The sequence below is a fragment of the Rossellomorea oryzaecorticis genome (assembly GCF_038405515.1).
GTDB classification, from domain to species: domain Bacteria; phylum Bacillota; class Bacilli; order Bacillales; family Bacillaceae_B; genus Rossellomorea; species Rossellomorea oryzaecorticis_A.
On record NZ_JBBYAF010000010.1, the window covers coordinates 57672 to 103346 of the forward strand.

General features: G+C 40.2%; 35 protein-coding genes (1 of these 35 cut by a window edge). 30 read left to right on the forward strand and 5 right to left on the reverse strand.

The window, feature by feature from the left end:
• From AAEO50_RS07115 to AAEO50_RS07140, 6 genes are all read left to right on the forward strand, one after another.
• Positions 1-1157, forward strand: the 3' portion of a protein-coding gene (locus AAEO50_RS07115; RefSeq protein WP_341982011.1) for a recombinase family protein. 274 nt of this gene lie to the left of the window's left edge; 1157 of the gene's 1431 nt are visible here — the last part of the coding sequence; the start codon falls outside the window, past its left edge; it ends in the stop codon at positions 1155-1157.
• A 1-nt stretch (position 1158) separates the two neighbouring features.
• Positions 1159-2691 (forward strand): recombinase family protein, encoded by a 1533-nt coding sequence (locus AAEO50_RS07120; protein WP_341981941.1) that lies wholly within the window; start codon positions 1159-1161, stop codon positions 2689-2691.
• Between the two features lie 244 nt (positions 2692-2935).
• On the forward strand, positions 2936-3085 hold the full coding sequence (locus tag AAEO50_RS07125; protein ID WP_341981943.1) for a hypothetical protein: 150 nt from the start codon (positions 2936-2938) through the stop codon (positions 3083-3085).
• Positions 3078-4562: a recombinase family protein gene (locus AAEO50_RS07130; protein WP_341981945.1), complete on the forward strand. Its 1485-nt coding sequence runs from the start codon at positions 3078-3080 to the stop codon at positions 4560-4562. The genes AAEO50_RS07125 and AAEO50_RS07130 overlap by 8 nt, the downstream gene beginning before the upstream one ends.
• 179 nt (positions 4563-4741) lie before the next feature.
• Positions 4742-5941 (forward strand): hypothetical protein, encoded by a 1200-nt coding sequence (locus AAEO50_RS07135; protein WP_341981947.1) that lies wholly within the window; start codon positions 4742-4744, stop codon positions 5939-5941.
• Between the two features lie 20 nt (positions 5942-5961).
• Entirely contained in the window at positions 5962-7107 is a 1146-nt protein-coding gene (locus AAEO50_RS07140; RefSeq protein WP_341981949.1) for a hypothetical protein, read from the forward strand.
• 241 nt (positions 7108-7348) lie between these two features.
• Here AAEO50_RS07140 and AAEO50_RS07145 read toward each other — a convergent pair whose 3' ends face one another.
• Entirely contained in the window at positions 7349-8179 is an 831-nt protein-coding gene (locus AAEO50_RS07145) for a restriction endonuclease (protein WP_341981951.1), read from the reverse strand.
• 311 nt (positions 8180-8490) lie between these two features.
• On the opposite strand from AAEO50_RS07145, the gene hsdR reads away from it, so the two are divergent.
• From hsdR to AAEO50_RS07210, 13 genes are all read left to right on the forward strand, one after another.
• Positions 8491-11697, forward strand: a complete 3207-nt coding sequence (gene hsdR, locus AAEO50_RS07150; protein ID WP_341981953.1) for a type I restriction-modification system endonuclease — start codon at positions 8491-8493, stop codon at positions 11695-11697.
• Between the two features lie 52 nt (positions 11698-11749).
• The gene (locus AAEO50_RS07155) at positions 11750-12829 is read left to right on the forward strand and encodes a hypothetical protein (protein ID WP_341981955.1); all 1080 of its coding nucleotides are present in this window, start codon (positions 11750-11752) and stop codon (positions 12827-12829) included.
• Positions 12830-12943: 114 nt separating this feature from the next.
• Positions 12944-14377, forward strand: coding sequence for an N-6 DNA methylase (locus tag AAEO50_RS07160; RefSeq protein ID WP_341981957.1), 1434 nt, complete (start codon positions 12944-12946; stop codon positions 14375-14377).
• Entirely contained in the window at positions 14374-15705 is a 1332-nt protein-coding gene (locus AAEO50_RS07165) for a restriction endonuclease subunit S (RefSeq protein ID WP_341981959.1), read from the forward strand. Before AAEO50_RS07160 ends, AAEO50_RS07165 begins: the two co-directional genes overlap by 4 nt.
• 375 nt (positions 15706-16080) lie before the next feature.
• Positions 16081-17871 (forward strand): sigma-54-dependent Fis family transcriptional regulator, encoded by a 1791-nt coding sequence (locus AAEO50_RS07170; protein ID WP_341981961.1) that lies wholly within the window; start codon positions 16081-16083, stop codon positions 17869-17871.
• A 141-nt stretch (positions 17872-18012) separates the two neighbouring features.
• Positions 18013-18390, forward strand: coding sequence for a RidA family protein (locus AAEO50_RS07175; protein ID WP_341982013.1), 378 nt, complete (start codon positions 18013-18015; stop codon positions 18388-18390).
• 11 nt (positions 18391-18401) lie between these two features.
• Complete coding sequence (gene dpaL / locus AAEO50_RS07180; protein ID WP_341981963.1) at positions 18402-19631, forward strand: diaminopropionate ammonia-lyase; 1230 nt, start codon at positions 18402-18404, stop codon at positions 19629-19631.
• 19 nt (positions 19632-19650) lie between these two features.
• Positions 19651-20862 (forward strand): YgeY family selenium metabolism-linked hydrolase, encoded by a 1212-nt coding sequence (locus AAEO50_RS07185; RefSeq protein WP_341981965.1) that lies wholly within the window; start codon positions 19651-19653, stop codon positions 20860-20862.
• Complete coding sequence (locus tag AAEO50_RS07190; protein ID WP_341981967.1) at positions 20855-22474, forward strand: D-aminoacylase; 1620 nt, start codon at positions 20855-20857, stop codon at positions 22472-22474. The genes AAEO50_RS07185 and AAEO50_RS07190 overlap by 8 nt, the downstream gene beginning before the upstream one ends.
• 36 nt (positions 22475-22510) lie before the next feature.
• Positions 22511-23968, forward strand: a complete 1458-nt coding sequence (locus AAEO50_RS07195) for a sodium:solute symporter family protein (protein WP_341981969.1) — start codon at positions 22511-22513, stop codon at positions 23966-23968.
• Positions 23969-24263: 295 nt separating this feature from the next.
• Positions 24264-24737 carry a DUF421 domain-containing protein gene (locus AAEO50_RS07200; RefSeq protein ID WP_341981971.1) on the forward strand — a complete coding sequence of 158 codons (474 nt, stop codon included), beginning with the start codon at positions 24264-24266 and terminating at the stop codon, positions 24735-24737.
• Between the two features lie 413 nt (positions 24738-25150).
• Positions 25151-25495: a four-helix bundle copper-binding protein gene (locus AAEO50_RS07205; RefSeq protein ID WP_341981973.1), complete on the forward strand. Its 345-nt coding sequence runs from the start codon at positions 25151-25153 to the stop codon at positions 25493-25495.
• A 133-nt stretch (positions 25496-25628) separates the two neighbouring features.
• Complete coding sequence (locus tag AAEO50_RS07210) at positions 25629-27698, forward strand: copper-translocating P-type ATPase (RefSeq protein WP_425383165.1); 2070 nt, start codon at positions 25629-25631, stop codon at positions 27696-27698.
• Between the two features lie 236 nt (positions 27699-27934).
• Here the strand turns inward: AAEO50_RS07210 and AAEO50_RS07215 are convergent, their stop codons facing one another.
• The gene (locus AAEO50_RS07215; protein ID WP_341981975.1) at positions 27935-28669 is read right to left on the reverse strand and encodes a sulfite exporter TauE/SafE family protein; all 735 of its coding nucleotides are present in this window, start codon (positions 28667-28669) and stop codon (positions 27935-27937) included.
• A 250-nt stretch (positions 28670-28919) separates the two neighbouring features.
• Here AAEO50_RS07215 and AAEO50_RS07220 point away from each other — a divergent pair, with 250 nt between their 5' ends.
• Entirely contained in the window at positions 28920-29159 is a 240-nt protein-coding gene (locus tag AAEO50_RS07220) for an SHOCT domain-containing protein (protein ID WP_341981977.1), read from the forward strand.
• 135 nt (positions 29160-29294) lie between these two features.
• On the forward strand, positions 29295-30824 hold the full coding sequence (locus AAEO50_RS07225) for a multicopper oxidase family protein (protein ID WP_341981979.1): 1530 nt from the start codon (positions 29295-29297) through the stop codon (positions 30822-30824).
• Positions 30825-31006: 182 nt separating this feature from the next.
• Here the strand turns inward: AAEO50_RS07225 and AAEO50_RS21405 are convergent, their stop codons facing one another.
• Positions 31007-31147, reverse strand: a complete 141-nt coding sequence (locus AAEO50_RS21405) for a hypothetical protein (RefSeq protein ID WP_425383166.1) — start codon at positions 31145-31147, stop codon at positions 31007-31009.
• A gap of 317 nt (positions 31148-31464) precedes the next feature.
• On the opposite strand from AAEO50_RS21405, the gene AAEO50_RS07230 reads away from it, so the two are divergent.
• The 3 genes from AAEO50_RS07230 to AAEO50_RS07240 all read left to right on the forward strand — a co-directional run bounded on the left by AAEO50_RS07230 (position 31465) and on the right by AAEO50_RS07240 (position 34580).
• Positions 31465-32550, forward strand: coding sequence for a flavin monoamine oxidase family protein (locus tag AAEO50_RS07230; protein WP_341981981.1), 1086 nt, complete (start codon positions 31465-31467; stop codon positions 32548-32550).
• Between the two features lie 609 nt (positions 32551-33159).
• Positions 33160-33396: a glutaredoxin family protein gene (locus tag AAEO50_RS07235; protein ID WP_341981983.1), complete on the forward strand. Its 237-nt coding sequence runs from the start codon at positions 33160-33162 to the stop codon at positions 33394-33396.
• Positions 33397-33446: 50 nt separating this feature from the next.
• The gene (locus tag AAEO50_RS07240; protein ID WP_341981985.1) at positions 33447-34580 is read left to right on the forward strand and encodes an MBL fold metallo-hydrolase; all 1134 of its coding nucleotides are present in this window, start codon (positions 33447-33449) and stop codon (positions 34578-34580) included.
• 208 nt (positions 34581-34788) lie between these two features.
• Here the strand turns inward: AAEO50_RS07240 and AAEO50_RS07245 are convergent, their stop codons facing one another.
• Complete coding sequence (locus AAEO50_RS07245) at positions 34789-35343, reverse strand: TetR/AcrR family transcriptional regulator (protein ID WP_341981987.1); 555 nt, start codon at positions 35341-35343, stop codon at positions 34789-34791.
• A 180-nt stretch (positions 35344-35523) separates the two neighbouring features.
• On the opposite strand from AAEO50_RS07245, the gene AAEO50_RS07250 reads away from it, so the two are divergent.
• From AAEO50_RS07250 to AAEO50_RS07265, 4 genes are all read left to right on the forward strand, one after another.
• Positions 35524-37581, forward strand: coding sequence for an efflux RND transporter permease subunit (locus AAEO50_RS07250; RefSeq protein WP_341981989.1), 2058 nt, complete (start codon positions 35524-35526; stop codon positions 37579-37581).
• A 1-nt stretch (position 37582) separates the two neighbouring features.
• On the forward strand, positions 37583-39373 hold the full coding sequence (locus AAEO50_RS07255) for a YhgE/Pip domain-containing protein (protein ID WP_341981991.1): 1791 nt from the start codon (positions 37583-37585) through the stop codon (positions 39371-39373).
• 665 nt (positions 39374-40038) lie between these two features.
• Positions 40039-40362 carry a metalloregulator ArsR/SmtB family transcription factor gene (locus AAEO50_RS07260; RefSeq protein WP_341981993.1) on the forward strand — a complete coding sequence of 108 codons (324 nt, stop codon included), beginning with the start codon at positions 40039-40041 and terminating at the stop codon, positions 40360-40362.
• Positions 40363-40375: 13 nt separating this feature from the next.
• On the forward strand, positions 40376-42940 hold the full coding sequence (locus AAEO50_RS07265) for a heavy metal translocating P-type ATPase (protein ID WP_341981995.1): 2565 nt from the start codon (positions 40376-40378) through the stop codon (positions 42938-42940).
• A gap of 45 nt (positions 42941-42985) precedes the next feature.
• Here AAEO50_RS07265 and AAEO50_RS07270 read toward each other — a convergent pair whose 3' ends face one another.
• Entirely contained in the window at positions 42986-43543 is a 558-nt protein-coding gene (locus AAEO50_RS07270) for a CBO0543 family protein (protein ID WP_341981997.1), read from the reverse strand.
• 328 nt (positions 43544-43871) lie between these two features.
• Here AAEO50_RS07270 and AAEO50_RS07275 point away from each other — a divergent pair, with 328 nt between their 5' ends.
• Positions 43872-44177, forward strand: coding sequence for a PadR family transcriptional regulator (locus tag AAEO50_RS07275; RefSeq protein WP_341981999.1), 306 nt, complete (start codon positions 43872-43874; stop codon positions 44175-44177).
• 17 nt (positions 44178-44194) lie between these two features.
• Positions 44195-45397 (forward strand): chromate efflux transporter, encoded by a 1203-nt coding sequence (gene chrA / locus AAEO50_RS07280; RefSeq protein WP_341982001.1) that lies wholly within the window; start codon positions 44195-44197, stop codon positions 45395-45397.
• The last annotated feature ends 278 nt before the right edge of the window (positions 45398-45675 follow it).

Below are 45675 nucleotides of genomic sequence, written 5' to 3' on the forward strand. Positions count from 1 at the left end.
GAAGCCGTTTATCAAGAAACTTCTACGAATATATGGAGTTGATTGATTTGTTCATTGCCTGTGACGTTAAGGTTGTTTTCACTACATCAAATCCAGGTTATTCCCCCTTTAGTGCAAATTATTTGGTGGAAGGCATTAACGGAATTCTAGTGGAGGAAGAAGGCATCGGGATTGCTACACGGATTTCAGATGTCAATCGAACTTTTCCAGCAAAAAAGTTCGGTTTTGAAGTGCTTAAGAAAAACACAGATAAGTTCTATACTCCTAAAGAAGAGGTAGCGGTTGAATTACATAATCTGTTTAACACAGCTATGGAGATAAAGGATATGGAATCGTTTGTGATGATGTTAAACGTATATTCCAAACTGCTTAGTAAACAACCAACTGAGATTGTCAAAATGATTCTTGACCCTTTTTATGCTGGAGCAAAGAGAAATGGTGAAGCTTATATAACCTTGAGTCATGTAAAACCATTTTTGTCTTTAAGTGAACATAAAAGTCTACAAGATACTGTAAAACCTTTCGTAGATAAATTACAACATAATTTACATCAGCATCAAGGTGAAAATGTATTGATGCCGATTTGTGGAAAATGCAAAGCCTTTATGAAATACAAGAAAAGTAAAGTTGGGAACACGGGTACCTATACTTGTTCAAATAAACATAAGAAAGTAAGTATCGAAACAGGTATTTACAATGAAGTATTAGTAGAAAATGGCTTTGTGGTGCTTAAGTGTCTAAATCATGAGAAATTAAAGCAGAAGGTAACTAAAGTTGTCAATGATTTGCTGAACGAGACATACCTAAAACTGGACAATGTGCTCAGTAAAATAGAGCATGTAGAGGTAGAAATTGCTACTATTTCTACTGAACAATTGAGCTTTAAAAATCGCGTTGAAACACTGCTGTATAGACTGAAAGAAAACAAAATGGAACGAAGAGAGCTTAAGGAAAGACTTTTACTTTTGGAGAGTCATAAATCCAAGGTTTCTTACCTGGCAAAGAAGCTTAATGTAGCGCAACAATTATCAACTGAAAAAATACTCCAACTGGCACCACTACTTGTTAAGGAATGTACAGTCTATGAGGATACGATTAGTTTTGAGTTTTTCTACAATGAGTTTTTTGATAAAGAGCAATTAGAAAGGATGAAGTAATATGGGGAATTCAGTAAATAATCCGCTGCCTATAAAACAGCCACTAGCTGTTGCATCACTAAGGCGCTCATCTCACAATCAGGAAGGAAATCAGTCATTCGAGATTCAAAAGCTAGCAATTACGGAATTTGCAAAGAGAAAAGGTTATTATCTCCCTGAAGAGTTCATTTTTTATGATGATGCTGTTAGTGCCTACAGGACCCCAGCAAGTAAGCGACAGGGACTGAATCATATGAAAAAAGTAGTATTAGAACAAGATGTTCAAGCGATTATCTTTTATGACTTTTCTCGAATTGATAGAAAGATTTATTCTTTTGTTTCAGAGTTTTATTTTGATGTGATTGCAAAAAAACCAGATGTTCGGTTCTTTGCAACTACAAAAGAAGAAGCATGGACTCCAAAGGATTTAGATGTAAAGCTCCAATTGATATTTGCAAATGCAGAATCCAATAGAAAGTCGATGCAAGCAGTTGATGCACAATTTTCAGCACTTAAAAGTGAAGAACGACGACCGGGTGCCACAGTTCCTTTCGGATATTCACAAGAAAAAACGGAAGTTAAGAACCAAGGAAGTAGAAAGATTTATCCGAACGAAGATTCTGGGGTTGTATTATTTATCTTTCACTTAGCATCATGGGGTTACTCTCTTCAAAAAATTTCAGATACTTTAAACAGTGCCAATATACCTTCACCTACTAAAAAGAAGTGGAGAACGAGTACCATAGAGAATATCTTGAAAAACCCAGTGTACTCTGGAACGTTAAGCTGGAACTTCAAGCGTGAACCCCAGCATCGTGAAAAAACGCACATAATTGAAGGCTTTCATCCTGCAATTGTTCCAAAAACTATGTATCAGATGATTGAGAACAATAGAATGCTAAAACAAACTTTCAATAAGTTAGAAACACCATTTCTATTTGGCGGAATCTTGACATGTAACCATTGCAAAAATACACTGTATCACCGAAACGCGTCCACTAAAAAAGGTGGAAGAAAATATTCTTACCTTAAATATGGCTGCCGAACTTGCGGATACGAATTAGATTATGAAGAAACTCATGGAACCTTATTCAAAAGAATAAAAGAGCAGTTAGGTCTTTCGATTAAGATAAATGAAGAGACCATTAAGGCTCAGATTAATGGATTCGTTCAACGTATTGAAGAAAATTTAAAAGAACTTCACAAAAAGTTCGAGCATGTTAGTCAAAACGAAAGTAAGCTTTTACAAGAGCATGAAGAACACAAGCTACAGAATGTTTTCCTGAACGTGAAAGAAAGAATTTCAAAAGAAATTACTGAAATGAATGAGGAAGTCAACATGTTAAGGGGAGTCCAATCTCCAGATGAGCTAAAAGTCTTCCTTAATAATTTTCAATCTTTTGAATTGTCAAATCTCTCCTTAACGGAACAAAGGTTGGTATTGTTGTATCTTATCAAAGAAGTGACCGTGCACCACCAAGAACCCGACCTATGTACGTTTCAAATCCAATTTAAAACGAATCCAGTAGCTTTTCTTACTAATCAGACTGGATAGAAAATCGGAAAATCTTCTACGGAAGTGGATGTATTATCGAACTACTCAGCGGGAGAAACAATCCAACATAACTGTGCTTAACGCTAAACCCTATATATAAAAGGCTTTTTACTTAGTCCAGTTCGGTAATATATCCAGAATACCATGGTAATACGGATAATAAATCGAACTACATATCATCATTTTGGACAGAATATCGAAATTACATACACATAAATATAAACTTTTTAGGGAGAGACACATCATGAATATTACAAGGAAATTCAACAATAGTGGGGCAAGCTTTGAACAAATGTTTAATGATTTAATGAATGCAAAAGTAGATGAGTTCATCACCACAAAATACCTTAAGAAAAAAGATAGCAGAGAAAAAGGGGAGTTACATCATGTATAAAGTAGGGGCGTACGCGAGGGTATCGACACAGAGAGAAGAACAAAGAACATCAATTGAAAACCAAAAGTTAATGTTTGAGAGTTACGTCGATAATAATGGTTGGTCTTTGAGTGAATTATACATAGATAAAGCGACCGGGACCAAAGGAAAGAGAAAAGAACTTTTAAGATTAATTGAAGATATTAAAGAGAAAAAAATTGACGTTGTTCTGGTGAAGGACCTCTCGAGACTTGCAAGAAATGGTCAACTTTCATATTCAATAGCAAACCTAATGCAAGAGAAAGGCGTCCACATAATTTCTTTAGATGGAATGGTTAATTCATTAGAAGGTAATGTTCAAAATTTTGGACTTTTGGCATGGATGTATCAGCAAGAATCTGAAAATTTGAGTAGGAAGATAAAAAGTACAAAAGAAATAGGGGCTATTAATGGAAAGTATCAAGGTTCTACTCCGCCATTTGGATATGAAATTGTTAAAGGGAAACTTTCCATTAGGAACGATGAGACTCCAGCAATTGTCAAAAGAATTTTCTCTGAGTACATCAACGGTATTGGTGTTGATACTATAGCGAAGAATCTGACCCTTGAAGAGGTGCCAACTCCAGCTCAAGTAATAGGTAAGAAAAATGCTGGGGTTGAATGGAGAGGGAACACAATAAAGACAATCCTTTTGAATCCTCATTATACTGGGCATCTCGTACAATCTCGTACTTCTTCTATTAGTGTAGTAAGTACAAAACGGAAGATAATTAGTAAGGAAGACCAGGTTGTGGTTGAGAATACACATAAGGCAATAATTTCAAAAGATGTCTTTGAAACTGCTGAACAACAAATGAAGTTAAGAAGGAAGAATAAGACAGCTCCGAAACTACACCTTTTCACAAATGTAGCCTTTTGTAAAGATTGTGGCAAGGGGATGTGGTATCGCTCATCTGGAGTGAGATATATTTGTGGTAGTTACGGTAGGTACGGTAAGAGTAAGTGCTCATCACATGCAATAAAAGAGGTAAATTTAAAGCAAGCTATTACTTGCGACATTGATAATTTTCTATCTAATCTAGATATGAACCTACTATCAAAGCAATTCGAAAAAAAGATTAAAAATGCACTTTCACACAGCACAAAAGAAAAGAAGAATATTGAAGATAAAATTACTGTTATCAAAAATAGAAAAGTAAAATTTGCTAAAATGCTTGCTGATGACCAATTAGATTTTGATACTTATAAAAGTGGGACAAATGAAGCTAACAATGAACTAGAAAAATTGAATAAGCAGAAGCAAATGTTAGATTATAGTTCAAATCAGAATAAGGTAGATTTAAAGAAACTACATACTGATTTTAAAAAGTTCCTTTATTCAGAAGAGGTTCTACCTGAACTAGTTCACCGTTTCATTTTACGAATTGAAATTGATTCTGATGGAGCTCCGAATATTTTTTATAATTTTTCAAAACCAAAGAAGGCTTTAGTATTTTAAAAGAGATACGCTTAGTGTAATTACTAAGCGTATCTCTTTTTAAACATTATTGTTTGACTAAAATCCAATACAATCTCTTCTATAATAATGTAATATTAAGGAAGGGAAATCCTTTTACAAAAATAGATAAAAAAAGTTTATTAAGGCTTTAGTAGTTAGTTTAAAATAGGGGGTCCAAAATGACTATAGTGTCAGTATATCGTAAAGATAAAACGGCAGTGTTTGCATCAGATTTTCGAAGTACCACTAAAGGAAACCAAACTGATGTTTCACTAAAATTCACAGACATTGGTAATGATATTGGTTTATTCTTTTCAGGTGATGCATCGTTCTGGAACGAAAATATACAATCAATAAAAGAAATAACAAAAGAGGTTTCTTTTTTAAACGTTTGGGATAGGGAAGGTCCCCTTTATGAAGTTATAAACAATGCGTACTGGAGTCAGAAGCCTAGAATTAGAACAAGGGCTATTGGATTTATGATTAATAACCAAACCCAAGATAACAAAATGTCTACTATTGATATACATCCAGGTTTAGGAGTTAGATTTGTCCCTTTAGAAAATAACCGTTCTTTGGTCATTGGTTCTGGAGCGTTCCTAACTAATATAGAAGAACGAATCAATAAACGTATTTTGCGAGATAGAGAGGAATTTGGCGATGATTTATACTCATTGTCAGATTCAATGCGTAAGGAAATTCTAGAATCTTTATTAAATCATGGTTCTAGTTCTTTTAGGAAATTAGGAATTTCACCATACATGGCACTACATACTTTAGCAGGTTCTCATTTTATGATAAGAGGAGAACATATCCAAGGAGAGGTATATAGTGATAAGCAGAACTTTAAATATGATTACTCGTTTTTAAGGGATGAAAACTCCAATCAAATAAAACTTATTGACCATATTAATGATAAACAATTACTAGTTGATGATGTTACAAATATAGATAATTCTCTTTCTGGTGATTTATTTGACCCTCAACAAATTACATCAATCTTTGACCCAGAAGTAGAATTTCAAAATAATGACTTTGTCTACTTATTTCATCAATGGGTAACAATTCATGACGAAGCTAGATTTTCCAACGTCGAGAGAGAAACAATAAGTGTATTTAGAAGTCTGAAAAGAATAAGTTTTAAGCAAGTACTTAACTATGACTTTAGATTATCTCATAGTAGTGAACCTATTTCTGATATTAAAGATTTCCCATTAAAATATCTTCAAAACTATCCAGATTGTAGAGACCAATATTTTGTATTAACAGAGATAAAAGATAAGCAATTTTTAAAAGAGCTCAATCAAGACCAATTATTTGACCACAATTGGCTATCTTCTTACATAGAAGATTACTATAGAATTTTTTTTGTGAAATAAATCTTGAAGGAGGTATAAGCATGATTAAAGTGTATGTTGATAACATAACTAATGAATTTTTATCGTCTGTAAACAAAAATATCAAAGAATTTCTTGAATTCTATATTACAACCCAAGAAGACAACGAGGATGAATTTCGTTATGAAGGGATATTTCCTGAATTTTTATTTAGGACAAATAAATCAAAGTGTAAACACGTAGTAAAAGAGCTTTATGAATTTTCAAAGGATAGGTACATACATACTTTATCTCCTCTGCATGAGTACGCTCTATTTCATATAATTAAGTATTGTGAAGATATCTATAGTGATTATGAACAAGATAAAGGGGAAGGGGATGACTCTTTATTTAAAATAATAGAAGAAACTTACGAAGACGAAGAAGAATATCCGAATGAAAATGGAGGATATACACTTTTTAATTTTCATACATTCGATTTTTATTACCAAAACCTTTTTCAAGATTTTGATTTTCTCGATGTAGATTTTTATTATAACAAATTCAAATTATCTCCTATCTTTTTTAATAATAATATTAATTTAAACTTAGATGATTACATTGAACTCATGCCATTTGACATTAGAGATGAATACCTAAGGCTAAAAGCAGTAAGTGAAACCATAGATGTTAGTGAACAAAATAAACAAAAAACTGAAGAATATACAGAATCCCTAGTAAAAAGATTGAAAGGTATTATTCCTGGTAAAAATGATGCAAAAAAATATGAAATATTAATGGAAGAGATACTACGATATGTTTTTTCAGCTTACCTTACAGAACCACGTGTCCAAGTGAAAACTTTCGATAATAGAGAAATAATTGATATGACTTTCTATAATTCTGCAACCAAAGGTTTTTGGCATGATGTAAAAATTAAACATCATAGTAATGTAATAGTCATTGAAGTAAAGAATAAAGAACTTCTAGGGAACGAAGATATTTTTCAAATATCAGCTCGACTAAATGATGATATTGGTAGATTTGGTATTATGGTAGCAAGAAATATAACAGAACTAGATAAAGAAAGAATTTATAGAAGGCTATACAAAAGTAATAATGTAATATTATTACTTTCTGACGAGGACATTATACAAATGTTAAGAACAGATGAAGATGCAACGCAATATATAAAAAATATGTATAGAGTGTTTTTGGAAGAAGCATAGCTGGATTTTTATTGGTCTTTTTTATTTGCGAAAAATGCACTCAACATTGAAAAGTATGGAAATTTTTTTTGATAGCACCACGATGATGTTCAAAATAATAAAGGAGGATAGATGAGTGCAGTTTTCAAATGAAATAGCAGAGGGTTTGATTGTTCTCTTTGGTGTTTAAGAAGTAGGATTATTATTGCGATGTATATTTTGAAGCATGAAATGACTTACTCGCAAAGGAAAGGATTAAATTTTATATTTGAATCGTCCCCTTATTCTTGCTGAACTTAGTCTGCTTTTCATTAAATTGATTGATAAACCTAATCAAATCCTCTCTATCAAGTAAGAGAACATTATTTCTTTTGGCAGTGATTTTTGCTGGTTCTGAATAATAGCGATTAGTTACCACGAATTTTTTTGTGGCATTGTAATAACCTGCTGCCCCAACAACCTGATTAACTGCATCAACACCGACTTTTTGGTTTGCACCGTATCTTTTAGCTTGAACGACAGTTTTTTCTTTGTCCTTCTTTAAAATTAAATCACAACCGAAATCACCTGAAGGTTTTGTAATCTCAACATAGTACCCTAGATTTCTAAACAGAGGAACTAGATAATGCTCAAATTCTATCCCGCTCATATTGTCTACCTCTTCGATAGGTTCTATGTAGGTTGTGGGCTTAATGTTAAATAGTAAATCTTTACACACAAAATAGAACTTCCGCAGAATAAGAAATATGGCACCGAAGAATGCAATTAATACTACAAGGTTTAAAGAGGTACTTAATACTGGATTGCTAGTCATAGCAGCCAATGTAGTAAGGAATAAAAAAGATACTATACCTAATATTATTTTACTTCTTAGTCTCCAATATCTAATTGTAGAGAGTATGAAGAGGTGGTCTTTAAACCTTAAGAAGTGTCTGTTATACTTTTTAAATGTTTTTAGGTACTTAAATGTAATTAACAGAAGACCTCCTAAGACAATAAAAATTCCGATTTGTGGGTATTCCATCATATAGAGTGCAATCAAGAAAAATATGGAGAAGATAGTTTCTGCTTTTTTAACCCTTTTTTTACTCACCAGCTTGTCCCTCACCCTTCCTTTTTATTAATTATTTACATAAGGGAAAGAGGTTATGCTTAATTCTAACTAATTGTTTTAAACGAGTTTGTTATTATGCCATTGGATAAGAGGTTTGAATATTTGGTGTTGTAAAGTTGACGTAAATAATCTTTACGTCTTTTTTGCCTGTTTAATTTGTTAATACAAATAAGCACAATTATGCAATAATACTTCCATATTAAAAGTGTGATAGCACAAAGTTAATCCATATTCTGTATATCTGGTGTATAATATAGTTACAAATCCTTATATGGAAAATGGTGATAAATATGTCAAGTAACTTCTCTTTTCTCAGAGATGGGTGGGATGTTCTAGCAAATCTAGGGGAAACAGCTGAAAAAAACGTATATCAAGACCCTCAGGTAACGTTAATGAAGTTAAGGTTATTTGGAGAAACGATGACCAAGTTTGTTTTAGCTGCGGAAGATATTAAAGAAGCACCCGGAACAACACAGGTTGATAGAATAAATACTCTTCGTAGGGAAGGTCTATTGGAGGTAGAGTTATTTGATATATTTGATAGATTACGCCTTAAAGGTAATAGGGCTTCTCATAGAGCAAACTATGGAGAAACGGATGAAGCAAAGGCACTCACTCATCTAGCATACCGATTATCCATTTGGTTCATGGAAGTATATGTTGATTGGAATTTTAAAGCTCCAGATTACATAGAGCCTCAGAAACTTGAACTTGTAAATACTAGTAAGCTACAGGAAGAATTTGAAGAGAAGATTAGAGAATTAGAAGAACAATTAATATCTGTTCGTAAGAAAGCTCAAGAAGAAACTCCAGACCAAAAGAAAGAACGTAAAAAAATCTCCAAAAGCTTTGTTAGAAGACAGCAATTAACGGAAGCTGAAACAAGAACGATTATTGATGAGAAGCTTCGCATAGCTGGATGGGAAGCGGATACTACCACGATTAATTACTACAGTAAAGGTACACTCCCCCAAAAGAATAGAAACATGGCTATTTCAGAATGGAAAGTTAAAGGTGGAAGAGTCGATTATGCTCTTTTCATTGGCAAGAAGCTTGTAGGTATTATTGAAGCAAAAGCACAGAAAAAGAATATTCCAGGTATTCTTGAAAGCCAAACAAAAGCTTACGCCAAAAACATTGTGCAATTAGAAGACGAAAACCACATTTCTAATGCTAGTGATTATAAGGTCCCTTTCTTGTACGCCACGAATGGAAGACCTTTTTTGAGACAGCTTCAGGAGGAGTCTGGAATTTGGTTTTGGGATTCTCGTAAGCCTACCCAACATGCTAGACCACTTGAAGGATGGCATTCACCTGAAGACCTACAGCTTCTCTTAGAACAGGACGATGCAAATGCAGATAATCGATTGGAACATGAAGACATTACTAAATTCGGTCTTCGTCATTATCAACAAAATGCTGTTCTTTCGGTTGAAAGTGCTTTGAAAGAAGGGCAAAGAAGAATGCTTGTAGCAATGGCTACAGGTACTGGAAAAACAAGAACTGCGATTGCTTTAATGTATCGTTTAATTACAGCAAAAAAGTGCAGGCGTATCCTTTTCCTAGTAGACCGCAATTCATTGGGGAAACAGACTGAGGATGCTCTAAAGGATACAAAAGTAGAGGGCTTATCATTTGCGAGTATTTACGATGTGAAATCCCTTGATGATATGACACCAGAGGTAGAAACAAAAGTTCATATAGCAACGGTTCAAGGGATGGTGCATAGGCTCTTCTACAGCGAAAATAATAAGTTACCGAGTGTTGGTCAGTATGACTTTATCATAGTAGATGAAGCTCACAGAGGTTACACAAGTGACCGTGAAATGACAGAAGAAGAACTCTTATTCAGGGACCAAAACGAGTATATCAGTCAGTATCGGAGAGTAATTGATTTTTTTGATGCTGCCTGTCTTGGACTAACCGCGACCCCTGCTCTTCATACTACAGAGATATTTGGTATACCGATTTTTAAATACTCATATAGTGAAGCAGTTCTTGATGGTTTTTTAGTAGACCATGAACCACCATATTTATTTAAGACTGAGCTCGCAGCTGCTGGAATAACTTTTGAAAAAGATGAAGAAGTTGAGTTTTTTGATGTAGATAACGGTGAAGTCCAACTAGAAAAATTAGAAGATACTGTTCGTTTCGAAGTGGAGCAGTTTAATCGCCGAGTTATTACTGAGCCATATAATAAGGCAATATTAGATAAATTAACCGATTATATTGACCCCTCAAGTAAAGAGAAGACACTTATCTTCGCAGCAACGGACCAACATGCGGATATGGTTGTAAGGCTACTTAAGAAAGCTTTTGAAGAACGTGGGGATGAAGTAGAAGATGATGCCATTGTAAAAATCACTGGCTCTATTTATAAACCACTAGAATCCATAAAAAGGTTTAAAAATGAGCGGCTCCCCAATGTTGTAGTAACTGTAGATTTGTTAACAACAGGTATAGATGTACCTGCCATAACAAACCTAGTTTTCCTAAGAAGAATACAATCTCGTATTCTTTATGACCAAATGCTAGGTCGAGCTACAAGGCTTTGTCCTGACATAAGTAAAACACACTTCAACATTTATGACGCAGTGGGTATTTATGATAAGCTCCAAAGTTATACAGAAATGAAACCCGTAGTAAAGCAGCAGAACTTTGGTATTGGAGAACTATATGAATCGTTGATAAACGCGTCAACTGAAGAAGAAGTCGGATTCTTCCGTGACCAATTAGTTGCAAAAATACAGCGTCGTAAACAAAGGCTTGATGAAGAAGGAAAGCAAAAATTTGAAGAGCTTTCAAACGGTAAGAGTATAGATGAGTGGGCAAAGGAAATGCAATCCTACACTCCTCAAGAAGCAAAACAAAGCAACGTACTCTTTGAATATATGGAGACATATCGTGTGCGAGGGGAAAAACGATATATTTCTAATAAAGCCGACAAGATTACTGAGGTATCCAGAGGATATGGTGAGGGTAATAGTAGACCAGAAGATTATTTGGATGGGTTTGTAAAATTCATACAAGAAAACATAAACGAGATACCGGCACTACAACTTGTTTGTACAAGACCGAAAGATTTAACAAGGAAAGATTTGAGAGAACTCATTACCATTCTTGAAACAAAAGGCTTTAAGCAGTCTCATTTACAAATAGCCTGGAAGCAAGCAAGGAATGAAGAAATTGCGGCAGATATTATAAGTTTTATAAGACAGGCAGCTTTAGGAGTTGCACTCGTTGACCACGACACTAGAATTAAACATGCTATGCAAAAAGTTTACTCGTTACATGACTGGACACCAAGGCAGAAAAAGTGGTTGGAAAGAATCGAAAAACAACTGCTACAAGTCCCTGTTCTCGCCCCCACTCCAGAAGATGCTTTTTCTGAAGAGCCATTTAAGAGCACTGGTGGATACAACATTCTTAAGCGAGAGTTTGGGGATTACATCGATGAAATAGTCCACACAATTAACGAAAACCTGTATGTAAGTTAATTTAAAATAGAACATTCTTTTGGTACCTGTATTTAATGAATAGAGGGATAAAATGTATAAATTAAATCCAATTAGCAATCAATTAGAGGAAATACAAGAAACTACTTTTTATGAAAATGACTTAAAAGAACGAGAACACATAGAAGAATGGATTCGTAAAAGTCCTGAAGTCCTGGAGGAAGACCTCCTAATCGTTGGACATGAATACGATAAATTTGAAATCAACGAACGTCTGGATTTATTAGCTTTAGATAAAGATGGAAATATAGTCGTTATAGAAGTGAAGCGAGATGTCACAGGTGGATATGTTGATTTTCAAGCATTAAAATACGCCTCATACTGTGCTCGATTAAGTCCACAAGACATTTTTGAAATATACTCTGATTATCTTCAAGAATGTGGTCAACAATTGGATGCTAAAGAAAGTTTGATTGACTTTCTTAATGTAGAAAACGAAGAAGAACTTAATAAGATACTAAACACTACCCAACGAATAATTATAGTTGGAAAAGAGATTGATAAAAGAATCTTATCCGTATGTACTTGGTTATATGAGAATAACATTGATATTAAGTGTGTCACTCTAAAACCCTATAGGTTGGAAAACGAAATTATTATTGATACCAATCAAATAATTCCTCCCTATAAGCTAGAGAATTACTACATTAGTAAAAAAGCTGTTGCAAAAGACCGAAAAATTAAAGTTGATGAGGAAGTAACAGAATTCCTACAAGAAGTTTCAAATTATATTAATACGAAGACAAACTACAGAGCTCGATATAGTGGAAACAGAGATTACTTTATAGGGCGTAAATTTATAAACCTACCATGGAAGTTCGTTTTCGCATATAAAAAAAAGGAAAACTGGGCATCTATGTTTATTGAGTCGGATAAATCTCACCCGGTAGAAATAATAAAATATATTCATGAATACAAACTTGAAGAGATGAATGAGAAACTAGGTGTACAAGTAGAGTTGCTTCGTGGAGTTAAGAACACAAACCTATACAAACTAAATGTGAAATTAATTTTTAAAGCTACACAACCATTAGCGGAACGTGTTGTCGAATATAATAATGTCTTTGTGAAATATAAAAAGTTTTTAGAGGAAGTAGTAAGAGAATATAGATGATACCTTAGGGAGTTCACATTGGGCTCCCTTTTGTATGCAAAGTTGGATTTTGTAAGAATTGAAAATAAGTTATAATGATAGGATATGAATTGGTCAGATTATAGGAGGATAATAATGAGCAACCAAGAAATCGTTCAAAAACTATGGAATTTATGCAATGTACTTCGTGATGATGGAATTACATACCAAGAATATGTAACCGAATTAACATACTTATTATTTCTAAAAATGATGAAAGAACAAGATGCTGAGGCGGAAGTAATTCCAGAAGGATATAGATGGGATAACTTATTAGAAAAAGAAGGTCTAGACCTTAAAGCATTTTACCAAAGGATGTTGTTGGAATTTGGGAGTAGTGATAACGAACGCTTACGCCAAATTTATACAGATGCATCTACCAGTATTGCTGAACCAAAGAACCTAGAAAAGATTATTAAGTCCATTGATGCGCTTGACTGGTATAACGCTAAGGAGGAAGGTTTAGGAAACCTTTATGAGGGTCTATTGGAGAAAAATGCAAGTGAAACAAAATCAGGTGCAGGGCAATATTTTACACCTCGTGTATTAATTGATGTCATGGTAGAACTTATGGACCCTAAACCAGGGGAAAGATGTAATGACCCTGCTGCTGGAACTTTTGGATTCATGATTGCAGCAGACCAATATTTGAAGAACAAGACTGATAATTATTTTGAGTTGAATCCTAAAGATGCGGAGTTTCAAAAAAGAGAAGCATTTACTGGGATGGAATTAGTTAAAGGTACCCATCGTCTTGCTCTCATGAATGCTTTACTACATGATATGGAAGGGCGAATAGACCAAGGTGATTCTTTATCAAGTAACGGTAAATGGATGAAAGACTTTGATGTTATATTAACGAATCCACCTTTTGGAACAAAAAAAGGCGGAGAACGTGTAACAAGGGATGATTTAACATTCGAAACATCAAACAAACAATTAAACTTCTTACAATTAATTTATAACGCTTTAAAAGAAGATGGTAACGCTCGCGCGGCTGTGGTTTTACCGGACAATGTCCTTTTCGAAAGTGGCATAGGCGCTCAAATCCGCCGAGATTTAATGGATAAGTGTAATCTACACACAATTTTGCGTTTACCTACAGGTATATTCTATGCCCAAGGTGTTAAAACGAATGTCTTATTCTTTACTAGAGAAAAGACTGATAAAAACAGTACAAATGAAACATGGGTATATGACCTTCGTACAAATATGTCTACTTTTGGTAAGCGTAATACATTAACAAAAGCACACTTTAAAAACTTTATTGCTGCTTATCAATCAGAAGAACGTTCAAAGGTAGAAGACGAGCGTTGGAATAAATTCACACGAGAAGAAATACTGAAAAAGGGAGACAGTTTAGATATTGGACTTATTGCAGATGAATCCTTATCAGCCTATGAAAACTTACCAGACCCTATCAATTCCGCCGAAGAAGCAATAGCTAAACTTCAACAAGCAATGGATTTGTTAAATGAAGTTGTAGAAGAGATAAAAGCTGTTGAAAATGAGGAGCTGGTCAAGAAATGAGTAAAGTTGATAAGACCATTGAAGGACGGTTAGAAGAAGTGTTAGTTTCTAAAGAGGAACAGCCTTATCAAGTTCCAGTCAATTGGGTATGGGTAAAGATGGGGGAACTAATAAAGATAAATCCACCTAAATCAAAATTGGATTTACCTAGTGAACAACTTTGTAGCTTCTTACCTATGAGTAATGTGAATCCAGTGACAGGAAGAATTTATAGTTTCGAGGACCGTTTATTTGATAAGGTTAGAAAGGGTTATACTTACTTCGAAGAGAATGATGTTCTTTTTGCAAAAATTACGCCTTGTATGGAGAATGGCAATACTGTTATTGCAAAAGGATTACGAAATCACTTTGGTTATGGCTCAACCGAATTCTATGTATTTAGAACTCTGGACCAAGTTAACAATAAATACTTGTACTATTTATTAAGGTCTAAAATGTTCAGAAATCAAGCGAAAAGGGCAATGACTGGGGCTGTAGGACAACAACGTGTTCCCAAAAAGTACCTTGAAAATTATCAATTAGCATTACCTCCTCTTCCTGAACAAATACGAATTACTGAGAAGATAGAACGTCTTTTTGGTAAAATTGAAGAAGCAAAGCAGTTGATAGAGGAAGCGAAGGAGACATTTGAGTTACGAAAATCTTCAATAATTAAAAAGATATTAAATGAAGGGGTAAATGAAGTAAATCCTCCTAGAGGATGGAATAAAGTTAAAGTTAAAGATTTATTTTCTATTTTCGGAGGAGGTACCCCAAGTAAGTCTAAACCTCAATATTGGAACGGGGAAATACCTTGGATTTCCGCAAAAGATATGAAAACTCCCCATATTTCTAATACTATGGACTATATAACAGAAGAGGGTTTAAATAATTCATCGGCTAAACTTGCTAAAAAAGGTTCTGTTGTTATGGTAGTTAGGAGTGGGATATTACAAAGGACACTACCAGTTGCCTATTTATTAACAGATTGTACAGTAAATCAAGATTTAAAAGTATTTGATTCAGGTAATGATTTAATTAATAAATATTTTATATGGTATATAAGAGGAAATGAGAAAACAATATTATTTAACTATTCTAAATCCGGCACTACGGTAAATAGTATAGAATTTGAAAAGTTTAAACATCATGAAATTATTATCCCACCCATTGATGTTCTAGAAAAGAAAATAAAAAAAATCGAATATACTATAGAACGAGAAGAAAGTGTTAATCAAGTACTAAACCTAAATAATTTAATAGAGAACTTAACATCCGCTATACTTTTAAAAGCTTATAGAGGTGAACTAGGTACTAATGACCCGTCAGAATTAACTACAATAGAATAATCTAAATAAGTTATTCAGTGGAGATAAACAAAGAACCAGCTACCTGAATTTGGATAACTGGTTCTTTAATTTTGGTCACACTACTACATCATAAATTTATCTGCGACCTACTATCAATACATGTGGAGTGTGTGGCAAAACTAACCTTGAAAATTTAACCTAATAATATTGCGATATAATAAAATCAATCTAACCCAAGTGCCTGAACCCCGATGCATATATCCACCTATGCATTGGGGAACAGGCACTTTTTTATTTTCTTAGTTCATCCATCACTCTTATCCGGATTTGTAGGTAATTGAATTTATTATTTATAGAAGTCAGAAAATTAAAACTTCAATATGATATACTGTTAGACAATGGGGAGTGATCAAGATGGATTTAATGGATATCCAGCCTAGTGTTCAAAATATAGCAGATGCAATTGCAGCAGTTCTTAAAATAGAAGTTGAAATAGCAAATCATCAATTTGTAAGAGTGGCAGGAACTGGTGAAAATAAAGGCGGTGTCCTTCATCAAATGGAGGGGAATCTGGTGTATCAGTCAGCCCTCCGTACGAATTCTCCGGTTATTATCGAAAATCCTGGTTTTGAGTCGGTATGCGAGAGGTGTTTATTTTATCAGAACTGTTCAGAAACCGGAGAGATTTGCTGCCCAATTACATACAAAGGTGAGCCGATTGGTGTGATAGGCCTGCTAGCTTTCAATGAAGAGCAGCGCATACGTCTTTTCCGTAATACTGAGGATATTCTTAAATTTCTTAAAAAAATGGCTAATTTATTGGCGAGTAAATTGCATGAGAATGAGATGCTTCAAATGTTAGCAAATAATTCATTGAAAATGACAAAGATGATGAACTTGGTGAAGCAAGGAATCATTTTAATAGATGAGCAAGGAAATCTGGCAGAAATGAACGTGAAGGCCAAAACCCTTCTTGGAATCAATGAAGATGCTGACTCTGAACATGCAAATGTAGTCTACAATTTATTGAAAGCACTAGACTATAACAATCAGGAAAAAAGGCAGAAAATCAGCATTATTTTAGATGGTCGTGAACAACTTTTATTTGTCACACTTCAAAAGTTAATCACGTCACATCGCTCTACTGAATTTTTATTGATTGTCGAGGCTGTTGAAGAGATCCAGCAGCTTGCGGATATTGCAATTGAAGAAAAGAAGAAAGCCTTTGAACACATTATCGGCATCAGCCCTCAGCTGAAGGAAGTGAAAGAATATGCATTCAAGGCATCTCAATCCCACTCAAGTATTTTAATTCTAGGTGAAAGCGGAACTGGGAAAGAAGAATTTGCAAAAGCTATACATAAAGCCAGTCCACGGAAGGATCAACCTTTAATCACTGTTAACTGTGGTGCTATACCCGAACATTTATTGGAAAGTGAATTATTCGGTTATGAAAAGGGAGCATTTACAGGTGCGAATCAGGCAGGAAAGCCAGGTAAATTCGAGCTCGCCAATAAAGGAACAATTTTCTTGGATGAAATAGGTGAAATGCCTCCTCAATTACAAGTGAAACTATTGAGAGTTCTTCAGCAGGGTGAGGTCGAGCGGCTGGGGGGGACCAAGACAAAAACTGTGGATGTCAGGGTAATAGCGGCTACTAATAGAAACTTACAAGCCATGGTGGAAAATGAATTGTTCCGGGAGGATCTATATTTTCGCTTAAATGTTATTCCGATGATGATACCGGCCCTTCGCAGCCGTAAAGAAGATATTCTTGCTTTAAGTGATTACTTTATCAAAGAATTTAATAAACAATTCCAAACCCAGGTTCTTGGGTTCGGAAAAGAAGTAAAAGAATTAATGATAAATCACCAGTGGAAGGGGAATATCAGGGAATTAAAAAATTTCATTGAATATTTGTTTAACTTTGTCCAAGAAGGATGGATCACTTTGGAGGGATCCGGTGCCATTATTTCCAGGAAGCTGGACATTAAAAGGCAGGAGAGGTCGGCTTATATTCCTTCTTTTTCACTTGAGAAAATGGAGAAAGAAACAATCGAGAAAGCATTGTTATATATTAAAAAAAACAATTTACCAATTGAAAAAGCAAGTGAATTATTAAGTATAGGAAGGGCAACCTTGTATAGAAAAATAAAAAAGTATCAAATTGATACAGGGTCTCATTTTGATACTTCCGTGATGTAAACAGAAACACTGATATAGTCTCAAATTGAGACTGATATCAGTGTATTTTTTTCGGAAAAACCTATTAACTTAATATTCTTAATATTGGCACGAAACTTGCAATATATAAGGTGAAAGCAAAAAAAGGAGGGTGAAGTCGTGATTGAAATAGTGAAATCTTCAAAAGCCCCAGGTGCAGTTGGCCCATATTCACAAGCTGTCATCTCACATGGACAAGTATTTTTATCAGGGATGCTACCTTTAAATCCAGAAACCGGACAAATAGTTGGTGAAACAGTTGAGGAACAAACTAAACAGGTGATGGAAAATATTATCGCCTTGTTAGAAGATGTCAAACTTCAGTTAGAGGATGTGGTGAAGACGACCATATTCTTGGACTCCATGGAAGATTTCCAGAAAATGAATCAAATTTATGGTGAATACTTTTCGTCGCACAAACCAGCGAGAAGTTGTGTGGAAGTTGCAGCCATTCCAAAAGCTGCTCTTGTAGAAATTGAAGTACTAGCACATCTGAAATAGGAGGTTTAGTGATGCAAAAGGCAGAGACAAAAGCAATGAGTTGGACGCTAAATAAATTTAAATCAGACGAGTATCATTCGGAAGAGCTTTCTTTTTTCAAAAACAAAGAAATATCAAATGTACATGCATTTCAGCAAACACATGAATCTTACACGGAAACACCTTTGTTTCATTTAAAAAATCTTGCTAATGAGTTAAACCTTCGTGAAATTTATGTGAAAGACGAGTCATATCGTTTTGGTTTAAACGCATTCAAAGTAATGGGTGGAATTTATGCAATAGGGAAATGTATCGCCAACCTATTAGGGGAAGACATAGAAAATCTTTCTTTCGATGTTTTGAAATCACCAAAAGTGAAGGAAAGGTTAGGTGACCTTACATTTATATCTGCAACTGATGGCAATCATGGCCGTGGAGTAGCCTGGGCGGCGAGAGAACTTGGGTATCAATCTGAAATTTATATGCCAAAAGGTTCTTCTGAAGAAAGGCTTGAAGCAATCAGAAACGAAGGTGCTAAAGCGAAAATATTAGATTTAAATTATGATGACGCAGTCCGGTATTGTGCAGATTTGGCTAAAAGCAACAATTGGATTATGGTTCAGGATACAGCATGGGAAGGGTATGATGACATTCCCTTATGGATCATGCAAGGATACGCTTCAATGGCAAAAGAGATAACCGATCAGTTGAATGATTCTAACAGTAAGCCGCCTACGCATGTTTTTCTTCAAGCGGGAGTCGGTTCTTTTGCCGGAGCTATTGCTGCTTATTTTGTCGAGCAGTATCGGGAGGAGGCTCCGGTTATTATAATCGTGGAACCTAATGAAGCAGATTGTTATTATCGATCTTTTTCCACGCCAGGCGGTGAAAGAACCTTGGTGACGGGAGACATGAGTACCATCATGGCTGGTCTGGCCTGTGGTGAACCAAACACTCGTGCCTTCCGTGTATTGAGAAACTATGCGAGTGCTGCTTTTTCCTGTGCTGATTACGTATCAGCTCTGGGGATGCGTATGTATGGTAATCCAATTGCAAATGACCCGCGTGTCATTTCCGGTGAATCAGGCGCTGTAACCCTTGGATTACTTCACTATTTAAGAAAAGATCAAGCCTATTCTTCGATAGGGAAGGAAATACATTTGGATGAAAGTTCTCGTGTCTTATTGATAAGTACAGAAGGAGATACCGACCGTAAACATTACAGAGATATCGTATGGAAAGGTATTTATCCTAATCTATGAAATCGGGGGAGAGATAATAATGATAACAGAGTCGAGAAAAGAAGATGTTATTAAGTTGTGCCAAACATTAGTTCAAATAAAAAGTTATTCCGGGGAAGAAAATCAGGTAGCCAAGGCAATAAAAGAGTACGGTTATAAAAGAAAAGTAGATGAAATTCTTACAGATGATTATGGGAATATCCTACTTGTCTGGAATGGGGATCGTCCTGGTCCCACAATTTTATTTGATGGCCATATTGACACCGTACCGGTCCAAGAGGATCAATGGTCAATTGGAGCTTTTAGTGGTGAAGTGAAAGATGGAAAAATATATGGTCGGGGCACTTCAGATATGAAAGGTGCAGTCAGTGCTATGATATCTGCTGCAATCAACTTTGTTGAAGATACCTCTCATTCATTCCCAGGCAAAATTGTCATCTCATGTAGTGTTCATGAGGAGTGCTTCGAAGGTGTGGCCACCAGAATGGTCAGTGAAAAAATCAAGCCCGATTTCGTCGTGATTGGTGAAGCTACAAATTTGAACTTGAACCGAGGACAAAGAGGACGCGCTGAAATCGTTGTAGAAACAACAGGAAAGTCAGCTCATTCCTCTAATCCTGAAAAAGGCGTGAATGCTGTCTATCAAATGACAAAGTTAATTTCAGGGATTCGTGAACTTGAAGTGAAGAAGCATGAAGTGATGGGTGAAGGAATTCTTGAGTTAACTGATATTAAATCAGCTCCTTATCCAGGGGCCTCTGTTGTCCCTTCACATTGCAGGGTGACTTTTGATCGCAGATTACTAGTAGGGGAAACAAAAGAATCTGTCTTAGCCCCGATTAATAATTTGATACAAACACTTCAAAAAGAAGACCCGGCATTTAAAGCGGAAGCAGGTTATGCGACTGGGGAGGAGCGTTGTTATACGGGTGAAATCATTGGAGATGAAAGGTTTTTCCCCGGTTGGTTATATGATGAGCAAGAATCATTTGTTCAAGCTCCTTTTCAAGAATTGAATTCGATTGGATTGAATCCTAAACTCTCACATTATTCTTTTTGCACAAATGGGAGTCATTTTGCAGGAGAAGCGGGAATTCCGACTATCGGGTTCGGGCCATCCCCGGAATCACTTGCCCACATAGATGATGAATATATTGAAATTGATCAATTAGTGAAAGCAACTGCTGGATATGCAGCCATCATGAAAGCCCTATGTACAATAAAAAACAATAAGGAGTCTAATTATGTATAATCTTTTAATTCGAAACGGAAAGATCATCGACGGCACGGGTTCTCCTTGGTATTACGGTGATATTGCTATAAAAAATGGAAAGATTGATAGAATTGGAAAACTTGAAAATGTTGATGCAACTGAGGTAGTTGACGCTAACCATCAAATAGTGTGTCCAGGTTTCATCGATATGCATACCCATTCCGATCTTGTCATCTTAGATGAACCTCTCATTGAAGCTAAAGTCCGTCAAGGGATAACGACGGACTTGTTGGGACAAGATGGAATCGCTGCTGCCCCATTACCTCCAAACTATATTTCTGCTTGGAAAAAAAACCTCGCAGGATTAGATGGAACGCCGCCTATCGAGTGGGATTGGAATACAGTTGGGGAGTATATAAATAAAATCGAACTGAATAAACCAAGTTATAATCTGGCGGTACTTGCTCCTCATGGGAACATTAGAATGGAAGTTATGGGTCTCTCTAATCGCCCGGCGACTAAGGAAGAAATAACTCAAATGCAAGAAGTATTGCGCAGATCATTGGACGAAGGAGCAGTAGGTTTGTCGACGGGATTGATTTACCCTCCTTGCTGCTTTGCTGAAATGGATGAGTTGGAAGCTTTATGTCAGGTGATTGCTGAATATGGAGTGCCTTTAGTGATTCACCAACGCAGTGAAGGCGATGAAATACTGGAATCCATGCAAGAACTAATTGATATGATGAAACGATGCGGAGCTCATCTCCATTTTTCTCATTTGAAAAATTGTGGAAAAGATAATTGGCATAAAACACCTGACGTTTTAGCTAAGATTGATCAAGCTCGTAAAGAAGGATTAGAAGTTACCTTTGATCAATACCCATATACAGCTGGAAGCACGATGTTAAGTGCAATTCTTCCTCCATGGGCCCATGATGGAGGCACTGATGCCATGCTAGAAAGATTGGAGGATCCAGAATCGAGGAAACGCATGGTGAAAGAAATGGCCAGTGCATTAAAAGGCTGGGACAGTATGTCAAAATGGGCTGGCTGGGACGGGATAGTCATTACTTCTGTCAGTTTGCCTGAGAATCACTCCTTTGTAGGCAAAACGATTGAACAAATCGGGGCGATGAAAGGGAGGAAAGACTATGCTGAACTTGCATTGGATTTAATACTGGAGGAGAAGAATGCGGTCGGAATGATTGACTTTGTTATGGATGAAGAGTCCGTAAAAAAGATTTTGTCCCATCCTGCAGGGACGATTGGAAGTGATGGTTTGCTTGGAGGAGAACCACATCCCCGAGCATATGGATCATTTCCAAGGATATTAGGTAAGTACGTTAGAGAGGAAAAAGTTTTACCTTTGGAAGGCATGATCAGGAGAATGACTTCTCAACCTGCTAGAATCATCGGTCTTCAAGACCGTGGCATTATCAGAGAAGGAATGGCAGCCGACATTGTGATATTTAATCCTGACCTCATCATTGACCAGGCTACTTATGAAAATTCTCGACAATTTAATAAAGGTATACAAACAGTTATTGTCAACGGGCAAGTTATTATTGAAAATGAAAAGGCTTATCAGAAACCAGCTGGAAAAGTCATTCGCCGATCTTATGCCACTACACCGCTTAATGTCAACTCGTAACAGCCAATAAAGCTGAATTTTGGAGGAGGAACTAATATGGGTGTTAGTTTAACTGTTGTAAGTATTGTCGTGATCTATTTAGGGATTATGGTCTTAATCGGATTTGCTGCTTCTAGAAAGATAGAGAATAACGAAGATTTCTTGGTTGCTGGCAGAAAAATGGGACCATGGTTGTTGGCGGGAAGTTTAGCTGCTACCGAGGTTGGAGGAGGGTCCTCTCTTGGAGTAGTGGAAATGGCTTATGGGGACTGGGGGTTTTCTGCTTTTTGGTATGTTACGGCCATGGCGATTGCTTTCATTGTCTTAGCATTTATTGCTCCTCATTTACGTAGAGCACTCGTGAAAACAGTTCCTGAATACTTTGCTAAGCGGTATGGTAAGAAAAATGGTTTTGTAACGGCAATCATTATGCTTTTACCTATGGTTGGATTAACTGCAGTCCAATTAATTGCCTCAGCAACTATTCTATCTGTCATGACTGGGTGGAGTTACGCTCTTTCAGTAGCAGTTGTTACAGTTGTAGTAGCAGCTTACAGCGTCATGGGAGGGATGTTCAGCGTTGTTTACACAGATGTCGTACAATGGTTCTTCATTCTTATAGGAATGGCTTTAATCATCCCGTTTGCACTGGACTATGGTGGTGGATTCACGGAATTGACTGCAAATATACCTGATGAAAAGTGGAGTATGGTCGATGGAGCAGGTTTTGGTACTATTCTTGCCTTGGTAGTTATGTATATTGCATCCTTTACAGTTGGACAAGAAGCTGTCCAAAGGTATTATTCAGCTAAGGACGAAAAAGCAGCTAAAAATGCTTCGTATATAACTTCGGCAGTATATGTTATTTTTGCATTCATCCCGGCATTTATTGGGATCTTGATGTATGGAATGGTTCAGAATGGACTCATTGATGGTAGTATAATAGCAGAACAAGGAGCAAGATATGCTTTACCTGTTATGGCAATGGAAGTATTACCCCCTGTTGTAGTAGGAATACTATTTGCTGCACTAATTTCTGCGACCATGTCCAGTGCCTCCAGTAATCTATTGGCGGCTGGATCAATATTTACGAATGATATTTATCACCCATATATTAAGAAATCTGCTACCGATAAAGAGCTGCTTAAAATGATAAGATGGACAATGATCCTGGTAAGTGGCTTGAGTTATGCAATTGCCGTATTTGATTTTGCAAATCTTATCACACTTCTGATGTTCTCCTTTACTTTACGGGCTGGCGGTGCCTTCTTACCTTATCTAATAGGGCACTTCTGGGAGCGTGCCACTGCAGCTGGAAGTATGGCCTCCTTATTTTTAGGAAGTATAACGGTGGTGTTAGCAGAGAGAGGTGTTATTTCCTTCTTTAACCTTGATCCAATCTATCCAGCTTTAATTGTCAGTGCAATTGCTTTCTATTCGGTTTCTCTGTTCACTAGTCGTAAAAATATGAACAAGGTTGAGGATCTGGAAGAATTTGAGGTTGAAGCAAAATAGTAAACTAACTTTTTTTAAGGAACTTGTAAAAGGCTTCTCAATTCGAATTGAATTAAGGAGCCTTTTTCAAAATCTATCCTAGTACGGGTCGGGGATCAGGCACCTATTTGAGGGATAGTTTATTTTTTGTTAATTGTAGCAGATGAAGTGAAGCAGGAAATAACTTCCATCGTGATTAAAACCACTGATAATTATCATTTGCCACTCCTCACTTTACGTTCTTGAAATGCCCATAATTTGGGTTTATTCCAAATGTTGCAGGGAAGAGAAAATGTAGAGAGGAAGGAGGAGTATTATGTCTTTTTCTAATTTTGATGGAATGCAACGAATAGTTATGATAGCTATATTTTCTTATGCTTCACTTGTTATCTTTCTTAGGGTCTCCGGAAAGAGAACACTCTCAAAGCTAAATGCGTTTGATTTAGTTATAACAATGGCGATGGGCACTACCTTAGCCACTACCATTTTGAATAGTAATGTTACTTGGGTAAAAGGAATAACCGCGTTTCTAGTTTTAATAGCACTTCAGTACCTTGTAGCCAAATTAACAGTACGTCTGCCTTGGTTTGAGAAAATAATTAAATCGGAGCCCCAAGTTCTTTTCAAAGATGGAGAATTCAAAGAAGAAGCGATGGAGAAGGAAAGGGTTCCAAAGAGTGCAATACTTCAAGCAATGCGCTCCCAAGGCCTTGGATCCATGAAACAAGTGAAAGAAGTTTTTTTAGAGTCAGATGGCTCAATTTCTGTCATTAAACAATACGAAGAATAAGATTTGTTGAAACAAAATCTATACCGGAATCCTAAAAAGGATATCTCACACTGGCTGTGAATTCATACTTTAAAAGAATAGAAGTCTGTCTCCCAGTACACTAACATTCAAACTCAAAACCCAAACTAAATTGCAAATCATTAGGCAAATTAGTTCGGGTTTTTAGTTTTGGCCTCTTTTCTGTATGTGCCGTTTTTTGACTGGCCAAGTAAATATCTGAATGGGATTGGATTTTATTTATCGTTAAATTATTTCTGGTGTCTTACATTCACGGAATTTTTGCATTATGTATGCAAAACACTCTTTTTTTGTCAAAGGCGATTAGGTTTTTTTGCTAGTGATAGAATACCTAATCAATATTTGTAAATACTACCCGTGTACTATTACTACTATCACAGGAGGTTTAAATGTAAATGGGTATATTATCTTCATCCCCGAAAGAAATGGACTTTTGTATTGAATCGTGTGAAAGGTGTGCAAGGGCTTGTTACGAATGTTCAACTGCCTGCCTGCAGGAAGCAGATGTACAGGCAAGGGTACACTGCCTGCAGATGTTAAATGATTGTGCAGAAATATGCTTACAGGCGGTAGCACTAATGGCTCGCAACAGCTCAATGGCTATGAAGCATTGCCAGCTTTGTGCAGAATTTTGTGATGCATGTGCAGCTGAATGTGCAAAGTTCAAAGATGCGCATTGCCAGGAATGTGCAGAGGTATGCCGTCAGTGCGCAGACGCATGCCGAAAAATGGCGGGATAACAAATTCTTTACCTTTATTGACACCTATCATGAAGCATAAGAGCCACACAGTTGGCTGTTATGCTTTTTTTATGGGTTAAGATAGGATTTTTCATTAATTTTGCATATTTATTGGGCATTACTAAGTGAAAGAATGGTTAAGAAGGAGGTATATTTGGTGAATCATCATAATCATCATGATCATCAACATCATCAGGAATTTCACGAAGAGCATGGGGAAAAAAATGAACATATGCATGGCGGCCAGGAAGATCATGCGTCTCACCATGCCCATATGGTAGATGACTTTAAACGAAGGTTTTATATATCGCTCATCATTACAATTCCGATACTGATCCTCTCGCCAATGATTCAGGACTTTTTAGGAATAAATATAAGATTTACAGGGGACATGTATGTCTTATTCGGCCTTTCTTCCTTTATTTTTTTTTATGGAGGATGGCCGTTTCTTCAAGGTTCCTGGGAGGAGTTAAAGCGAAAAGAACCTGGAATGATGACACTGATTGCTTTGGCCGTCACCGTAGCCTATGTCTACAGTTCTCTGACGGTATTTGGTCTTTCCGGAAAAAACTTCTTCTGGGAGTTGGCAACGTTAATTGATATCATGCTACTTGGCCACTGGATTGAAATGAAATCGGTCATGGGTGCCTCACGTGCTTTAGAGGAATTAGTGAAGTTAATGCCGGCAGAAGCTCATCTCATCGATGAAGAAGGAAATGTAAAAGATGTTCAGACTTCAGAGTTGAAACAGGGCAACAAGGTTCTGATCAAGCCGGGAGAAAAAGTACCGGTGGATGGAGTGATCATAAAAGGAGAATCCTCACTTGATGAGTCCATGTTAACAGGGGAATCAGTGCCTGTTGAAAAATTCAAGGATGATCAAGTCATTGGCGGTTCAATCAATGGTGAAGGCTCCTTGACGGTTTCAGTGGAGAAAACGGGGGAAGACAGCTATCTCTCCCAGGTCGTGACGATGGTGAAGGAAGCTCAAGAGTCAAAGTCACGAACACAAGACTTATCAAACCGTGCAGCTAAATGGTTGTTTTATATGGCTCTTTTAGCGGGTATCATCACATTGGCAGTTTGGCTGCTCATAGGGGAAAGTTTTGTTTACGCATTGGAGAGAATGGTAACAGTCATGGTTATTGCCTGTCCACACGCGTTGGGGCTGGCTGCTCCACTCGTAGTCGCAAGGTCGACGGCTATCGCTGCGAAGAGGGGGCTGTTAATTCGTAATCGCGCAAGTTTTGAAGGGGCAAGAAACCTTGATGCGATTGTATTTGACAAGACCGGAACGCTGACAGAAGGTAAGTTTGGTATCACTGATATTAAGATGGTTGAGAGTTCGGAAGAAGAGGAAGTCATCAGGCTGGCTGCCTCATTAGAAGCTCAGTCAGAGCACCCAATTGCAAGAGGGATTTTTGAGGAAGCTGAAAAGCGTTCTATTAAATTGACTGAACCCGAAAACTTCCAATCCATTACCGGTAAGGGCCTCAAAGGGAGTGTGGATGGCAAGAGAGTGATGGTCGTCAGTCCTGGTTATATGGAGGAAGAAAGGGTTTCCTATGATGTGGATACCTACCAAAAGTTGTCGGGTGAAGGAAAAACCGTTGTCTTTGTACTTGTTGAAGGGGAATTATCTGCGATGATTGCTCTCGCGGATAAGGTGAGAGAAAGCTCAAAGGAAGCTATGAAACGATTAAAAGAACTCAACATCCGTGCTATGATGCTGACGGGCGACAACAAGCAAGTGGCCAACTGGGTGGCTAAAAACTTAGATCTGGATGAGGTCTATGCAGAAGTGTTGCCTCACCAAAAAGCCGATAAGATCAATGAAGTAAAAGAAGAAGGGATGAGGGTTGCGATGACAGGTGACGGTGTGAATGATGCCCCGGCTCTTGCAAACGCCGACCTCGGAATAGCTGTTGGAGCGGGTACTGATGTGGCAATGGAAACAGCGGATGTTATATTAGTAAAGAGTAATCCGAATGACGTTGTGTCCATCATTGCTTTATCGAAAGCAACGTATCGGAAAATGATTCAAAACTTATGGTGGGCCGCTGGTTATAATATTGTAGCCATTCCGCTGGCAGCTGGAGTCCTGTACAATGCAGGTATTGTCCTAAGTCCGGCCGTCGGGGCGGTACTCATGTCCCTCAGTACTGTAATAGTGGCAATAAATGCCCGTTTACTAAAAGTATAATCAGAAAAAAAGAGGTGTTCTCTATTATTTTTTAGAACGCCTCTTTTATATTTTTTTAAAGCTTTTCAAACACAGGTGGGTAAGAACTTCATGATGCGCTCTCATTAATAATGAGGATAATGGATAAGGAAATGACAATTATCAATAATTGAACAAGAGTGTATTCTATTTTTTAATTAGTAAAAAATATAGAGCATATCACTATAGAAAAGCCAGATATATTATTTGTAAATCGTTCACAAGCTCCAATACGTAATCGTATCAAAAATCCCCAGTACTACTAGAACTGCACCTGCTCCCTTCTGTATCATTGCCCCTGCCTTTCTGCTTTTTTTAAAAAATGACCCATCAAGTTCAAGGTAGCCAACCATAAGCAGGATGATGAGAAGCGGGATGGAAGTCGCGATTCCAAACAGGGGAGGGAGTAAGATTCCTGTTGGAGAAGCGATTGCAATTGGCATGAGGGTTATAAAAAATAGAATAAACATGGTGGGACAGAATGCTATGGAAAAAGTAATTCCCATCCACAAAGATCCCCATTTTCCATTTCTAGCTTTGACAGGGACCCAATCTGTTAGTTTATTTATGAAATGCAGTTTGAAGAAGCCTAGCAGGAATAATCCGATAAAGATGATCATCGGACCGATCAGCTTTCTGAATCCAGAGAAAAAGATCGTACTGTTCGACTTGAAATCATTCCCGATCAACCAAAATAATAGGCCGAGCACAGAGAACGCAATGACTTTCCCAAAAATAAAAAATAGTACTTCAGTCCATTTCATCTTAGTTTGAAGACTGCTTGTCCCGTATATGGTAATGGCACTGATATTGGTGGTTAGCTGGCAGGGTGCCAATGCTCCAATTAAACCTAATAGTATTGCCACTAAAATCGGAAAGCCCATTAAGCTGTCGACCATATTATAAAAAGGCAGGCTTAATATATTGCTGATCTTGCTTAGTAATTCGTACATACTTCCACAACCTTACTCATGTGATTTCACTGCATTATCATCGATATTCGTTAGTTTATTTTGCGTAGCCTCGTTTTCTTATTACTGTTTATATTAATCTTTTTTTATGAAAAAAGTGTGCAATATCGGACCCTACATAAATTTTGCAAATTTCCGGGGTAGAATCACTAGTGAATGAAGAAAGCTTGAGAGTAGTTCCGGTTTGATGAATACGGATGCGGGTATAAGCGTAAAGATAGGAGATGATTTTATGATGAACGGTGGAGGCATGGGCGGCGGTTTATTTGGAAGCGGCCTTCTATTTATTCTTCTCATCATTGCCATCGTTGGCGTATTCATTTGGATGATGAGATCAAATCCAAAAGGAGCTGGAGGCTCTCCAACTCATAATACGAACAACCATGCATTGGATCGATTAAAGGAGTGGCTTGCAAAAGGAGAAATCACGGAAGAGGAATACGATCGACTTAAAAGAAAACTGGAACAATAGATTTGAGAGGTTTCTATTTTGTCACTAACTGCGCCGTAAATGGCGCAGTCTTCGTTTTGGTTTTACTTGCAAAGATTCTTCAATATAGAGGGGTACCGCGATAGGATTCAAAAAATGGAGTAAGGAGACTCAACAATGAACAGGAAAATAATAGGATCCATTCTGATAACAATACTTGTAGTCATGGGTGCGCTGCTTTATCTCAATTCTCCATGGAACAAAAGGGGAGACATGACTTTACCAGAAGGAGTGAAAAACGGAGAAAAGAGTATTTTAGAGGTAGGGGCACAAGAGCAGGGTGAACGAAATGTAAAGACATTCGATTTAACCGCTCAGGAAAAAGAGTGGGAAATCAGTGAAGGAAAGACTGTAAACGCGTGGACCTATAACGGTACGGTGCCAGGAGAGCCGCTTCGGGTTAAAGAAGGCGACTTTGTAAAAGTGAATTTAAAGAACGAGCTCAACGTTCCGGTTACGATTCATTGGCATGGGGTCCTTTTACCGAATAAAATGGATGGAATCCCAGGGCTCACTCAGGATGCGGTGCAGCCTGGGGAAAGCTTTACATATGAATTTATAGCAAACGACGCAGGGACTTATTGGTATCACTCCCACCAACATAGTTCAGAACAAGTGGATAAGGGCCTATATGGCTCACTTGTCATTGAAGAAAAGGAAAAAGAATATGAAAAGGATGAGTTTTTCATTCTTGATGAGTGGGCGGTAGATCAGGATAAACGGGATATGTCGAATATGGGGGGCATGATGCAGGGAGCGATGTCCGGTGACGGTGAAGCAGATACGAAACAAATGTACGATACGTTTACCGTGAATGGAAAAGCGGGAAGTGCAATCGAGCCGCTTAAGATGGAAGCAGGTGAAACAGCAAGATTGAGGTTCGTTAATGCGGGTTATCAGGCGCATAAATTAGTATTTCCGGAAGGTTCTATGCGTGTGATTGCCAATGATGCAGAAAAGGTTGTATCAGAAAAAAACACCTCCAATGTCCTTGAAATTGCACCTGGCGAACGAATCGATGTGGAGTTTACGAAACAAACCAAGGAGACTGCTTTCATCGGGCAGGAACAGAGTATAGAAAATGCAGAAGACATGATGATTCCGGTGGTTTCAGAGAATAATGACCAAGCGGCGGATCAAGAGGTTGTGCTTGCATCCGGAAAGGAAACAGCAAAAGGAATTTCCTATGGAAGTGAAAAACCCCTATTCGAAGATACCCCGGATCCGGATGTCAATTACGACATGGATTTAAGCATGGGAATGAACATGGGAGAAGGGATGTCTTTCCAAATAAATGATAAAACATTCCCCGAGACTCCGCCTATTCAGGTAAAGGAAGGCGACATTGTAAAGGTGACACTGAGAAATACAGGAAGAATGAATCATCCTATGCACCTGCACGGTCACCGGTTCCAGGTGAATTCTAAAAACGGGGAAGAATTTGAAAATCCAATTGTGAAAGACTTAATTCATGTGAAACCAGGGGAGGAATATGTCATCTACTTCAAGGCGGATAACGCAGGAGAATGGTTGTTCCACTGCCATGATAACAACCATGCGGATATGGGAATGGTGACGATTGTGGATTATGAAGGGGTATATTCACCATTTGAATTAGGCGGTGAAAAAGATAATCAGCCAAACTAGCACTTTACTTGTATATGTATTGGGAGTACCACTTGAACGTGGTGCATGATGTTTGGATAAGATTAGTGGGGATGTTGCCTTTCAAGCCTTTGTGTTAGCGATTCAGTTCGTGTATCCTCTTCAACTATAAGTAAGTGTATCTAAGGTCTATAAAGAGTAAAGGAAGACCCCTTAATTCCATATTAGGGGTCTTCCTTTTTCTGTTCCGGGCCTTTTCCGGTTTTTAACGTTTTGATTACTTTGCGGGTTTTCTCACTGATGATAGTCAGCGTATTGCTTTCGAAATTCACAACGTACACTTGCCCTTGACCCGGGCAGCACATTAACACCACTGTGGGTGTCACCCACTTTAATCGCAGCCAGAACTTTCTTTCCTTTTGAATTCAATACAGAAATTTTATCGTTATTGATAGTCGTTTTTTATCAGCCTACTATTTTCAATAGTTTTACCGTCGTAAAATGAAGTCCTCTTTGAGGTCAGATTATACCGATATATACATTTGCTTTTTCTACGCTCACTGGACAAATGGTGAGGTACAGGGCAACTCTTTTGTATCTTGGAAGGATTTCTGATAGTCTGCTTTCATATGAGAAAGCAGTTGAATAACTGAATTTGATAGATGAGATGGGTGGTAAGGAAATGAATGATCCAATCATAATAGTCGGTGCTGGATTGAGCGGTCTCCGGGCGGCTTCCCTGCTTACATCGAATGGAATTGAATGCAGGGTTCTCGAAGCACGCGGCCGACTCGGGGGCAGGGTACTGAGTGAAGCGGCAGAGGGCCAGCCTGACGCTGGCACCTATGACCTGGGGCCGACATGGTTCTGGCCGGAACATGAGCCGCTTATGACGAATCTTGTAAGTGAACTGGGATTACAGACATTGGAGCAGCATACTAAGGGAGCCGTGCTTTTGGAACAGGCCGGGAGTGAGCCTGTCCAGCGGCATGTACTGCCGGAAGGAGCTGTGGAAAGGTCTGTCCGGCTCGTTCACGGTGTCCGGACACTCATCGATGCGGTGGCGGACTCACTTCCGCATGGGACGGTCGAGTTAGAGACTAGGGTAACGGCCATCCGGATGAGTGATGACGGGACGGTCGTGGTTGAAGCGGAACACGCTGAAGGGAAGGAAACGATTCGGGCAGGGGCGGTCATCCTGGCATTGCCGCCGCGAATCGCAGTGCAGAGGATTGAATTCTCACCTTCCCTGCCTGAGGAACTTACGAGGAGTCTGCTGGAAAAGCCGACGTGGATGGCAGGGCAGGCAAAGGTCGTGGCTGTTTATGACCGCCCGTTCTGGCGTGAAGAAGGATTATCCGGTCAGGTGATGAGCTGGGCAGGACCACTGCAGGAAATCCATGATGCCTCGCCGCCCGAAGGTCATGGGGCACTCTTTGGATTCTTCGGGATTCCAGCGGAGAGGCGTGGGGAGCTGGGTAAGGAAAGAACATTGCAACTAGTTCTCGAACAGCTGAAACGGCTGTTTGGTCATGCTGCTGAAAGACCAATTTCCCTCTTATACAAAGATTGGTCCAGCGATCCTCTGACTGCTGTGAAGGAAGACGCCCAGCCGCTGACGGGTTTCCCTGACTATGGTCCGGCGGAAAGCAGCGGTGTATGGGAAAGAAAGCTCATATTTGCCGGTACTGAAACCTCCCCGGAACATGGAGGGCATCTTGAAGGGGCACTGCGCTCAGCTGATAGTGCGGTGCGGAATTTACTATAAAAACAGGGCAGACTCCCGGACGGTGACCGGGGGTCTGCCTTTCTTTATTAAAGCTATGCTTGAAGATTAAGAGAGTCATTACGGTTCGAGTCCACAAGTTGATTTAACCGATGCACTTTCCTATTCAGGTTGTGGACTGTACGATCAAGCTCTCGAACCTTTTTCTCTAAAAGATCTAAACGATAATAACAGACATTTGCCGAATATTGCCTCGCGATCGTAGGTCTGCTGTGAAAATAACCACCATGCATATCCTTATTTCACCTCACTTGAATGGACCGCCCCTATACCCCGGGGGCATTCATTCGCCAATCAGCTTCACTAAATGGTATTCATGACAAGGGAAGGTTGTATAGGCTTATATGAAGGCGGTGAGGCTCACCGGCCCTTTGCGGAAAGCAAATTCCTGCTCAGAGTTTGGTATCATCGTGATAACAAAATTTTTTTATGAAAAAGAGTTGACATTCTATAATATTCCAAATAAAATACCTATAGGGGTATAAAGATGAACTTGAAAGAAAGGTGTTTTTCCTCAACGGCAAGTGACGTTTTTTAACCTGCAACCATATTAAAGACGCTTATTATATAAACTAAAAGGAGAGATCTATGATGAATCAAAACGTAACGGTTTATTCAACAAATACTTGTCCTTATTGCACCATGATGAAGAACTTTTTAAATGATCAGGGAGTCCCTTTTAAAGAAGTGAATGTGCAAACAGATCCCGTGGCAGCAAGAAAGCTAGTGGAGACGACGGGACAGATGGGGGTACCGCAGACTGAAGTGAATGGCCAGTGGGTGCTTGGGTTCGATCCGAATAAAGTAATGGAACTGTTAAATAAGTAAGAAGCTAAAATTTTTTTAACATAAAACATACCATGGGGGGTAATGTGAAAATGACAGTTAGAAAATGGACGGCTAAAGATGTGACCGAGAAAATTTTAAACAAGGAAAATACATTTATCCTGGATGTCCGTAATATCAGTGACTTCGAGGACTGGAAAATCGAAGGTGAAAACTTCGAATATTTGAATGTGCCATACTTTGAGCTGCTTGATGGGGTGGAAGGAATCAAGGGGAAACTTCCATCCGACCGTGAGATCCTGGTGGTCTGTGCGAAAGAAGGTTCTTCGATGATGGTGGCTGACATGCTGGATGAAGAGGGGATTGAAGCAGCATATCTCAGCGGCGGAATGAAATCGTGGAGCGAGCATTTGCACCAAACGAAGGTCTATGAAGATGAAAAAATCAAAGTCTATCAATTCATACGCGTTGGAAAAGGCTGCTTATCTTATATGGTCGTTTCTGATGACGAGGCACTGATTGTGGACCCGGCGAGATTTACGGATGAATATATCGATGCAGCGAAGGCGGAAGGTGCGAAGATCACCCATATCGTTGATTCACACTTGCACGCCGATCATATTTCAGGCGGGAAGGAATTAGCGGATGTAACAGGCGGTTCCTACTACCTGATGAAGAGTGAGGGTGCGGTATTCGACTTCAAACCATTCGAGGATCATGAAAAAATCGAGTTCAAAGATATCGAGCTTGAAGTGCTCGCGGTGAAGACGCCTGGCCATACACCTGGGAGCGTATCATTCTTTGTGAATAAGAAACTATTATTCTCAGGCGACACGATCTTTGTCAGCGGGCTTGGCCGTCCTGATCTTGGAAACAAAGTGAGAGAGTGGGCGAACGACCTCTATAACACGGTATATAACAAAGTATCCGAAATCGCGGATGACGTGATTGTACTGCCATCCCACTACGCAGACTTTGATACAGAGTTGAATGAAGATGGCTATATCGGCGACACCTTGGGGAATATCCGTAAGCGCAATGAAAAAATGTTCACGGCTTCAAGGGAGGATTTTCTGAATGATGTAGAAAAATCAGCCAGCTCTGTAAAGCCACCTAACTTCGAAGAAATCATCATGATCAACCGCGGAGTGCAGGATGCGGATCATGAGCGGAAGCAGGAGCTTGAAATCGGGCCGAACCGCTGTGCGGTTCATCATACCGATTGATTGAAGGAAAGAAGGGTATCGGATGATGCCCTTCTTTTTTGTTTAGGAGGAGAAAGAATATTCGACACGAAGGGCACAATTCTTTCGGTGAAAGGTGCAATTAGCCGAAACGGCCTTCAATAATTGTGGTTGACCGCCGAGTGATAACGATTTCATAGCCCGGTTAACCGGAAAATTATAGTATGGTATTAAATATTCAGCTAGAAACCTACTGAACCCCCGACAACCCCCGATTAATAAAGTTATACAATACCCCCGCCATTTCCCCGGGCGTCTTTTCCATCCCGTTCTCCAGCCAATTCTTAATGACATGAATACTTCCGCTCACCAGGAATATATTGATGTATTCATACGTTTCCTGATCGATCCGGCTGTCGGTGATCCAGTTTTTAAAGATGAATTCATGGGTGATTACCATGCCTTTTTTCAAAAAGTACATATCGGTATTCTCGCCAAGGAGGGTGTGGCAGATGCGGCTTTTCTCGGCGAGGTATTCGAATAGTTTTTCGGTCATTTGCAGGGCTTCGTCTTCTTTTGAAAAGTTGTATTGGCCCAGTGTGACGGTCAGGTCTTCGATGAATTCTTCTTCGATTGCTTCGAGCAGTTCGTATTGGTTTGCATAATGGGCATAGAAGGTGGAGCGGTTGATGTCTGCGGTTTCACAGATTTCTTTGATGGTGATGCTTGAGATTGATTTATCCTGAAGAAGTTTCAACAGGCTTTCTTTTAATACCATTCGTGTGTATTGTTTTCGTCTGTCCATTTTTGAGGTCACTTTCCATGTTCCTTTCTTCCATTTTTAGCCGTCCAGTCAGATATCCAACATACCGGAATGAAATGTTGTGTATCGAACATTCGCTGCACAACTGTCCGTTGAATAACCAACACGGTGTTTATTATAATGATAAAGTGAAAATGTGATAGATACAAGTGAGGTTGAAAAATGATAAATATTGCATCGTGGATCATAAAGCATAAGAAGGCTGTGCTGATTGCGTTCATGCTGGTGACAATCCTTTCGACAGTGGCGCAGTTCTTTGTGAAGGTCAATTATAATATGGTCGATTATCTTCCGGATGATGCCCAGGCGACGAGGGCGATGGACATCATGGAAGAAGAATTTACGGGGGCGGTGCCGGATACGAGGGTCATGGTGACCGATGTGTCGATCCAGGAGGCGCTCGCCTATAAAGAAAAGCTTGAAGCCATCGACGGGGTTTCAGATGTCATGTGGCTCGATGATATGGTCGATCTGAAGACGCCCTTGGAGGTAGCGGATCAAGAGACGGTCGAGAACTATTATAAGGACCGGAATGCACTGTTCTCTATCAGTGTACGGACCGGGGATGAGGTCCGGATCACGGATGAAGTGTATGAACTGATCGGAGAAGATGGTGCGATTGCGGGGGAAGCCGCCAATACAGCAAATTCCCAAAAGATGGCCGGGAACGAATCGATGTATGCCGGGATGCTTCTCGTTCCGCTTATCATTCTGATTCTGGTCATCTCGACGACTTCATGGGTCGAACCGCTGTTTTTCCTGACGGCGATCGGGGTGTCGGTGCTGATCAACCTGGGGACGAATATCTTCCTTGGGGAGGTCTCGTTCGTCACCCAGTCGGTGGCACCGATCCTGCAGCTCGCGGTGTCGCTCGATTATGCGGTGTTCCTGCTGCACAGCTTCTCTGATTACCGGAAGGAGACCGATGATCCCGAGGAAGCGATGAAGCTTGCGATGAAGAAGTCGTTCCCTGCAATCACGGCGAGTGCGGCGACGACGTTCTTCGGATTCATCGCGCTGACGTTCATGGAATTCCAGATCGGTTCCGACCTCGGGGTGAATCTCGTGAAGGGGATCGTCCTGAGTTTCATCAGCGTGATGGTGTTCCTGCCGGCTCTGACACTTGTTTTTTATAAATGGATGGATAAGACAAAGCATAGGAGCTTTGTGCCGGACTTTAAGGGGATCGGGAATAAGGTGTTGAAACTGAAAATCCCGAGCCTGGTTTTAGTATTTGCGATTCTTGTTCCGGCTTTTCTTGGTCAGACGAATACGAAGTTCATATACGGGTCGGGTGAAGCGCCTGAAAACACCCGTGTCGGCAGTGACTTTAAGAAGGTCGAAGAGACGTTTGGGGAAACGACTCCGATTGTGCTGCTGGTCCCCAAAGGGGATATGGCGAAAGAAGATGAGCTCGTGGAAGATATCGAGAACCTCGATTATGTGACAGGAGTCATCGCCTATGTGAACCAGGTCGGGGCCGAAATCCCGCCTGACTATCTCGACAAGTCGATCACGGATGAATTCTACTCTGAGAATTACAGCCGGATCGTCATCAACACGAATCAGGGTACGGAAGGCGAGGTCCCTTTTTCAATCGTAAAAAAGGTGAAAAAAGCGGCTTCGGATTACTACGGGGATGACGCACTGGCACTCGGGGAGAGCGTGACGCTGTATGATATCAAGAATACGGTAACGAAGGATAATGTGGTCGTGAATGTGCTGACGGTCGTGACGATAGCGCTCGTGCTCCTGTTCAGCTTCCGGTCGATAACGATCCCGGTGGTGCTGCTCATCACGATTGAATCAGCGGTGTGGATCAATTTGTCGATTCCGTACTTTACGAATACGCCGCTCGTGTTTGTGGGCTATTTGATCATCAGTACGGTTCAGCTGGCGGCTACGGTCGATTATGGAATACTCTTCACGGAAGCGTACACCCACTACCGGAAGGAGATGCCTGCAAAAGAGGCGATGGTGAGGACGCTCGATGAAAAGACATTTTCGATTTCGATTTCGGCAGCGATCTTGTCGAGTGTCGGGTTTATTTTATGGATCACATCCTCGAATCCCATCGTCGGATCCATTGGACTGCTGATGGGAAGAGGGGCATTACTCGCCTTTGTGATGGTACTATTCGTGCTGCCGGCGATGCTGTTGGTTTTTGATAAAGTCATTAAGAAAACAACCTATAAAGCAAATTATTATGAGGAGAAATGATATGGGAAAAAAACAACTGACATACAGCGCGCTTGCATTGATGCTGTTCTTGCCTTCATTTCTAAGTGTCCCTGCCCAGGCGGCGACGGAAGGGAAGGTGTCGTCAAAGGATGAAGTGGTGTATGCGACATTGAATGCCGAGGGGAACCTCGATCATATCTACGTTGTGAACACGTTCGACGTGGAGCGTGCCGGGAAGATCCTCGATTACGGTCAGTACAGCAGTGTCAAAAACCTGACCGACCTGAAGGAACTTAATCAGGAGGGGGAGAAGATTGAGATGGAGGCCCCTGAAGGAAAGTTTACGTATCAGGGGAATATGAACGAGAATACAGAGCTGCCATGGGATGTGAAGGTGTCGTATGTGCTGGATGGAAAGAAAGTGGATCCTTCCGGGCTAGCCGGGAAAAGCGGGCATCTTGACATCCACATCGATACGGCTGAGAACGAGAGCGGCGACTCTGTTTTCTATGAAAACTATTTATTGCAGATGTCTATGAGCCTGCCGAATACGTATGAAAATATCGAAGCGGCTGACGGCATGGTGGCAAATGCCGGGAAGAATAAACAGGTCACGTTCACCGTCATGCCTGGAAAAGAGAAGAAGCTGACGGTGGAAGCGGATGTGAAGGACTTTGAGTTCAAGGGAGTCGAGATCGCCGCGGTTCCGTCCACGCTCCCAATCGATACGACGGGGACCGAGGGAATGACAGGTGATATGTCGGAGCTTTCAAATGCCATTGGGAAGTTGAATGAGGGTGTGGCCGAGCTTGAGACGGGCGTGACCCAGCTCAATAATGGTGCGGCAAGTCTTCGTGACGGTTCGGCGCAATATAAAAATGGAGTGGCTGAATTGAATGGTTCTTCTTCTCAGCTCGTCGGTGCTTCCGGTTCGATCCGTGATGCGCTGGCAACGATCAACAAGTCCCTTGCCGGGCAGTCGGCTGATGTGGATTTGTCGAGCCTGAATGAATTGCCTGCGGGGCTGAATCAGCTTGCAGGCGGACTGAATGAAACGGCAGCCGGGATTACGAAGCTGAAGGATAATTATGCACAGGCGTATGCCGCGCTTGATGTAGCGATCAAGGGGATTCCTGCGAGTCAGGTAACGGAAGAAGAAATCGCCGCTTTGCGTGAGAGTTCACCGAATCCGGAAGTCGTGGATAAACTGGCTGCCTCCAACGCGGCTGCGCAAAAGGTGAAAGGGACGTATGACAGCGTGAACCAGGCGTTTGCAGCTGTCGAGCCGTCGTTGAATCAAATGAGCGGTGCCGTGACGGAGATCAGCGCGCAGTTGACTTCGATCTCGAATAATCTATCTGCTTCATTAAAGGAAACAGATATGAGCGGGCTTGCGGAGCTTCAAAAAGGCTTGAGTGAACTGTCTGCCAAATACGGTGATTTCCATTCAGGGCTTGTGAGCTATACAGATGGCGTAGGCCAGCTATCCTCTAATTATGGTAAGCTGCATTCCGGTATCGCAGAACTTGCCGGTGGAACCGGGGAATTAGAAGGCGGTGTCAGCGACCTGCACGATGGCACTTCAGAATTGCATCAGGAAACGAAGGATCTGCCTGAAAAGATGCAGGAAGAAATCAATAAGATGATGGATGAGTACGATAAGTCCGATTTCAAGCCTGTGTCGTTTGTTTCTGGTGAAAATGAAAAGGTTTCTTCCGTTCAGTTCGTGATCAAGACGGAGAGCATCGAGAAGGAAAAAGAGGAAGAGAAGAAGGCGGAACCTGAGAAGGAAAAAGGGTTCTGGGAATTGTTTTTGGATTTGTTTAGATAGTAGGTGGTTGGTGCCAGGCACAGATTAAATGTTTTGTGCCAGGAACAATCAGGGTGTTTTGTGCCTGGCACAATTTAAAAGGTTTGAGGCAGGCACCACTAAAAAAAGCACCTTAAAAATTTGAAAAGGACAGCTACCGTGATTTCGTTGAAACCACGATAGCTGTCCTTTTTGCATGAAATCTATCATCTTAATTTGCAGACAAGCTGTAGTGGGATCTGGCCCCGGTATGCTGATGTCTAGTGTACCGGGGGTCAGGCTTTTTCTGTTTACCGGAAGTTTTTTCATAAATAAAGCAGTAATTCTAGTGAAATTCAAAGGTTTTTCCAAAAACGGACGATTTTATCATTAATGGTGGAGGTAAATGAATGGTTTTAGTTCATGGAGCCCCTTTTTCAACTAAAATAGTATGTCTTTTTTGAGTTGATGGAATTTTATTATCGAAATCAAAAGATTTATTATCGGAAAAAACGATTTTATTATCGAAAAAGCGGAATCTATTATCGAAATCAAAGTTCAGGGAATATTTATTTTCAAATGTATAGGAATATGATTGATTTCAGTATTTTCTTATCGGTTTGAACTGTTTTGACACACATATTAGAAATTGCTAATATGATGTAGATAACGTATTAGAAATTCCTAATATGATGGAGGGGCAAAAATTGGCTGAAACAATTGATTTAGATACTAAGGTAAAATTCCTGCAGGGATTTGCCCATAAAATAAGGATTCAAATTTTGGAGTGTATCAGAGAAGAAGAAAAGACGGTTTCCGAGATCGTCAAGGACCTTGATGGGAACCAGTCGAATATCTCTCAGCATCTGGCGTGCTTGAGGGGATGCGGTCTGATTGTCGGAAGGCAGGAAGGGAAGTATACATTCTATAGTTTGAGTAATCAGCACGTCCGGGACTTGTTGAAGATGTTCGATGTGGTGCTGGGTGAAGTACAAAGTGACGTTGCATGCTGCAAGAATCATATCGTTTAGGGGGGTGGAAGAGATGGCAGATTCATGCTGCAGTTCGAATAAAGGTGAACAACCTGAGGATGGAGTTAAATCAAGCTGCTGCAGCGGGGCCTCGGAAGTTAAGGTAACCACTGAAGCTGGAGAATCCCAAGGCTGCTGCAACGGTAATGCTGAAGATACAGCAACCCCTGAAGCTGACAATTCCAAGAACTGCTGCAGCAGTCAGGCAGCCGGTGAGACGAGTGAAGCAGCGGCTAAATCCTGCTGCAGCAGTGAAAGCAAATCTCAAAAAGGCGAAATGGCCGAATACCGTATATTTGGAATGGATTGCCCATCGTGTGCTTTATCCATCGAAAAAGGGCTGAGTAAGTTAGAGAATATAGCGGAAGCCAAGGTAAACTATACTTCTGCAAAACTGAAAGTTACGGGGAGCGATTTTGAACAAGTAGAGTCTGAGGTTCAAAAGCTCGGATTTAAGGTCGAGCCCTTGAAACAAAACAAGAATATGAAGGTGTATTCGGTCGAAGGGATGGATTGCGGCAGCTGTGCAAAGAGTATCGAGAACCATTTGAATACGATTCCCGCAGTCAACCAAGTAAGTGTCAATTTCTCAACAGGAAAAATGAAAGTGGAGCATAAGAACAGCGTGGAAGAAATCGTAACGGAAGTATCTAAAATCGGTTTTAAAGCGTCTCTGCTTTCAAAAAATAGACCATCAACAGAAGAAACACAAAAGAAAGGATATGGCGGGATCATCACCTCGGGGGTCTTGATTGCATTAGGTTTCGCTGGTTCTTTTACTGATGTCTCAACATTTTTAACCACGTTCTTGTACGCTGCCGCTATGGTCATCAGCGGCTATAAGCCGGTGAAGAGCGCGTTTTATTCTATAAAAAGCCGTTCATTGGACATGAATGTATTAATGTCAGCTGCTGCCATCGGTGCTGCCTTGATAGGAGAATGGCTGGAAGGGGCAACGGTCGTCTGGCTGTTTGCGCTTGGAACCGCCCTTCAGACGATGTCGATGGAGAAGACGAGAAGCTCGATCCGGAATCTGATGAATCTGGCACCTTCGGAAGCGTGGATCAAGGTTGGGTCTCAATTAATGAAGAAGCCTGTGGAAGAAGTAGGTGTGGGTGACATTTTAGTTGTGAAACCTGGAGATCGGATTCCGCTGGATGGAGAAATTTTAAAAGGTGAATCGAGTATCAACCAGGCGCCGATTACAGGTGAATCGATTCCAGTGGATAAAGAAGCCGGGGATACCGTCTATGCTGGAACGATAAACGAAAACGGATCTCTTGAAATAAGAGTCACGAAGCTCGCTGAAGATACGACCATTGCGAAGATCATTCACTTGGTGGAGGAAGCCCAGGAACAGAAGGCACCAACACAGGCGTTCATCGATAAGTTCGCGGCTGTTTATACGCCGATCGTGTTCGTGCTGGCATTGGTTGTCATGGTGCTCCCGCCTCTTATAGGTTTTGGAACATGGGGCGAATGGTTTTATAAAGGGCTAGAATTGTTAGTCGTTGCCTGTCCTTGTGCACTGGTCATCTCCACTCCTGTTGCGATTGTTTCTGCGATCGGAAATGCGGCAAAGAACGGGGTCCTGATCAAAGGAGGGACGTTCCTTGAAAAAGCAGGGGCGATCACGGCCATTGCGTTTGATAAAACGGGCACCCTGACTGAAGGGAAGCCAAAGGTTGCCGGGATCAAAGCTTTCAACACGTCAGAAGACGAACTGCTATCCATCGCTTTGACATTGGAGGATTATTCGACCCACCCGATTGCAAAAACCATTGTGGAGTTTGCCAATGAAAGGGGGATCGAACCTAAGAGCGGAGAGGTATTTAAAAGCATAGTGGGGAAAGGCGTGCAGGCAACGATTGACGGTGTGATCCACTATGCAGGGAATGCAAGGCTTTTTGAAGAAAAGAACATTCCACTGGGCGGGGCTGAACCAGTCGTGCAGGAGCTTCAGAACAAAGGGAAGACCGTCGTGATCATCGGTACAAACCAGGAAATCATCGGAGTCATTTCTGTTGCTGACTCGATCAGGACAACGACTGTAAACGCATTGGATGGCTTGAAGAAAGCCGGAATCGGACAGGTTGTCATGCTCACAGGCGACAATGAAGGCACAGCCAGAATGATTTCAAAGGAAGCAAGTGTGAATCGTTATTTTGCCGAGCTTTTACCCGAAGATAAAGTGGATGCCATCAAGAAATTACAAAGCGAAGGCCATAAAGTGGCCATGGTTGGGGACGGCATTAATGATGCCCCTGCACTTGCCACAGCCGATTTAGGTATTGCGATGGGAGGGGCAGGAACGGACACCGCCATGGAAACAGCAGACGTCGTATTGATGGCGGATAACCTTGAAAAACTTCCGCACACGATCAATTTAAGCAGAAAGGCACTTGGAATCATCAAACAAAACATTTGGTTCTCATTGATCGTGAAATTCGCGGCATTAGCCTTGATCTTTCCGGGCTGGCTCACGCTTTGGCTCGCAGTCCTGAGTGATACGGGGGCAGCGATCATCGTGATATTGAATGCTCTGCGTCTATTAAAAGTAAGTCATACTGATAAATGATGATAGGGCCTGCCCCCCCGAGTTTTATACCCGGGGGGCAGGCCTTTATTTTTCGCTGCTTTCATGCAGCTTGTTAAAGTGTGTTCTTGTGCTCAGAAAATGCGAGATTAAGTACATCACTAAATAAATCGGGAAAGAATAAATGTATTCCCAATTTGTATAAACAACAAAACCGCTCCAAATAAAAGCGGGCTCTGCAATAAAAGCGATGAAACCTGCATAGATGATCCCTTTTAGGAAAGGGTTTGCGGCAGGTTTGGTTTGTATGAAAAAAAGCGTCAGGACAGGAATCAGGGTAATATCCCAAGGTTTATACGACGGGGAGAATGGCAGAACCTCATAATTGTAATGCCATAAGTCCAATTGCACACCAAGGCTGTCGAGCCAAATAGCAATGACCATTACAAAAAAAGCGATGTATAATAACCGGTGGGTGCTTTGCCGCGGATGAAATTTTGCCCATATGATCCATGGAAGTACCGTAAGCAATACCCCAAACCACCATTGCCACCCGTATACAATTTCCTGCTGCCATAATTCAAATTTATCTAAATAGGCATAATGCATATCCTCATATATTTTTTTCATCTTTTGTTCTAACATCATGTTTTCCTCCTGGTTTTTCCCTCTGCGGGGTTATCGCATCATTTACGTATCTAGTCTTGTTCCACCGAACAGGTTCATCTTCTTAGTTTAAGAAAAAGTTGGGATTTTATTCGTTCTTCCTCCCCGTCTTTATCACCTTCTGGATAGGGCACATACTACATTCCGACTTCTCAGTCATCGAGCAACAATCTTTTAGAGACAGCGTTAATTAATGTTAAGCCTATGTAAAGTTTGCCGGATTGTCTTGATTTACAATTATGTTTGTTTTAAAATCAAAATCGGAAATCGATATCGAAATTTGATAATGAAATCGAGGAGGGGTCTTTTGGAAAATAAAGTGCTGCGAAAACTGTTTCTGGGCTTCATCCATATTCATATTCTTCATCATGCCAAAGAGGAGCCGATCTATGGATCGTGGATGGTAGAGGAGCTGCATGAGCATGGATATGATATCAGCACCGGGACGCTCTACCCGATTCTTCACGGCATGGAGAAAGACGGGCTACTCTCCAGGGAAGACGTGAATGTGGATGGTAAAATCCGGAAATATTATCGCATTACCGATAGAGGCGATGTCGTCCTGCAGGAAGCAAGGGCGAAGGCGTATGAGCTTTTCAAAGAAATTAAATAGAAGGAAGGTGTTGGACATTGAACCAGCAACTCAAAGATAAAAGCCGTTTGGCTATACTTTTAGAAATATTATTCACGTCAACAAAGCTTGGGTTGACGTCTTTTGGAGGGCCTGTTGCACACTTGGCTTACTTTAAAGATGAATACGTGGACAGGAGGAAATGGCTGACGGATAAGACCTATGCAGACTTGATCGCTTTATGCCAGTTCCTTCCGGGGCCGGCGAGCAGTCAGGTAGGGATATCGATCGGCATGCTTCGCGGGGGTATACTGGGAGGCGTCATCTCTTTCTTAGGGTTTACGCTTCCTTCTGTCATTGTCCTTATCATTTTTGCTTTGCTCTACCAGACTTTTACGCTCGGGGACGCGGGATTTATCCATAGCCTGAAGGTCGTCGCAGCAGCCGTTGTCCTTCATGCCTTGATCGGCCTCGGGAAAAAGCTGACTCCGGATAAAAGCAGGCTGGCGATTGCAATTGGTGCGGCGCTGATCATGCTTTTGTACCCGTCGGCTTGGGTCCAGATCTTGATTATCATTGCTGCCGGACTGCTTGGATGGAAGTTGTTCAAGGATAAAGCAGAATCGAAAATTGAACCGTTCCACGTCAGTATATCGAAAAAGACGGGTGTGGCCTCCCTATCTGTATTGATTGGGACATTAATCTTATTGCCGATCCTGAATAACACATTCAACAGCTCTCTGCTCAACATCTTTGATATCTTCTTCCGGGTCGGGTCGCTGGTATTTGGCGGCGGACATGTGGTCCTGCCGATGATTGAGAGGGAATTGGTCCCGCAAGGCCTATTGTCAGCCGATGAATTCCTTGCAGGTTATGGAATGGCGCAGGCCGTCCCTGGTCCATTGTTCACCTTTTCCAGTTATCTCGGGACCATGATGGAAGGGGTCACGGGAGCCGTGGTGGCGACGGTCGCCATCTTCCTGCCTTCATTCCTGCTCATTGTGGCTGCTTTGCCTTTCTTGAGTGAACTGCGAAAGCGTGCCGCATTCCAGGGAATCCTCATGGGAGTGAACGCGAGCGTGGTAGGTATCCTGCTGGCGGCGTTCTATGATCCAGTGATTAAAAGCTCCATCCTTGATGGATCTGACTTTGCCCTGGCTGTCATTTTATTTGCTTTGCTGAACGTTTGGAAAGTACCTGCATGGCTGATAGTGATCATCGGGGTTGCGGGTGGATATGTATTGCAGTTATTAGGTTTTTAATTTGTAAGAAGAAGACTGGGACATAAGTGGTTTAACCTAAGTAAAACCCGAATCAATTTGTTATCTATCTAGCAAATTGATTCGGGTTTTTAGTTTGAAGTTCTGTTAGATATTAGTTCTTTACAGCGGTTAATTGGAGTGTAAGACGAAGACTCCTGCGGGAAGAGTAGCTTATGTGAGACTTGTCCAGCTCCGGCGGCTAGAGGCTCGAGGTCATAAGTCAAGCAAGCCAAAAAGGCAAAGAACGCCTTTCCGGCTTGCTCGCCTTATGCTTGTCG

Bases quoted from the DNA above. Each gene is read 5' to 3' on its own strand.
- AAEO50_RS07120 (WP_341981941.1), top strand. From the start codon at position 1,159: ATGGGGAATTCAGTAAATAATCCGCTGCCTATAAAACAGCCACTAGCT.
- AAEO50_RS07125 (WP_341981943.1), top strand. From the start codon at position 2,936: ATGAATATTACAAGGAAATTCAACAATAGTGGGGCAAGCTTTGAACAA.
- AAEO50_RS07130 (WP_341981945.1), top strand. From the start codon at position 3,078: ATGTATAAAGTAGGGGCGTACGCGAGGGTATCGACACAGAGAGAAGAA.
- AAEO50_RS07135 (WP_341981947.1), top strand. From the start codon at position 4,742: ATGACTATAGTGTCAGTATATCGTAAAGATAAAACGGCAGTGTTTGCA.
- AAEO50_RS07140 (WP_341981949.1), top strand. From the start codon at position 5,962: ATGATTAAAGTGTATGTTGATAACATAACTAATGAATTTTTATCGTCT.
- hsdR (WP_341981953.1), top strand. From the start codon at position 8,491: ATGTCAAGTAACTTCTCTTTTCTCAGAGATGGGTGGGATGTTCTAGCA.
- AAEO50_RS07155 (WP_341981955.1), top strand. From the start codon at position 11,750: ATGTATAAATTAAATCCAATTAGCAATCAATTAGAGGAAATACAAGAA.
- AAEO50_RS07160 (WP_341981957.1), top strand. From the start codon at position 12,944: ATGAGCAACCAAGAAATCGTTCAAAAACTATGGAATTTATGCAATGTA.
- AAEO50_RS07165 (WP_341981959.1), top strand. From the start codon at position 14,374: ATGAGTAAAGTTGATAAGACCATTGAAGGACGGTTAGAAGAAGTGTTA.
- AAEO50_RS07170 (WP_341981961.1), top strand. From the start codon at position 16,081: ATGGATTTAATGGATATCCAGCCTAGTGTTCAAAATATAGCAGATGCA.
- dpaL (WP_341981963.1), top strand. From the start codon at position 18,402: ATGCAAAAGGCAGAGACAAAAGCAATGAGTTGGACGCTAAATAAATTT.
- AAEO50_RS07185 (WP_341981965.1), top strand. From the start codon at position 19,651: ATGATAACAGAGTCGAGAAAAGAAGATGTTATTAAGTTGTGCCAAACA.
- AAEO50_RS07190 (WP_341981967.1), top strand. From the start codon at position 20,855: ATGTATAATCTTTTAATTCGAAACGGAAAGATCATCGACGGCACGGGT.
- AAEO50_RS07195 (WP_341981969.1), top strand. From the start codon at position 22,511: ATGGGTGTTAGTTTAACTGTTGTAAGTATTGTCGTGATCTATTTAGGG.
- AAEO50_RS07200 (WP_341981971.1), top strand. From the start codon at position 24,264: ATGTCTTTTTCTAATTTTGATGGAATGCAACGAATAGTTATGATAGCT.
- AAEO50_RS07205 (WP_341981973.1), top strand. From the start codon at position 25,151: ATGGGTATATTATCTTCATCCCCGAAAGAAATGGACTTTTGTATTGAA.
- AAEO50_RS07210 (WP_425383165.1), top strand. From the start codon at position 25,629: ATGGTTAAGAAGGAGGTATATTTGGTGAATCATCATAATCATCATGAT.
- AAEO50_RS07215 (WP_341981975.1), bottom strand. From the start codon at position 28,669: ATGTACGAATTACTAAGCAAGATCAGCAATATATTAAGCCTGCCTTTT.
- AAEO50_RS07220 (WP_341981977.1), top strand. From the start codon at position 28,920: ATGATGAACGGTGGAGGCATGGGCGGCGGTTTATTTGGAAGCGGCCTT.
- AAEO50_RS07225 (WP_341981979.1), top strand. From the start codon at position 29,295: ATGAACAGGAAAATAATAGGATCCATTCTGATAACAATACTTGTAGTC.
- AAEO50_RS21405 (WP_425383166.1), bottom strand. From the start codon at position 31,147: ATGTGCTGCCCGGGTCAAGGGCAAGTGTACGTTGTGAATTTCGAAAGC.
- AAEO50_RS07230 (WP_341981981.1), top strand. From the start codon at position 31,465: ATGAATGATCCAATCATAATAGTCGGTGCTGGATTGAGCGGTCTCCGG.
- AAEO50_RS07235 (WP_341981983.1), top strand. From the start codon at position 33,160: ATGAATCAAAACGTAACGGTTTATTCAACAAATACTTGTCCTTATTGC.
- AAEO50_RS07240 (WP_341981985.1), top strand. From the start codon at position 33,447: ATGACAGTTAGAAAATGGACGGCTAAAGATGTGACCGAGAAAATTTTA.
- AAEO50_RS07245 (WP_341981987.1), bottom strand. From the start codon at position 35,343: ATGGACAGACGAAAACAATACACACGAATGGTATTAAAAGAAAGCCTG.
- AAEO50_RS07250 (WP_341981989.1), top strand. From the start codon at position 35,524: ATGATAAATATTGCATCGTGGATCATAAAGCATAAGAAGGCTGTGCTG.
- AAEO50_RS07255 (WP_341981991.1), top strand. From the start codon at position 37,583: ATGGGAAAAAAACAACTGACATACAGCGCGCTTGCATTGATGCTGTTC.
- AAEO50_RS07265 (WP_341981995.1), top strand. From the start codon at position 40,376: ATGGCAGATTCATGCTGCAGTTCGAATAAAGGTGAACAACCTGAGGAT.
- AAEO50_RS07270 (WP_341981997.1), bottom strand. From the start codon at position 43,543: ATGTTAGAACAAAAGATGAAAAAAATATATGAGGATATGCATTATGCC.